This window comes from Paenibacillus terrisolis (assembly GCF_056171975.1).
The window spans coordinates 115,344-159,204 of record NZ_JBKFGG010000003.1 but is presented as its reverse complement, the minus strand read 5'-3'; the positions used below and the strand labels follow the sequence as shown (position 1 = coordinate 159,204).

The window sequence follows — 43,861 nt, the reverse complement described above, 5'->3', positions numbered from 1 at the left end:
CGTTTCTTCGGCTCCAAACTTTCTCTACGCTGCTCTTCACCACTTTACCGTTTGGGATCGCTGGACATTAAAAATGGCCCCGCGTCGCGGGACCTGAATGAGGCAGTAGTGGTGGTGGGGGAGCAGCTGCGAACCAGTTTGGGCCTGCGATCGCTGGCAAGAAAAAGAAGTGAAGGCTAAAATTCTAACGGATCTAAATGCCGTTATTACGTTGAAACCGATCGTTGGAGAAATGTAACGGACTCCACGGCCCTTATTTGGCCTAAAACACAAGTTTTTGGTTACTAGGGGCTAAATAAGGTGTCTACGATCCGTTAGAGTATGAAATGCTGCTTTGCGGGGCAAATAAAGTCTTTACGATCCGTTAGAGCGATGAAACGCTGCTTTGAGCGTGAATAAGGCTAAGCCCCCCTAGTAGTTCGTTAACCCTCAAAAACTTCGTTTACTCGTCGATCAAACGGCAAGTGCTGCTTTCCAGGTTGAGCCTCAAGTTGAGCCGATTTTCTTTTGCTTAATTTTTTTAGACATGAAACATATATATAGGGGTGAGCGGCGGAAAATGGCTTTGGGTTTAATTTGTGCAATGCATGATGATTGGATTTTGCCGGATGGGGGCGTTATATCATGGATAATGTGGTGAGGGCCAGTATGAAAATATCCGATTTCCAAACGAAGGATGTTATCAATGTAGTGGACGGGAAGCGGCTGGGGCATATCAGCGATCTTGAACTTGATTTGCGCCAGGGGATAATCGAGGCGATTGTTGTTCCCGTAAATACAAAGTTTATGGGGTTGTTTGGCGGTGGAAGCGATCTGATCATCCCGTGGAAAAATATTGTGAAGATCGGTTCTGACGTTGTCCTGGTCAAAATGGATGAACTGCGGGAAACACGAGTACAGCCGCAGTATGAAACGACAGTGTATATCGACCGGGATGGGCGAGCCGAACGCCGAAATTAAAAGCTGGAGACAAACGCGAGTGTCCGCCGTTATGGTACACTGGAAGTAGACTTGCCAATTATAACGGAGGAATGGATGATGGAGCCATTTATTAGGAATCCTATGGAGCAGCCGGAACGTTTTGAGCTTGAAGCGTGGAACCGCCGGTTTCCGGAGGTTAGCGCAGGGTTTACCGGGAGAGGCGGGGGCGTCTCTCTTCCTCCTTACGATAGCTTGAATCTTGCCTTTCATGTCGGCGATGACCCGGCACTGGTGCTCGAGAACCGGAACCGCCTTGCTGGGGAGCTTGGGTTTGCGCCCGCGGCTTGGACCTGTGGGGAGCAGGTGCACGGTAAAAAAATCGCTATCATTGGAGCCGAAGACCGTGGCAAAGGTTATCTGGACCGGAGCAGCGCCTTTCAGGAGACGGACGGCCTGGTCACCAATGTGCCGGGCGTTCTGCTTACCTCTTTTTATGCGGATTGCGTGCCGCTTTACTTTTTTGATCCTGTCCGAAAGGTTGTCGGGCTCGCGCACGCCGGGTGGAAGGGAACCGTTCAGCGAATTGCCGGGCGGATCATCGAAGCGATGCGGGAGGAATACGGTAGTAATCCGGACGATATGCTGGCGGCTATTGGCCCGAGCATCGGGGAATGCTGTTACGAAGTGGATGAAACGGTCATGGGACGGGTTCGCGAGTCGCTTGAGGCGGTCGGGGCGAAAGAGGATGAAGGTCGGATCGCTTCGCCTTCTATCCACGCGGATAGGATGATGCTGAACTTGAAAGAAATGAATCGAATCATTATGATAAAAGCAGGAATATTGCCGACTCATATCGAATGTACAACGTGGTGTACAAGCTGCCATCCGGAATATTTTTTCTCTTACCGCAAGCAGGGCGGGGTTACGGGAAGGATGGCCAGCTGGATTGGTTTGAAAGAGAGGTGATCCTTTCTTTGTCGCTTAAAGAACGGATAGAACTAGTGGAACGCCTCATTGAGGCAGCTTGCGAGCGCAGCGGACGGAGACGTGAGGACGTTCATGTCGTAGCCGTAACCAAATATGTTTCGGCCGGGATGACAGGCAAAGTCCTGGATGAAGGGATCGAACATATCGGCGAGAATCGGCCGCAAGTGGCGCTGCCGAAATGGGAAGCGTTGGACGGACGCGGCACTTGGCATTTTATCGGCCATTTGCAGAGTAATAAAGTCAAAGACATCATTGGAAAATTTCAATATATTCACTCGCTGGATCGGATTTCTCTTGCCAATGAGTTGGAGAAGCGGGCTATCGCAGAGGATGTTACGATCCAGGCATTTTTGCAGATTAACGTTTCCGGCGAATCTTCCAAGCAGGGGCTTGAACCGGACGCGGCGGCGGATTTTCTCAGAGAGGCGGCCGGACTTACCCGGGTGAAAATCATCGGGCTCATGACGATGGCGCCGATCGAAGACGATCCGGAGCTGACCAGACCGGTTTTTCGCGAACTGCGGGAGCTTCGGGACAAGCTGAATGAGCAAGGCTTGACCAAAGAACCGCTGACCGAATTATCGATGGGCATGTCGGGAGATTTTGAAGTGGCGATTGAAGAAGGGGCGACATGGGTGCGCCTTGGTACTCTTTTAGTGGGGAAAGGGGAAGAGACGTAATGGGAGTAATGAACCGGTTCATGGGCTTTCTAGGGCTGCAGGAAGAAGAGGAAATCGTAGAGCGCGAAGGGGTGTCAGAACATGAACAGCCGGAACTTGAAACCCCAAGCTTCGAGCCGCGTAGAAATCAGAAGGGAAATAATGTGGTGAGCATTCATTCCCAAAAAAACGTGAAGGTGATCCTTTACGAACCACGCTCGTATGATGAGGCCCAGGAAATTGCCGATCATCTGCGCTCTCACCGGTCGGTTGTCGTGAATTTGCAGCGGGTGCGTAATGATCAGGCCATGCGAATCATCGATTTTCTGAGCGGAACGATTTATGCGCTTAGCGGCAGTATTTCCAAAATCGGAGGCAATATTTTCTTGTGCACGCCGGATACGGTGGAAATTCAAGGCTCTATCACGGAGATCCTGACGGAGGATCTAGATTACAACAGAATGAGGTGAAGTCAGCTTGGAATATGCAATAATCAACTTCATTGACTTGCTTTACACGATTTATCAGTACATGATTATTATTTATATTTTCATGTCTTGGGTTCCGAACGTACGGGAGAGCTTTATCGGTCAACTGCTCGGCAAGCTGGTAGAGCCGTTTTTGGCTCCTTTTCGCAGATTCGTCCCGCCACTGGGAATGATGGACTTTTCGCCAATCGTAGCGTTGGTAACGCTTTGGCTCGCATCCATTGGCTTAAAAGGCATCGTTCTGTACATTTTTGGGTAGCGTGAGCGAGATGCGAGAAGATATTTACGACCATTTCAAGCCGGAAGAGCGCCCGTTCGTAGATCGGGCGTCAGAGTGGGTTGTCAATGCCGGGGATTATCATGAAGTCAAGCGAAGCGACTTCCTGGATCCGCGGCAGTGCTATATATTGGAGTCTTTAGCCAACCGCCATCCCGATGTGGCCGTCAGGCTCGACGGGGGATTTGACGGGGCTGAACGGAAACGGGCCATTATTGCTCCCGATTATCGGGATTTGGCTCAAGAACCGTTGGGACTAAAGGTACTCAGCATTACGTCCGGAGATCAGAAATTTATCGAGCTGCAGCATGGGGATTATCTGGGCGCGATTTTGGGACTGGGGCTTAAACGCGACAAAATCGGGGATATTCATGTCCGGGAGGACGGATGCCACGTGGTGGTGGCAGAAGATATCGCCCCGTTTCTCGATACAAATCTTCGTCAAGTGCACCGGGTTGGCATTATGACGGAACTGCTGGAAATCGGCGAACTGCAAACTGCGGAAAAAGAGCTGGAGCCTCATGACTTGACGGTTGCTTCCCTGCGGCTCGACGGCATCGTCAGCGATGTGTTCCGTTTAAGCCGCAGCAAGGTGCTGATTCCGATCAAAGCCGGCCGCTGCCGCGTCAACTGGAAAACGGAGGAGGATCCCTCCAAGCCGTTAAAGGCCGGAGATGTCGTTGCGCTGCAAGGCTTCGGACGGTTCAAAGTGCTTGAGATGGACGGTTTGACGAAAAAAGGAAGATACCGTGTCAAAATCGGCAAATTTATCTGAACTCTTTGCAGGAGTTCGTGGATTATTGTCGAAATTATAGATCGAAATATGTTCATGAATGAAACGTTGAAAATCGTTGAAAATGAAAATGTGACACTGCTTTTCTTGCGGGAGTTGCCAAATTCACAGGAGGTGCGGATCATGCCATTAACGCCGCTGGACATACATAACAAGGAATTCTCTAGACGTATTCGTGGTTACGATGAAGACGAAGTTAACGAATTTCTCGATCAGGTAATCAAAGATTATGAAATCGTGATTCGGGAAAACAAAGAGCTGCACAACCAATTGATCGCTTTGCAGGATAAGCTGGATCATTTTGCTAATATTGAAGAAACATTAAGCAAGACGATCATCGTGGCTCAAGAAGCCGCCGACGAAGTGAAAAACAATGCGAAGAAAGAAGCGCAGCTGATCGTGAAGGAAGCGGAAAAAAACGCCGACCGGATCGTCAACGAGTCGTTGTCCAAATCGCGCAAGATCGCCATGGAAGTGGAAGAGCTCAAGAAGCAGGCTTCCATTTACCGCGCCCGCTTCCGCACGCTGGTTGAAGCGCAACTGGACTTGTTAAGCAGCGATAGCTGGGAAACCTTAGAGGATCGTGACCGGGATCGTGAAAGAGACCGCGATCGTGACCGGGATCGCGATCGTTTGTACGAGCATGACCGCGAAGCCAAAGAGATGTACTAAGCTGGGCGTCCGCCAAGGTTGACATGTGGCGTACGGATAAGTTATAAATAATAACATATCGAAGAGTTGAATATTTTGCATAGTGATTTGATGATGGGAACCAGTACGCTGCGTGGTTGATCCTCAGAGAGTTGGCGAAATGCTGAAAGCCAATGTTCAAGCTGCAGTCGGAATATCCTCCCGGAGAAGCCAAACTGAATTTTCCGAAGGAAGCCGGACTTGCGAAAGTCTGCTGCCCGAGGGAATTGTAAGTTTTGCCGGCTGTCGGCCGTTATTCCGGCCCCATATGAAGCGTATGGGATGGAGTTGTCATGACTTCGCTGCATGGTTGTTTATATGTGCAGAGTCATGGAACAAGGGTGGTAGCGCGAGCCAAGTCTCGTCCCTTTTGGGGGCGGGGCTTTTTTTATTTTAGCTAAACGAAAGGAAGTCATTGAAAACCATGAAAAAAGTGGATGTCAAAGAACATGCGCGTACACGCGACCTGCGCATTTTGGAGAAGTGGGATCGGGAAAATACGTTCAAGCGCAGTATCGAAAACCGGGAGGGCCGTCCCAACTACGTATTTTACGAAGGGCCGCCTACGGCAAATGGACTTCCTCATATCGGGCACGTTTTGGGCCGGGTTATCAAAGATTTTGTCGGCCGCTATCAGACGATGAAGGGATATCGCGTCGTTCGCAAGGCCGGCTGGGATACGCACGGATTGCCGGTTGAGCTGGGCGTGGAGAAAGAGCTTGGTATCTCCGGAAAACAGGATATTGAAAAATACGGCATCGAGGAATTCGTCAAGAAATGCAAAGACAGTGTGTTCGGCTACGAAAAGCAGTGGCGGGAATTCACCGAAGCGATCGCATACTGGACCGATCTCGACGATCCGTATATTACGCTCAACAACACTTACATCGAAAGCGTGTGGAACATTTTAGCCACGATTCATGACAAGGGGCTGCTGTACCGCGGGCACCGCGTCAGCCCGTATTGCCCTTGCTGCCAAACCTCTCTGAGCTCTCATGAAGTGGCTCAGGGCTACGAGGACGTGAAGGATCTCAGCGCGACCGCGAAATTCAAGCTGCATGATACCGGCGAGTATGTGCTGGCCTGGACCACGACGCCTTGGACGCTGCCTGCTCACGTAGCGCTTGCCGTAAACCCGGACATGGAGTACGCCAAAGTGAAACAGGAAGACGGCGTGTATATCGTAGCCAAAAACCTGGTCGAGAAGGTCATGAAAGGCGATTATACCGTGGAGTCGATCCATAAAGGCTCCGAATTCGTCGGCAAAACCTATACGCCGCCGTTTGGCTATATCCAAGCCGAGAAAATCAATGTGATCGTAGGCGCTTCCTTCGTGACGGACGCCAGCGGTACGGGGATCGTTCACATGGCCCCGGCTCACGGTGAAGACGACTATCGCGTATGCCGCGAAAACGGCATCAGCTTTGTCAGCGTGGTAAACGGTCAAGGCCGATACACGGATGCCGTCAGCGATTTTGCCGGACGTTTCGTGAAGGATTGCGATCTGGATATCGTCAAAACGCTGTCGGAGAAAGGGCTCCTTTACAGCAAAGAAAAATACGAGCACAGCTACCCATTCTGCTGGCGCTGCAAATCGCCGCTGCTCTACTACGCGATGGAAAGCTGGTTCATCGAAACGACGGCGGTCAAGGATCAGCTGATTGCCAACAACAACACCGTGGAATGGTATCCGGGGCATGTTCGCGAAGGCCGCTTCGGCAAATTCCTCGAAGAGCTGGTGGACTGGAACATCAGCCGCAACCGCTACTGGGGAACGCCGCTTAACGTTTGGGTGTGCCCGGACTGCGGCGGACAATATGCGCCTCACAGCTTGGCGGACCTTCGCGCTCACGCGGTGGGTCACGTTAGCGAGGATTTGGAACTGCACAAGCCGTATGTAGACGAAGTCAAAGTGAAGTGCCCGCACTGCGAGGGCGGGGTTATGGAGCGGACGAGCGAAGTGATCGACGTATGGTTTGACAGCGGCTCGATGCCTTTTGCGCAGCACCATTATCCGTTTGAAAACGAACAAACCTTCGAAGAGCAGTTCCCGGCGGATATGATTTGCGAGGGCATCGACCAAACGCGCGGCTGGTTCTATAGCCTCTTGGCGGTGTCCACGCTGTTCAAAGGGAAAGCTCCTTACAAAGCGGTTATCGCAACGGGACATGTGCTGGATGAAAACGGGCAGAAGATGTCCAAATCCAAAGGCAATGTCATTGACCCATGGGAAATCATCAATGAATTCGGCACGGACGCGTTCCGATGGGCTCTGCTGTCGGACAGCGCGCCTTGGAACAGCAAACGGTTCTCCAAAGGCATTGTGGCCGAAGCGAAATCCAAAGTAGTGGATACGCTCGTGAATACGCATGCGTTTCTGACGCTGTATGCCGGTATTGACGGCTACAAGCCGGAGGAGCATCTTTTCCGTCCGTCCGGCAGCAAGCTGGACCGCTGGATTCTCTCACGGCTGAACAGCCTGATTCTCACCGTCGATAAAGGCCTGGCCGTAAACGACTTCGTTAATTCTTCCCAAGCGATCGAAAGCTTTATCGACGAGCTCAGCAACTGGTACATCCGCCGCTCGCGCGACCGCTTCTGGGGCAGCGGCCTTGGCGAAGACAAACTGTCTGCCTACCAAACATTGACCGGTGTTCTGCTGACCTTGTCCCAACTGATTGCTCCGTTTGCGCCGCTGGTGGCCGAAGATATTTTCACCAATCTCGGCGGCGGGGAAAGCGTTCATTTTGCCGATTACCCGAAAGCGGATGAAGCCTTAATCGATCCTGCTTTGGAAGAAGACATGGAAAGCGCGCGCCAAATCGTCGAACTGGCCCGCAACGTCCGCAACGAAACGGGGATCAAAACGCGGCAGCCGTTATCCAGCCTGATCGTATCGATGGACCGTGATTTCGCGGTGGCGGAATATGAGGAGATCATCAAGGACGAAATCAACGTCAAAGTGATCGATATCGAAACCAGCGACAGCGGCTTCGTAGATTTCACGCTGAAGCTGAACCTGAAGGTAGCCGGGAAGAAATACGGCAAAAACGTCGGTTTCCTGCAGGGTTACCTGAAAAACCTGGCTGCGGAAAATACGCGGTCGATCGTGGAGAGCGGCGTGTTGAACGTGACTTCGCCGGAGGGCGAAGAGCTCTCGGTCACCGCAGACGAACTGCTGATCGAAAAGCAAGCGAAGCCGGGCTTCGCTTCGGCATCGGGTTACGGCTTGACCGTCGCGTTGAACACGGACATCACGCCGGAGCTTGAACAGGAAGGCTGGGTTCGCGAAGTGGTCCGGGCGGTGCAGGATACCCGTAAGAAGCTCGATCTGCCGATCGAAAAGCGGGTTCATCTTACGCTTGACGTCGATGATGAACTCCAAGCTGCGATCACGGCGTTTGAACATGTTCTTCGGGAGAACGTATTGATTACCGATGTCGCTTTCGGAAAACCGGAGGGACAGGTAGAGAACGTAGACCTCGGCAGCAAGCAAATCGGCGTTTATATCGAAGCGTGATTTGAATCTTGCAGAGCGCGAATTGAGAGGTTGAATGGAGAAAAGGCCGGAAGGCCATAATAGAAGCAACCGATAACGAACGAGCTTGGGCCTTTCCTTTTTCAAAAAAGGAAGGCCGGGCTCGTTTGTATTTTTGAAATTACATGATCGGATTGGGGTGCCTATATTTATGACTCGTCGCAAAACGGCTGCTGAACCGCCGGGGGAGGAATTTCCGAAAACGCCGGAAGAGCAAATGAACGCTTTGTACCGTCTCACCCTGAACTGGACAAGGCAGCTGGAAAAATCAAGGATTGCGGAGTACACCGAACTTTTAAACCGGCCCTGGCGCCTGATTTGGCTGAATATCCTTTCGGGTACCGCCAGAGGGGTCGGCATCGCAATCGGCTTTACTTTTTTCGCGGCGACGATTATCTATGTGCTTCAGGTACTTGGCGCACTGAATCTGCCGATCATCGGTGATTATATTGCCGACATTGTGCGGATCGTTCAGCGGCAGCTTGAGCTTAATACGTATTAGGCCCGGTGCCGAGCGAATCTTCGCTTTCCAGATGCTCGGTTGCGCTCATATGCTTGCGGTATTGTCCATTGCGGAAAAAGAACGCGTTTTGACTCTCGCCGTAGATGTCTGTAGCCACGAAGCTTTCGTACGGTTCGACAAACCCGTCGAGCTCGCTTGCGGCCTCGATCTCCATGTCATTATAGTCGTCGACTTCCGAATCCTCGGCGAATGCCGGAGTGTTGGACGTGCCGTAGCTCTCCACGATTTGCCACGCGTCCTCGCCGTCAAAACCGTTCTGGTCTTCATGTTCGTCGAGACTTGTCCGCCCAAATGGAGGATCCAGGAAAAGCTCCTCGATAGGACGTTTTGCCGAGACGAATTGCTGCGGGCTGTGCTTGACACAATAGGCTGTCTCGGGTACAGCTTTAAGGCGCTCATAGCGAATCGCCTTTCCGCAAACGTCGCAATAGCCGTAGCTGCCGTCGGCCATTCGCCGGAGAGCGCTCTCGATGCGGGTCAGTTGCAGTTCGTCATGCTCGATCAGTGCCAGGTCCTTGCCCCGCTCATACACCTCCGACCCGATGTCGGCCGGATGGTTGTCGATGGTGCTGAGCTCGCTGGTGTTGTCGCGAACCGAACCTTCCATGCCGTAGTGATCGTTTTGGTCAAGACTGCGTTCCAAGGAGCTGCGGGCCTCTTCCAGACTGGATTTCAGATGATTTAGTTGCTTATTCGTCAAGTGCGACATTTGGGGTACTCCTTTCAATGACATAGCCTTGGCTTTATCGGCTTCTCTTAGCGGTATTTTACGCAAAAACAAGCCGAAATACCTAAGGAAAATCCTTTCGTGCATGGACGGGCGAATTGCGGCTGTGCTACAATATACAAGGCTTACAAGTGGATAATCCTGCCGTTATTGCGGCGGCGGGCAATCAAAGATGAGGTGACTTGCCGCGTGGTATATTTTCTGATTGCATTGATTGTTTTTCTCATTGACCAAGGAACCAAGTACCTGATCGCAACCGGTCTGACGATCGGGGAGCAAATTCCGGTGATCGGCAACTTTTTCCTGATTACTTCTTCCCGCAACCGCGGTGCGGCATTCGGGATTTTGCAGGACCAGCGCTGGTTTTTTATCGTCGTTACGACGCTGGTTGTGGCGGGAATCATATGGTATTTGCTCAGAGTAAGTCGCCGGCCGAACAAACTTCTGCCTGTGGCGCTTTCGCTTGTTTTGGGCGGGGCCGTCGGCAACTTTTTGGATCGGGCGGTGAGCGGCGAAGTCGTTGATTTTTTGCAGCTTAACTTCGGGTCGTATACGTTCCCGATTTTTAACGCAGCCGATTCGAGCATTGTCGTTGGCGTTGCGCTGATTATCTTTGACTCGCTTTTGGAAATTCGCCGTGAGAAACGCTCGGCTCAACCAGGGCAAGAACATGAGGAGAAGATATGAATTTGGACAGGTTCATCACCGATTCCGAGGATGAAAGCTTCGATTGGGCAGCAGAAGCGGAATCCGCCAAGAGTCGGATTGATAAATACGTAAAAGAGCAGCTCGGCGACGATGTATCACGGAGTCAAATCCAGCTGTGGATCGAAGAAGGGCATGTGAAGGTGAATGGAGTGCCCGTCAAAGCAAATTACAAAGTGGCTGAAGGCGACAGAATCTCACTGATGATTCCTGAGCCGGCGTCCGCAGAAATTGTGCCCGAGGACATCCCGCTCGACGTTTATTTCGAGGACGGGGATGTCATTGTTGTCAATAAGCCCCGCGGTATGGTTGTTCACCCCGCTCCGGGACATTCGGGCGGTACCCTAGTCAATGCGCTGATGTTCCATTGCAAGGATTTATCCGGCATCAACGGCGAGCTGCGGCCCGGCATCGTTCACCGCATCGACAAGGACACGTCGGGGCTAATTATGGCGGCAAAAAACGATAAAGCGCATGCCTCGCTGGCGGCGCAGCTTAAGGAGCATTCCGTGACGCGCAAATATTTTGCGCTCGTCCACGGCAACGTCAGCCATGACCAGGGAACCGTGGACGCTCCGATCGGCAGGGATCCACACGACCGAAAAATGTATACGGTTGTGGAGCGCAACAGCAAACACGCGGTGACCCATTTTCAGGTGGTCGAACGGTTTGGCGATTATACGCTGCTCGAGCTGAAGCTGGAAACCGGACGTACGCATCAGATTCGCGTTCATATGAAATTCATCGGTCATCCGTTGGTCGGGGACCCGCTCTACGGCCGCAGCAAAGGCGTCAAAATGGACGGGCAGGCGCTGCATGCCGCCGTACTGGGATTTATTCATCCCGGGGACGGGCGCTATCTTGAGTTTTCCGCTCCGATCCCGGAAGATATGGAACATGTGCTTCTGTCATTAAGAAATCGTTGACCTGCTAGTGGTTATATGGGATTACCGACTTCGGACATGTTCAAAAAGTACAAACGATCCGGTAATTAGTCCATTCTCTATTAGCTCGTCTTCCCGCACTATTAAGAAGGTAGATTTAATGAAGGAGATGGATGGTTTATGAGTTTAGTCAATGAACAAGAAACCTACATTCAGCAGCAATTCGCGGAACGCATCGGCGGAGCCAACTACGGTAAAGATACCAACATTTATAAATTTGAAAAAATCAAACGCGCCAAAGCGGCGGCCAAAATGGATTTTCCCGACATTGAACTGATCGATATGGGCGTCGGCGAACCCGACGACATGGCCGATACCGGCATTGTAGCCAAACTGGCCGAGGAAGCGGCGAAACGGGAAAATCGCGGTTATGCCGATAACGGGATCCCCGATTTCAAAGAAGCGGCGGCTGTTTATATGCGCGACGTGTTCGGCGTGGACGGCATTGATCCTGTAACGGAGATCGTGCACTCCATCGGTTCGAAGCCTGCGCTGGCCATGCTGCCATCGTGCTTTATCAACCCTGGAGACATCACGATCATGACCGTGCCGGGGTATCCGATCATGGGAACGCATACGAAATATCTCGGCGGCGAAGTGCATACGGTTCAATTGACGGAGGATCGCAATTTTCTGCCGGATCTTAACGCGATTCCGGAAGAAGTAGCGCGCAAAGCCAAACTGATTTATTTGAATTATCCGAATAACCCGACCGGAGCAACCGCAACCAAGGAGTTTTTCTCCGAGGTGGTCGCTTGGGCTAAAAAATATCATGTAATTGTAGTGCATGACGCCCCGTATGCCGGCTTGATGTATGACGGAGAAAAGCCGTTCAGCTTTTTGTCCGTACCGGGCGCAAAGGATGTAGGCGTGGAGCTTCATTCTTTGTCCAAGTCTTACAATATGACCGGCTGGAGAATCGGATTTGTCGTAGGGAACCCGCTTGTTGTCAAAGCGTTCAGCGATGTGAAGGATAACAACGATTCCGGGCAGTTTATCGCGATTCAAAAAGCAGCGGCTTACGGATTGGCCCATCCCGAAATCACGGATAAAATTGCTTTGAAATATTCGCGCCGCCACAATTTGCTGGTTGACGCCTTAAACGAACTTGGATTCAAAGCCAAAAAGCCGAAGGGTTCGTTCTATCTGTACGTAGAAGCGCCTAAGGCCGTTGAAGGCGGGCCTGCGTTTGCGACGGCGGAGGACTTTTCGCAATTCCTGATCCGCGAGAAATTGATCTCTACCGTACCGTGGGACGACGCTGGACATTTTATCCGCTTCTCGGTGACATTTACCGCTGACGGAGAAGAAGAAGAGCGCCGTGTTATTGCGGAAATCAAACGCCGGCTGGGCGATTTGAAGTTTGTATTTTAACAAAAGATTTCATTGGTTATGAAAAAGGCGAAGCAGGGATATCCTGCTTCGCCTTTTTTGATTTTCCGATTCCTTAATCTTGCCCCGAAAGCGGCAGGCCGTACGGATAGTTTAGATTGATACCTTCCATCGATCTTCCATTTTGTCGATCGGTATGCAGCATGAATGATGTTCATTTGGACTTTGAATATTAATAAGATGAATAAAGAACGACTTTTATTCGGTTAAATAAAGAGTATCGATAAAAACATGGTTGAATAAATATAAACTGAAATGTATAATTATTTAAGGCTATTATCATTTCATAAGCAACCCCGGCGGGACAGCGTTTATCCACCCTTGTTTTGGCTGCCGATGATTTTCAGGCGTATTGTCTTGACAGGCTAACCTCCTTCTGTCATAATTCATGTAAATCAATAGCACCTTTAATTCAGTCCTGTGAGGCTGGCAAGGTAACGTGAATGGGGATTTAGGGGAAAACCGCGGTTTTCTTCCGGCCCCAAGTGACAGTCATGGTTATTCACTGTGACTAGAGACTCCTTGCCTGAATCCGGCAAGGAGTTTTTTTACGCGCCAATCACGGTACGAAGGTGGAAATCCATGTCCTTAAGGAGGCCAGAATGTTGAGCATCGAAAGTCATGTCATTATGGATGAGACGGCGATTCGGCGGGCACTTACAAGAATTGCGCATGAAATTTTGGAGAGAAACAAAGGGATCGAGGGCTGCGTGCTTGCGGGGATCAAAACTCGAGGCGTATTCCTGGCCAAACGGCTGGCAGAGCGATTGGAGGAGATCGAGGGAACCGTGATTCCCTGGGGAGAGCTTGACGTAACCTTCTACCGCGATGACCGCGAGGAATCGGATCAAGTCATGGAGAGAGCTTCATTCCCTGTATCGATTCAAGGCAAAAAAATCATTCTGTTCGACGATGTGTTATACACCGGACGCACGATTCGGGCGGCCATGGACGCGATCATGGATTGCGGGCGGCCTGAATCGATTCAGCTTGCGGTTCTTGCCGACCGCGGCCACCGGGAGCTGCCGATTCGCGCCGATTATATCGGCAAAAACGTGCCAACGTCCAAAACGGAAGAAATCGAAGTGCTTCTTCAGGAATATGACGGGACAGACCTCGTCCGCATCCTGCACCACCGGGAGGCGAACTGAGATGGCAATGACGGCATCCGTTGTGAAGGAACGCAGCTTGCTCGGGCTTAAAAACTTGAGCGCCTCCGAAATCTCCTCGATTCTTGACCGTGCGGCTTATTGGGATTCGAGCTCTGAAAAGGTAGTTCCGGTGCTGCAGGACCGGTTCGTATCGAACATGTTTTTCGAGAACAGCACGCGGACCCGCTTTTCTTTTGAAATGGCGGAAAAACGGCTTGGCGCGCAGGTGCTCAATTTTGCCGCCGCGGTCTCCAGCGTGGAGAAGGGTGAATCGATTTATGACACGGTGCGGACCTTGGAATCGATGGGCATCGAAGCAGGAGTAATTCGCCTGAAACCGGTTGGGATGCTCGAAGAGATCGCACCCAAAATCTCCGTGCCGCTGATCAACGCGGGAGACGGCAACAATGAACATCCAACTCAAGCGCTGCTTGATCTGTATACGATGAAACGCCATTTCGGCGAACTGAAGGGACTCAAGGTTTCGATCATCGGAGACATTAAACACAGTCGGGTGGCCCGCTCCAATTTATGGGCACTGCAAAAATTCGGCGCCGACGTGAAGCTGTGCGCGCCGGAAAATATGCAGGCGCCGGAGCTTGCGGCTGTGGCCCCTTACGTGCCGATGGACGAAGCGCTTTGCTCCGACGTGGTCATGATGCTGCGCGTGCAGCTTGAGCGTCATACGGACGGGATTTTCAAGTCCGCCGAAGAGTACCGCTTGCACTACGGATTAACGGAGGAGAGAGCCGACAAATTGGCTCCGCATGTGATCATCATGCATCCGGCCCCGGTAAACCGGAACGTGGAAATCGACGACGCCGTCGTAGAGCATCCGCAATCGCGCATTTTCAAGCAAATGGAAAACGGGGTGCCGATTCGGATGGCCGTGATGGAGAGAGCCTTGAAATAAACCTTAGAACATGACCGGAGGATGATCGATACCATGCGACTTAGGATTCTAAATGCAGCTGTCCTGAACGAAAACGGGGATTTGCAGCTTTCTCATATCAGCGTCAAAGACGGGCTAATCGAGAAGATAGAAAAAGCCGAAGAGGAGCAGGCTGCGACCGGCTCCGCACCGGAATGGCAGACCATAGACGCCGGCGGCAAACTGGTTGCACCGGGATTTATCGATATGCATGTTCATCTTCGCGAGCCGGGGTTTGAGCATAAGGAAACGATTGAAACGGGCTCAAGATCGGCTGCCAAAGGCGGATATACGACCATCGCTTGCATGCCGAATACAAAACCGGTGACCGATAATCCGGAAACGGTAAAATGGGTTCGGGGAAAAGCCGATGCGCTTGGGATGATTCATGTCCTCCCATATGCGGCAATCACGAAAAACGAGCAGGGCCAGGAGCTTACGGATTTTGCGGCTCTGAAAGAAGCCGGTGCGGTCGGATTTACAGACGACGGGGTTGGCGTGCAAAACGCGCAAATGATGAAAGATGCCATGAGCCGGGCAGCCGCCTTGGAAATGCCGGTCGTCGCGCATTGCGAAGACAACTCGCTTGTGGTGGGAGCGCCGGTGGCCGAGGGCGAATTTGCCAGAAAACACGGGCTGAAAGGCATTCCGAACGAGTCGGAGGCAATCCATGTCGGACGCGATATTTTGCTTGCTGAAGCGACGGGCGTACATTACCATGTGTGCCATGTCAGTACGGAACAGTCGATCCGGTTGATCCGCCAGGCCAAGGAAGTCGGTATCAGCGTGACCGCCGAGGTTTGCCCGCATCACCTTCTTTTAACGGATGATGATATTCCGGGACTGGACGCCAATTGGAAAATGAATCCTCCGCTTAGATCCAAGCGGGATGTTGAGGCTTGCATCGCTGCGCTGGAGGATGGAACGCTGGACATGATCGTAACCGACCATGCTCCGCACAGCGCAGAGGAAAAAGCGAAGGGCATGCAGATGGCTCCGTTTGGCATCGTCGGGTTCGAGACGGCGTTTCCGCTGCTGTACACGAAGTTTGTTGCCGAAGGACGCTGGAGTCTCGCGATGCTGGTGCAGAGAATGACCGCCGATCCGGCCCGCGTGTTCGGACTGAACGCCGGAAGCATTAAGCCTGGAGCCCCTGCCGATCTGACGATCGTCGATTTGAGCGAGGAACGGGTGGTGGATCCCGAGACATTTGCATCCAAGGGGCGGAATACGCCTTTTGCCGGATGGAAGCTGAAGGGTTGGCCCGTTACCACGATCGTGGACGGAAAAGTGGTTTGGAGCGAGAAATAGCCCGGTTTAGCAAAGAAAAAGCGTTTATAGAGATTGCAATAAATGGAAAAGTTAAGCGCAAAGGAGTGCTAGAGGATGCAGGCAAGATTGTTGTTGGAAGACGGCACGCTGTTTACCGGAAAATCTTTCGGGGCTGAAGTCGACAAAACGGGCGAGGTCGTTTTTAATACGGGTATTACGGGATATCAAGAGGTCATTTCCGACCCTTCGTACTGCGGACAGATCGTTACGATGACTTATCCGCTGATCGGGAACTACGGCATCTCGCGCGATGATTTCGAATCGATCACCCCTTCGATTCACGGATTTATCGTGCGGCGCTACGAGCCTACCCCGAGCAACTGGCGGGCGCAATACAACCTGGGCGATCTTTTGAAGGAATACGGGATTCCGGGGATCACCGATATCGATACGCGTATGCTGACACGGATCATCCGTCATCACGGCACGATGAAAGGAATTTTGACCACCTCTTCGAAATCCGTGGAGGAGCTTAAAGAGATGATGCTGGCTACCAGCATCGAAGAGCTGCGCAATCAGGTGGCACGAACCTCCACCCGGCACATATACAGCAGCCCGGGTTCCAAGGAGCGGATCGTGCTCGTGGATTTCGGCGCCAAGAGCGGAATTTTGCGCGAACTGAACAAACGGGACTGCGACGTGGTTATCGTCCCGCATGACACAACGGCCGAGGAAATCCGCCGCCTGCATCCCGACGGAATTCAGCTGACTAACGGCCCTGGGGACCCGAAGGATGTTCCTTACGCGGCCAAGATGATTTCCGAGCTTCTCGGCGAATATCCGATCTTCGGCATTTGCCTGGGGCATCAGCTGTTTGCGCTGGCCTGCGGCGCGGATACCGAGAAGCTGAAATTCGGACATCGCGGCGGCAACCACCCGGTGAAAGAGCTGGAATCCGGGCGCTGCTACATTACTTCCCAGAACCACGGCTACACGGTAACGGAATCCTCGATTGCCGGAACAGATCTGGAAGTGACGCACATCAATAATAACGACAAGACGATCGAAGGCTTGAAGCATACGAAATACCCGGCTTTTTCGGTGCAGTATCATCCGGAAGCCGCTCCGGGTCCTTACGATAACGGTTATCTGTTCGACCGTTTCATCGATATGATCCGGGAGCACAAACGTCAGCATCCGCAGAAGCCTCGCCAAGCGGAGCTGCTGATCATCGCGAAAGGAGATCTGTAACCCATGCCGATCAATAAAGACCTCAAGAAAATTCTCGTCATCGGTTCCGGTCCGATCGTGATCGGTCAGGCGGCCGAATTCGATTACGCCGGAACGCAGGCCTGCCAAGCCTTGAAGGAAGAAGGCGTCGAAGTCGTGCTGATTAACAGCAATCCCGCGACGATCATGACCGATACAAATATGGCAGATAAGGTATATATCGAGCCGATCACGCTGGAATTCGTGACGCAGATCATCCGTCAGGAACGTCCCGATGGACTCCTGCCGACCCTTGGCGGCCAAACCGGCCTTAACATGGCGGTGGAGCTTGCCCGGGCGGGTGTGCTTGAGCGTGAAAACGTGAAACTGCTCGGTACCCAGTTGAGCTCCATCGAAAAAGCGGAAGACCGGGATTTGTTCCGGGAGCTGATGCGTGAGCTTGAACAGCCGGTACCTGAGAGCACGATCATCACTACGGTGGAAGAAGCGCTTAAGTTCGCGGAAGAAATCGGCTACCCGGTCATCGTGCGCCCGGCTTATACGCTTGGCGGCACCGGCGGCGGAATTTGCGCCACGGAAGAAGAGCTTCGCGAGACGGTTGCTTCCGGCATCCGCTACAGCCCAATCGGCCAATGCCTGATTGAGAAATCGATCGCCGGCTTGAAGGAAATCGAATACGAAGTGATGCGCGATGCGAACGACAACTGTATCGTTGTCTGCAACATGGAGAACTTTGATCCGGTGGGCGTACATACCGGGGACAGCATCGTCGTTGCGCCGAGCCAAACGCTGTCGGATCGAGAATATCAGATGCTGCGTTCGGCATCGCTGAAAATCATCCGCGCGCTGAACATCGAAGGCGGCTGCAACGTGCAGTTCGCGCTGGATCCGCAAAGCTTCCAGTATTATGTCATCGAGGTCAACCCTCGGGTCAGCCGTTCATCGGCGCTCGCTTCCAAAGCGACGGGTTACCCGATCGCCAAAATGGCGGCGAAAATCGCGCTTGGTTATACTTTGGATGAAATCGTAAACCCGGTCACGGGGCAAACCTACGCCTGCTTCGAACCGACGCTTGACTATATTGTCAGCAAAATTCCGCGCTGGCCGTTTGATAAATTCGTTCATGCCAACCGCAAGCTAGGGACTCAAATGAAAGCGACCGGCGAAGTAATGGCCATCGGGCGGACGTTCGAGGAGTCGATCCACAAAGCGGTGCGTTCCCTTGAGATCGGCACGCATCGGCTCTATTTGAAAGACGCGGAGAAGCTTGACACGGACACGCTGAACGAACGGCTGATCAAAGCGGACGATGAGCGCCTGTTCCTGATCGCAGAAGCGTACCGCCGCGGCTACAAGCTTCAAGAGATTCATGATCTGACCGGCATCGACTGGTGGTTCCTGGATAAAATCGAACGTCTGGTGCAGTTCGAAGCGCATATTTCCTCGGAAATGACGCTGTCTTATGAAACGCTGTACGAAGCTAAGCGGCTTGGATTTACCGACCGCGCCATCGCCGAGCTCCGTGGTATCGGCCAGTCTTCCGGATCGCATTTGACCGAAGCCGAAGTCACAAGCTTCCGCAAGGAACACGGGTTGCGTCCGGTTTACAAAATGGTTGATACCTGCGCCGCCGAGTTTGAGGCTTCCACGCCATACTACTACTCGACCTATGAAACGGAAAACGAAGTGATTCGCACCGGGAAAGAAAAGATCGTTGTACTCGGATCGGGACCGATCCGCATCGGGCAGGGGATCGAATTCGACTACTCCACGGTGCACGCGGTTTGGGCCATCCAAAAAGCGGGGTACGAGGCCGTCATCATCAACAACAATCCGGAAACGGTTTCGACCGACTTCAATACCTCGGACCGGTTGTACTTCGAACCGTTGTTCTTCGAAGACGTCATGAATGTCATCGAGGAAGAAAAACCGATCGGCGTTATCGTCCAGTTCGGCGGCCAAACGGCCATCAATCTGGCGGCGCCGCTGCAGGCGGCAGGCGTACGCATCCTGGGAACCTCCCTGGAGAGCATCGATGAAGCGGAGGACCGCAAAAAATTCGAGGCGCTGCTCTCGAAACTGCACATCGCTCAGCCGAAAGGCAGCACGGTAACTTCCGTGGACGAAGCCGTGGGTACCGCCCAGTCGCTCGGATATCCGGTACTGGTGCGTCCATCCTATGTGCTTGGCGGACGCGCGATGGAGATCGTTTACTCCGACGAAGAATTGTTGAGATATATGGAACAAGCGGTGAATATCAATCCGAAGCATCCGGTGCTGATCGACCGGTACATGCTTGGCAAAGAGGTCGAGGTGGATGCCATCTGCGACGGCGAGACAGTGTTGATTCCGGGTATTATGGAGCATGTCGAACGCGCCGGGGTACACTCCGGAGACTCCATCGCCGTATATCCGCCGCAGCATTTGTCCGCCGAACTGAAAGAACAGATCGTAGACATCACGGTCAAAATCGCCAAGGAACTGAAAACGGTCGGGCTCGTCAACATCCAGTTCGTCATCTACAAAAACGAAGTGTATGTCATTGAGGTCAACCCGCGTTCCTCGCGGACCGTTCCTTTCTTAAGCAAAGTGACAAACATTCCGATGGCGAACGTGGCTACGGGGTGCATACTCGGCACCAAGCTGAGCGATTTGGGCTACAAGGAGGGGCTCTGGCCGGAAAGCAAGCAGATTTCCGTCAAAGTGCCGGTCTTTTCCTTCGCCAAGCTGCGCCGAGTCGAACCGACGCTGGGTCCGGAAATGAAGTCGACCGGCGAGGTTATGGGCCGTGATCCGCAGTACGCCAAAGCGCTGTATAAAGGGCTGATCGGAGCGGGAATTAAAATTCCTTCGACTGGTGCGATCATCGCCACCGTAGCGGATAAGGATAAAGAAGAAGCGGTCGAGCTTCTGAAAGGATTTTATAACCTGGGTTATAAAATCATCGCGACGGACGGCACGGCTTCCGCGCTTCTCGAAGCCGGGATTCACGTAAGCACGGTCTACAAGCTGACGGAAGGAGTGCCTAACATCCTTGACCTGATCCGGGGCGGGGAGGCGCACTTCGTCATCAACACGCTGACCAAAGGGAAGGAACCTCAGCGGGACGGCTTCCGCATCCGCCGCGAAGCGGTGGAGAACGGCGTCTTCTGCATGACCTCGCTGGACACCGTGCACGCGCTGCTGGAGATGCTGCAGACCATTAACTTCTCATCCCAAGCCATGCCATCCCTACTGTAAGGTAGTTCAAAAAACGGCTTTTGATCACGAAGCATAGTCAAGAAGATCATTCGGCATCGAATCTTGCGTTCACCTTCGAAGTGCGGTGCTCATGTAGGCTTCTCCTACACTGCGCTCCTCCTTCTTCAGGTTTACGCAACCTTCTCGGTGCTGAAAAGCCGTTTTTTGAACCTTGATTGAAAGAGGTAGTTCAAAAAACGGCTTTTGATCACGAAGCATGGTACAAGCGACAAAAGAGATAACAAATGCGGCTCGGGAGCACACGCTTCGGAGCCGCAAGTCTGAGGAGGAGAACGTCTTGAGTTCTTTCGAACAAGCCGCCGGACGGCTGATGGTGGCGCTTGATGTTCCGGATGCCGGACAGGCGCAAAAGCTGATCCGGGATTTGGAGGGCATCCCTTGTTATATCAAGGTGGGCATGCAGCTTTTTTACGCGGCCGGTCCGGATTTTATACGCGAATTGAAGCAGCGGGGCTACTCCGTGTTTTTGGATGTGAAAATGCACGATATTCCGAATACCGTCAAGGGCGGAGCAAACAGCGTGACCCGGCTTGGCGTCGATATGTTCAACGTTCATGCGGCCGGCGGACTTACCATGATGAAGGCTGCTAAGGAAGGCGCGCTTACCGCGCTTCAAAACGATTCTTCCTTAAAGCAACCGCATATTATCGCGGTTACGCAGCTGACCAGTACGAATCAAACGATGCTGAACCGGGAAATCGGCATTCCGGGCTCGGTGGAGCAATCCGTGATGTCCTACGCGGCGCTGGCCCAGGAAGCCGGATTTTCCGGAGTAGTGGCCTCGGCGCTGGAAGTGCCGGCCATCAAAGGGCAATGCGGGCGGGCTTTTCTGACGGTAACGCCGGGAATCCGCCCGGCTAACAGCCAGACGGATGATCAAGCCAGAACTTTGACCCCGGGTGAAGCCATCCGGCGCGGGACGGATTTCATCGTCGTTGGACGTCCGATCATTGCGGCGCACAGTCCCCGGGAGGCTGCGGAAAAAATTATTGAGGAGATGATGGAGTCATGATAGATGCCAAAGCAATCGAAAATCAGGTGGCGAGCCGTCTGCTCGAGATCGGCGCGGTGGCGCTGCGCCCGCATCAGCCGTTCACTTGGACTTCGGGGATCAAATCTCCGATTTATTGCGATAACCGGCTTACGATGTCTTATCCGGAAATCCGGGACCTGATCGCCGAATCATTCGCCGCAACGATCCGCGAATCCTATCCCGATGCGGAAGTGATCGCCGGAACGGCAACGGCGGGCATCCCGCATGCGGCGTTTACCGCACAGAAGCTTGGCTTGCCGATGGCCTACATCCGCGATAAAGCTAAGGGCCACGGGAAGGAAAATCAAATCGAAGGTCTGATCAAGCCGGGTCAAAAGGTTGTCGTCATCGAAGATTTGATTTCCACCGGCGGCAGTTCGCTCAAAGCGGCGCTGGCCGTTCGCGATGCGGGGGCCGAGCCGCTGGCCGTTCTGGCGATCTTCAGCTATCAGTTGGACAAAGCGGTTCAGGCTTTTGCCGAAGCCGGAATTCCGCTTAAGACACTGTCGAACTACGCGGCGCTGATCGAAGTTGCCGTGGAACGCGGCGATATTAAACCGGAAGACCTGGAGCTGCTCAAATCCTGGCGTAAGGATCCGGCTTCCTTCGGAGTTTAAACCTGACAAATAACGAAATGCTTGCGTTGCTGCAGGTATTTCGTTATTTTTTTGATAGGATAGAAACAAGCATGAAAGGGGAGTGCAAATGGAAACGAATAAGCACATACGTTTTACGAATCCGGAAACATTGCCACAAACGTTTGGTTATTCGCATGTTGCAGAGTTCAAAGGCGCAAGAACCCTGTATATTTCCGGACAAGTGGCTTTGGATAAATCCGGTCGAGTTGTCGGCGTAGGGGATCTTTCCGCCCAAACGAAGCAGGTATTCGAAAATATCCGGCTTGCCCTGGAAGCGGCAGGGGCATCGTTTGAGGATGTAGTCAAACTAACCTTTTTTCTGACCGACATCTCCCAAATGGCTGCGGTTCGGGAGATCAGGGACCAGTATATCAACACGGAAAATCCTCCGGCCAGTTCGGCGGTTGAAGTGGGCAAGCTGATTCGGGGCGATCTGCTGATCGAAGTCGAAGCCATTGCCGCAGATTTCCGGGATCTCGGTAGGCAGAATTTCTAGTGGAGGCTAAAAATGAAGAGACTGAGCGCAATGCTGTTGCTCTTTGCTTTATTTATGGCTTCGGGATGCAGTAAAAGTGAGGTTGCAGACCAATCGAAAACGACTCCGATTCCACCCGGGCAAGCCATTGCCGGTTTATCGATCAGCGATGGGGTTGCAAAATGGACGGAGGATAAGGACATTGAACCTTTCGAGCAAGTGGTCGCCTCCGCTCCGTTTACTGTCAAGCAGCCGAATGTCCCGTTTGAGGCAACCCATGAAGCGGTTGGCAAAGTGAAGGCACCGTTTGATTTATATCAAATCGTATATGCGAACGAGAAATTGGGATTCGAGCTTGTTTTGGCGGAGTCTAATTCCAAGGATTCAACAAAGCCGGAGGGCCGAAAAGGCGCCAAACTGCACAATGGCTCCCAAACCTGGATTCAAAGTCAAAATTTCTTTAGTGCGCTGTATTGGAGACATGACGGTCTTACCTATGCTCTAATGTCCCTAAAAGTCGAAAACGGAACATTTGTCCCGCTCTACAGCGAGCAAGAACTACTTGAAATCGCCAATTCGATCCGTTAGGCGACAAAGGAACCGTAACGGACTGAAGAGGCGTTATTTTGCCCGAAAAGGGAGTTTTACAATTCTAACGGATCGTAGAGACGTTATTCAGGGGAAAGTGGGCTGATTTGAGGTCATTGGAGATAAATAACGACTGTGGAGTCCGTTAGAACGGGAAATCGCCGAAAAATAGGAAATAGCGTCAATACGATTCGTTACGGGTGGCGGTCCAAAAAGCCATTTTATGATTTTGCGCATCCATTACAGCCGAAATTTCAAACAATAAGAAGCCCTCAGACCCACTGTGATAGAGGATTTGAAGGCTTTTTCGTTCTAAATTTGGGATTTGCGCATCCATTACAGCCCTTTTGGGATAGTCTCTAATTTCTTCTATTAAAACTTATACCCCTCATATTTCGCCACATTTTTTAAGCTATTCCAAATGTCCGTCGTCTCTCCGCCGATATGCCAGTACGCATACCCGGCGATCCCGCGGCTTGTACCAAGCCGGTACTTCTCGGAAAGCGAACGGGCATCCTCTAACCAAAGTTTGTGCGTCATGCCGGATTTCCAGTAAGATGCGGTGTACTGCCCCAGCGTGTCATTCCACTTCGTCTTGACTCCGTATGTGCCTAACCTACTCATCTGCTCCGGAAGCGAAATGTCCTCCGAAGAGACGGTGGCTCCGGCGTTGTTTAGGCTCCAATCGCGGTTGTACAGCGGCATGCCTAGAATCATTTTTTCGGCCGGCACCTGTTTGAGCAGCTTGTCCATATGGCTTTGAACCCACGGCAAAGAGGATACTGATCCGGCTTCGGCGCCGCTCCAATGCTCGTCGTAGGCCATAATTACGAGATAATCGGCACTCTTGCCAAGCTCACCATAATCATAGGCGTCGGACCAATCACTCCCAAGATCGGGCGGCAGGTCAACGGACAACACGGCGTTCAACGAATCCAATTTAGCCGCCAAGTTGGCGATAAAACCGGTATACAAACTGCGGTCGGAAGCCTGCACGTTTTCAAAATCCACATTAATCCCCTGCAGCCCGTATGTTTGTACGAATGAGGCCAATCTATCGATTGCGGCGCTTGATAGCTGCGGAGAAGCGAGAAGCTTATGAGTGGTTTCCTGATCGAAACGATTGCCGACCATGGCCCAAATTTGTTTGTTGCCTTGTCGTGCCCATGTCAATAACGAAGAGACGGATGAATCCGAAATACTCGCATCGCTCTCCAGGAAAAACCATCTCGGCACCAGCACGTTCACATTCGATTTGGAGATGGATTGCTCATAGGCCTGGGTGGACTGTCCATACTGCCAGCCCATCTGAATGGTCTGCTTGGCTTGCACCGAAATCCCTGAGGTCCAGCGGTCGTTTTGCAGAATTCGGTCCAAGATCATCGCCGTCTCCTGCCTTGTCAACGCCTGTAGAGGCGAGAAATAACCGTCGCTTCCTTCCATCAGCCCAAGCTCAGTAACTGAACCTATGTATGGGCGTGCCCAGTCGGCTACCTTGGCGGCATCCGTATAATTGATGGCTGCCGAAGCAGAGCTGGTCTTTTGTTTCAAGGCCCGGACTATCCAAGCGGCGGCTTCCTGCCTGGTCAGCGGCTGGTTTGGCGCAAAAATGCCGCCCCCCAGTCCCTCGGTCAGGCCGACATCGGTGGCCGTCTGCAGGGTTCCGTAATACCAGGATGTTTTGGGAACATCACTGTAAGCCGGAACTGCGGAGTTGGATGGCTCCAAATGGAGAATTCGGATGAGCGTTGTCATAAATTCGGCGCGGGTAATGGAGCGGGCAGGCGAGAACTGGGTGGGGGACGTTCCTTTCATGACTTGATTTTGGCTAAGCCTTACGATTGCGTCTTTTGCGAAGCTGCCTTCGATATCCTGAAACGGCAAATTATCGGCAGACGCAGGTCCCTGTTGTGTTACGGCGACGGCAACTAAAATAGCCGCCAATAGGAGGGTGGACATGATCTTTTTCATGAAGTAGGGACTCCTTTCCGTATTTAGTAGGAATCTCCGTTATTCTAACAGATTAATAGATTCCCATCAGCGCGTAAAATATGGTAATAAAATATCAATATCGTAAAAATTGTTGTAACTTTTTGGCAAGAGATTTCGTTTATAATTCAAGCGTAATGCCTTTGATAGACAAGTAGATTGGGGCGTCACGGATGAAAAAAAGATGGGGAGACCGATACATGATGCGGTGGCTTCGAAAACCAGACAAATCGATAAGCGAGCCTGACGAACAATCTTCTCTCGAAACGGCCCCGGAGACTGTGGAGATTGCCGCAACCGAGGAGGCTCAGGCAGGTGGATCGCCTGCAGCACTTCAAGAGAAAGACGAGTACACCGGTCCAATTCTTTCGGTTAGGGATGTTCGACGGTCTTTCCCGGTAGGCGGCGGGGAAGTCGAGGTACTGAAAGGAATCAACATGGAAGTTCTTCCTGGGCAGCTCGCCATGCTGAAAGGCCGGTCGGGCTCAGGCAAAACAACGCTCCTGAATATGCTTGGCGGTTTGGATCAGCCGACGGCGGGAGAGATATTTTTCAGGGGACAGCCGCTGCATACGTTAAATGACGAGAAACGGACGCGGCTGCGGCGGGATCAGATCGGTTTTATTTTTCAAGCTTACGCTTTGCTGCCGCTGCTTTCCGCTTGGGAGAACGTGGAGCTTTCGCTTCGGATGGCCGGGGTTCCCCCTCAAGAGTGGAAACGGCGCGTCACCCACTGCCTGGAGCTCGTTGGACTTGGCAAACGAATGTATCACCGTCCGTTCGAGATGTCGGGGGGCGAACAGCAGCGGGTAGCCATTGCGAAAGCGATTGCTCACCGTCCGAAGCTGCTTTTGGCCGATGAACCGACCGCAAATCTCGATTCGCAAATGGGCGCTCAGGTGATGGCTGTATTCCGAAGTATCATACATAGCGAACAAGTGACCATATGCATGACGACACACGATCCTACAATCCTGGAGGTAGCAGACCATGTTTACGAAATGGTTGATGGAAAATTCACGCGGTAGCAGAAGGAGGCTGATTCGGTCGTTAGGGCTTATAGGCATATGCCTCGCTCTGATTGCGGAAACCGGATGCGCTCTGCTGCCCAATGAAGACGAAGAAGAGAATCTGCCGGTCATCAAGCCTCCGACAATTTCGAAAAAACCGGAGTATGACGTTCGTTCGGAAACGATAGAGCTTAGCGTCAGCGCGGTCGGCAAGCTGATGAGCGAGCGGGAGGAACCGCTGTATTTTACGCAGGAAGGACTTCACGTCAACAGCGTTCGCGTTAAAGCCGGAGATAAAGTGAAAAAAGGCGATGTCATCATGGATCTGGATGTGGAGGCTCTGCAAAAGGATCTGCGCAAGAAAAAGCTGGAGTTTCAAAAGCAGGAAATCCAAATGAAAGAGACGCTTCGTACGAAAGACGAAAAGGACCCGATCGAATTCGAGGAGGCTCAGATCGTTTTTGAAGAGCAGCGCCAGGATCTGCAGGATTTGGAGAAAACAATTGCGGACGGCACGCTGAAAGCGCCTTTTGCAGGTACGATCGTTTCGATCTCCGCGCAAAAAGGCGGTCTTATTGAGCCTTATAAAACGGTAGCTCTCATCTCGGACACTTCCCAACTGGTGGTAGCCGCTTCATTTGCCAAAGAGGATTTGGAGAAAGTCGCCGTTGGGATGAAGGCCAAGGTAGACATCAATGCGGCTGGGGCGTTCGACGGCAAGGTCAAGGTGATGCCGGTAAATACCGGTGATTCCGATAACGGCAATGGGGGAAATGGCGGCAGCGGCGGCAGCGGAAATCCGCCGGCGGCCGATACGCTGGATAAGTATGTGATCGTCGAACTCGACAAATGGCCGCAAGGCATGGAGCGGGGCAGACCGCTCAGCGTTTCCATCGTAACGCAGCGCAAGGAAAACGCCACCTTGATCCCGATTTCGGCACTGCGCTCAATCGGTTCACGGACTTATGTTCAGGTGGTCGAGCCGGACGGAACGAAACGGGAAGCGGATGTGGAGGTTGGCATGCAAACCTCGACCGACGTGGAAATCGTTAAGGGACTGACGCCGGGGCAGAAAGTAGTGGGTCGTTAATGGGAGTACCTCTACTGCGTTTATTGTTTCGCAAAATGTGGAACACCAAATGGCTGACGCTGAGCACTTTGCTTGGACTTATCGTAGCCGTCTCATTTACAGTCAGCATTCCGATGTATTCGGACGGATCCTTAAAGCGGGTCGTCTCCAGTTCCTTGGAGGCGGAGAGCGAAGGTCTTCCGGCCGGTTCGTTAATTATGAGCTACCAGGCCCCGGGAGGGACGAAAACCGATCTCGGCAGTTTGGAAGCGGTGAATCAATATATTGCTAATGATGTACCCAAGGAAATCGGATTTCCTTACGATGCCTATTTGAATACACGCTCGTTCCGGTCGACGGAAGTTTATCCCGAAGATCCGACCAAAGTGGACGCCAGCCGGACCAGAACGATGTCCCTAGTCTCCATGAGCGGGCTAAAGGATCATGTCTCGGTAACCGGCGGCCAGATGTATTCGGAGCAAGCCGGTGGGGATACAATTGAGGCTCTGATGCTCGAAGAAGCGATGTACCGGCAGGATTTGCACGTCGGCGACGTGATCGATTACCCGGTCAAAAGCGGGATCGACGTGACGCTGAAGGTCAAGATCGTCGGGACATTTGAGGCTGCAGACGATACGGATCCTTATTGGTACCAAGGCTTCGAAGGAATGATGAATTCGCTGTTCGTATCGGAGAAGGTTTTCAATGATCAATTGCTAAAGGGCTTAAACATCCCGCTGCACAATTCCAGCTGGTATTATGCCTTTGATTTGCGCGAAATCAAAACGAGCGAGCTCTCTCCGTTATCCGGCACTTTGGATCGGCTCAACGTCGATTTGTACCAAAAGCTGAAGGACACGAAAGTGGATGTTTCGTTCGGCAGCCTGCTGGATGATTTCCGCAAGCAAAGCCTGCAGATGCAGACTCTGCTGTTCACGCTGGCAGCGCCGATGATAGCCATGGTCTTTTATTTTATCGTCATGAACGCACGCCAGTCGCTGGATAAGCAGCAAAGCGACATCGCCGTTTTGCGCAGCCGCGGCGCATCGACAAGGCAGATCATCGCCATCTATCTGCTGGAGGGGCTGATTCTTGGAATTGTTTCGCTGATTATCGGCCCGCTGTTGGGTTGGTTTATGTCCAAAAGCATCGGTTCGGCTGACGGGTTTTTGACCTTTGTGAACCGCAAATCAATTCCTGTCGGATTTAATCTCGACGCCCTTGCGCTTGGCATCGGTGCCGTGGTGCTGGCGGTTTTGGCGACATTGCTGCCTGCGGTATCGTACGCCCGTTCCTCAATCGTGCATGCCAAGCAGAAGCAGGCGCGTTCGCATCGTCCCGTTTGGCAGCGCTGGTTCCTCGACGTGGTGCTGATCGGGATCGCAGGCTACGGATATTATTTGTTCAACGAACGCCAAATGCTGACGTTTCAAACGGGGATGACGACGGATGAACTGCAGGTGCAGCCGTTCCTGTTTTTCGTTCCGGCGCTCGCCATTTTTTCGATCGGATTGTTTTTCCTCCGGATTTTCCCTTGGCTGCTTAAGCTGATCGGGTGGCTCGGGAAAAAATGGCTTCCGGTTCCCTATTATTTGAGTTTAACCCAATTGTCCCGTTCCTCTTCGTCTTATTATCCGCTGATGATTTTGCTTGTGCTGACGCTGGGGCTTGGCGTTTATAACGCATCCGCGGCTCGGACGATAGACCTGAATTCCACGGAACGGACGCTGTATAAATACGGTACCGACGTCATTATGAAGACAGTATGGGAAGGTACTGCGGAGACGTCTCCTCCGGGTCAAGGAGGTTCCGGCCAAGGCCAAGGCCAAGGCGGTGCGCCGGGGCAACCCGGCCAGGGAGGAGGACCCGGTGCTCCAGGAGGGGGCGCTCCCGGAGCACCGGGCGGGGGAGGTCAACCCCAAACTCCGACCAAGGTAATTTATTCGGAGCCGCCGTTCGAAATATTCCAGCAACTGGACGGCGTGGAGCACGCCGCTCGCGTGCTGCAGACAAAGGGAAATATCATCGTCTCGGGACGTTCTGCCGGGCAAGGAAATATCATGGGGATCGACAATGTCGATTTTGCCCAGGTTGCCTGGTTCCGAAACGACTTGTTCCCGGTGCATCCATTTAACTACTTGAATTTTCTCGGCATGAACGAAAGCGCAGCTTTGGTGCCGACCAATTTGGCGGAAAAATACAAACTGAAGCTCGGCGATGTATTTTCGGTCGCGCTCGGCGATCAGACCGTAGAGTTTGCGGTGTACGGCATTATCCCTTATTGGCCCAGCCAATATCCGGATCAAACGCCGTTTGTGATCGCCAATCTGGACTACATTTATGATCAGGTTCCGCTTATTCCTTACGATGTTTGGCTTAAGATGAAGCCCGGGGCCAAGGTGGCGCCGCTGATCACCAAACTCGCCGATAAGGGGATCGAGCTGTATTCGGTTCAAGACGTTCGCAGTGAGCTCGCGATCCAAAGCAAACATCCGACGCGCGGCGGCGTGTTTGGAATCCTGAGCCTTGGCTTCCTGGTCTCGGTCATCGTGTCGCTGATCGGCTACGTGTTGTACTGGTTTTTCAATCTATCCGGTCGGGTTGTGCAGTTCGGGATCTTGCGGGCTATGGGCCTATCGCGCAGGCAACTGACGTTTATGCTGTTGACGGAGCAGCTGCTGACCGCAGGGCTATCGATCGTACTTGGAATTGTGATCGGTAAAATTACCGGCAAGCTGTATCTTCCGTTCCTGCAAACCGCGGATAATGTGACGACACAGGTGCCGCCGTTCCGGATCGTTTTCGACTCGCAGGATACGCTTCAGCTGTATATCGTCGTGCTGGTGATGCTGCTGCTCGGAGCGGGGCTGCTGCTCTGGCAAATCCGGCGCTTGCGGGTTCATCAGGCCGTGAAGATGGGAGAGGAGCGTTAAGATAAGATGATTCAATGCGAAGGGTTGGTTAAAATCTTCAAATCCGAGGACATCGAAGTCGTCGCGCTTCAAGGCCTTAATCTGTCGGTGGAGCAGGGCGAAATGATGGCGATTATCGGAAACAGCGGCAGCGGTAAATCGACACTGCTCAACATCCTGGGCGGCTTGGACCGCCCGTCGGCCGGCCAGGTTTCGGTCGGCGGCTGGGATCTCCTCAAGATCCGGGATGACCAACTGGTCGAGTATAAACGGAAAACCGTTGGATTCGTCTGGCAAAATAACGCCCGCAACCTGCTTCCTTATTTGTCGGCGCTCGAGAATGTGGAGATGCCGATGCTTTTGACGGGGAAGCTGGATCGTGCATACGCTAAGCAGCTTTTGGAATGGGTTGGTCTGAAGGACCGGATGCACAGCAAACTGCATCAGCTGTCCGGCGGGGAGCAGCAGCGCGTGGCCATCGCGATTTCCCTATCAAACCGGCCGAAGCTGCTGTTGGCCGACGAACCCACCGGTTCGGTGGATACGGCGACTTCCGATCAAATCATGCGGATCTTCCGTGAGGTAAACCGCGAGCTTGGCGTTACGATCGTTATCGTTACGCATGATTTGGCGCTCGCCGGCAAAGTGGACCGCGTTGTTGCCATCCGGGATGGACTAACGAGCACGGAGTTCGTAAAGCGGAATCCGAATCTCGATTTGGCATCGGCGGAATCCGGCTTTGGGGCCGGCGGACTTCAAGAGGTTCACGAAGAATTCGTTGTGGTTGACCGGGTCGGACGGCTGCAGGTACCGAAGGAGTATTTAGACGCTGTAGGTATCGGCGGCCGGGCAAGTATGGAATTTGACGGAGAGAAAATTGTGATTACCGCACCAAAATCATTGGAGGGGGAAAAGTAAATGAACATGAGGCATGGAAAATGGCGCAAGATCATGTCCGTTTCCTTGGCGGCAACGTTGACGCTGGGGCTGCTGGCAGGATGCAGCGGCGGCAAAGCGGCGGACAAAGAACAGGAGAAGGTGCTGCGGATCGGCGTTCTTTGGGGTTCTACAGACGACTCGTATTTCCGTCAGCAATTCACGGATGTTTATGAGTTTACACATCAAAACGTTAAGATTGAAGTGGTTCCGGCAATCGATCAATCCCAATACCGTTATAGCGATGGCTCGCAGCCTTATCAACAGCCGGACTACTTGGAAAGCATGAAGAAAATCATGACCGGCAGCAACCCGGTAGATATCGTAGTCACGGATACGAGCGTGCTGAACCAGCTGATTCAGGAAAATATGCTGAAGCAGCTTGATCCGATGATTCAAGAAGATAAATTCGATACTTCGGACTTCGTTCCGGCGGTCATCGACGGCATCAAAGATCTGGGCGAAGGCAGCTTGTACGCTTTGGCGCCTTCCTTCTCTTCTTCCGCCCTGTACTACAACAAAAAAATATTTACTGACGCCGGGGTTGAACCGCCAACCGATAAAATGACGTGGGACGAAATTTTTGACCTCGCCCGCCGCGTAACAAAAGGCGAAGGCAAGGACCGCGTTTACGGCTTTTCGTTCGGCCGTTATCAAGGAAGCGATCCTTATTATGATATGCAGGCTAACTATGTCAATACGCTGCAGTTAAAGACTTTTGACGATAAAGCTGAGACTATGACGGTGAATACGCCCCAATGGACCAAAGTATGGGAAACGATCAGTAAACTGGCCAAAGACAAAATTCTTCCGGACAACTCAAGCATGAATAATGGCGGCGCCATTAATTGGAATGCCATTAATAGCGATTTGTTCCTTTCCGGTAAAACGGCAATGACGATTGCCGAAAGCGGTTATGTCAACGAAATCGAGGACGCCAATACCAATGCCGCAAAAATCAAAGACTTCAAGCCAGTGGACTGGGATGTCGTGACGGTACCTGTCCATCCCGAAAAGCCGGAAATTGGCGGAAACATCTATTTGAGCAATACGTTCGCTATCAACAGTGCCGCTCCCAACCCGGATACGGCATGGGATTTCATCAAGTTTATCGACAGCGAGGAATGGGCGAAGCTGAAGTCGCGCAGCAATTCTTATGAAATGGTGTCCCGCAAATCCTATATTCAACCGAAGCAAGGTCTGGATTATAATATTCAAGCGTTCTATCTGCTTAAGCCGATCCCGCCGACCGATCCGAAAATGGATAAAATGATGGCGGATAAACCGGGCCTTTACAACATCACCAATAGCGGCAGAAACTTCTTCCAGGAAGTGGTGGACAACAAGAAAACGCCTGCCGAAGCGCTGAAGGAATGGTCGGATAAGGGAAATACCATGCTGCAGGAAATCAAAAACAATCCGAAAACCCAGTTCCAAGAAGATGGAACGCCGTTTGTTCCGAATGCTGAGGCAGCCGCCGGAGGCAAGGGCTGATACAAGGAAATATAAGGAAGGCCGCCGGAGATTTCCGGCGGCTTTTTTTGCCCGTTCTTGGGTATTCTATAGGTACCGTAGAAATCAAACAATTTTGCGAAAGGAAGGGCAACAAGAGATGCGCTGGGTATACTTCAATAAATTATACAGAACCAAATTTCAAGCCGGATGCTTAGCCAAAAGATTGGAGCATGACGGGTGGATCTACGGGTTCGACGATATGCGCCAAATCGAAATTTTCCGCTCTCGCAAAGGGAAATACGGCGTTCGCTTTATCATCTGAACCAAGGCAGTTACCGCTTGACGAGCGCGGTGGAATTCGTGTATATTATTAACTGTCGCTATTTATTGACGCGGGGTGGAGCAGCCCGGTAGCTCGTCGGGCTCATAACCCGAAGGCCGCAGGTTCAAATCCTGCCCCCGCAATTCTTTGTAGTCGGGCCCTTAGCTCAGTTGGTTAGAGCGGTCGGCTCATAACCGATTGGTCGGGGGTTCGAGTCCCTCAGGGCCCATAGTGCGTGAACCCCTTGCCTAGCAAGGGGTTTTTGCTTTTTGATAGGGTGAGAGAGATGACGTGCGATAGCGAAGCTTGGCTGAATAAAAAAATCGACTCTCCTAATGGAGAGTCAATTTAATATTTCGCAATTTATATCCATCATCGGTTTTTAGATCATACAATTTCAGCTTGACTCCGTTTCCGTCGATATGTTGTCAAACTTGTAGGTTGCCAGGGAGGACTGAATCGGCGGGCGATTTACAAAATCAAACTAAAGAGTCCTATAACAAAAAACACGGAGCCTACTATTATACTGAAAACTCCGCGGACTTTGGCAAACTCGATATAGGTTTCGCTTGGTTCCGAATCGCCTTGCACTTTCCAGCCTTCATTGGCTTCCCATCTAAAGTCGGGCTTTTTAATGAGGAAAATCCCCAGAGCAATGAAGAGAGCGCCTATCAGAACGATAACAATGCGAAAGAACATGCAGACCACACTCCTTAAGCTCAGAAAAGCCTAAACATAAGAAAGAACACTACAATCAACACGATAATGCTGGCGATTCGATTCATCACAAGATAAGCCTCGCTGGGCTCGACGTCGCCTTTGACCATCCAGCCGTACCGCATGTACCAGCCTGCTTTTGGAAATACGGCATTAAGCAGCGCCAGGATAATAAACAAAAAGAGAAAAAATCCCATCACAATCACTCCTTAATTAGATTACGTGTGCTCCATCGATTTGTTTCGGAAATGGGGAGTGAAGTCGGAAAAAGGGACCGCGAGAGGCGGCCCCTTTATATTCTTCAAACTGATTTATTTGCTTCCGTCCGCGGACGGAGGAGCGGGATGCGCCTCCAAATACTGAACCGCATTGTAGGCTAATACGGCGGCTTCCGCACGGGTGATTTTATCCTGTGGCTGGAAGGAGTTGTCTTCATTCAGCTTGGCGATGCCAAGCACAAGCGCGCGCTGCACGGTTCCTTGATACAACACGTTAAGCTGGTCTTCGTCTTGGAATTTCACGGGAACGATATTGATCATCGGCAGGTTGCCGTGATGTTCCATAGCCAGTATCAGTTGATGCGTAAATTCTTCCTTAGTAAGCGGTTTGGCCGGGTCGAAATCGGCCGGAAGATCAAAACCGTTGCTTTGGGCTATGGCCAAGGCGTCGGCGTACCAAGCGTCGTTTTTCGCATTTTTGAAATAGTCGCTAGCTACCGGCTTATCGGTGGATGCTTCAGCGTTTAGGCTTAGTCCTAAAACGTTGATAATCAATTGGATGCCTTGGCTTTCGGTTAATGTTTCGTTGGGTAAAAATACGCGGTCATTCACGCCGCGAACGATACCCTTCGCCTGAAGCGCCGTAATACTGTCTTTAGCCGAAGATTGGGCAAGGTCCGTAAAAGTAGCGGTTGCAGCCGCGAAGCTTTGCGCTCCCAGCGATAAACTCAAGATAGCCGCCGCGGACAACACGGCCAGATTCCGTTTCAACATCATATCACCTCTTGTTTTTTTGTGAGCATCTACTAGACGGTGTGGCAGGTGGAAAAAGTTGCATTCATGCGCAATATTTTTTACTCCTACTGTTTTGCGGCAAGCCTTGCGTAATCCTAAAAGAACGTGATATAATCTTATTCGCTTAGTTTTTTGTGAAAGTATGCCGGGGTGGCGGAATAGGCAGACGCACAGGACTTAAAATCCTGCGGTTGGTGACAATCGTACCGGTTCGAGCCCGGTCCTCGGCATCACGCTGTTTTTCGCGGTCACATCAACGTCTAATGAGCGTTGAGATCGCGAAGGTTCTGTGTATCTATGCGGAGCGAAATCCTAACTCACAGGACCCGAAATCCAAGCGAAAATGATACGCTCATCTCCGTTTATTCAAATTCTAACGGAGAGGGCGTATTTTTTATGGTCAAAATTACGTCCGCATTATCGCGGATTATCCATTATGCGCCTATATGACACCTATGTATGTATACGTACTATTGCTCCAGCAAAACTTCAAACTTATCGATTAGATAGTATATCGAAAAGATAATGAATACGGAATAACCAATGATACGAGTGATCCGAGGAATACGGGGATTTTTATTAGAACGAATTTCCTTAATAACTTTATTGATGCACACCAACATACCAATAATAAAACAAGCAAATGCAAGCAAAGGATATCTTTCGAATAACCGCGAGGTTGAGGTTTGTAAGGGAATGCTAATCACTCCTTTATAGGTAGTATTTATATATTCGCTTACTTGTTTTCTTCTCCTTTATTTGGATTTTGGCTTACAAGTGCATTTGCTGCCTGACCCGGCACAATTCCCGGTCCTCGGCATCATGATAATAAAAAAGATCGCAGCGTCTCCTGAATTGGGAGTCCTGCGATCTTTTTTGTTTTTGCGCGTTCAACATGCCGCCGAAAATTCTATTTTTTCACCAAGTTGATGTGATTCAGCTGCGTTGGACTGTCGAAAATAAACTCCAGTTTATAGCTGCCGCGGTTATAAGTCCATTTGGTCTGTTTGGTGCTGCTGATCTTGCTTATGGAATTTGGCGCCAGCCAGCTTTTCTTAAGCATACTCATGGTCATGCCGCCGATATTGGTTTGACGTTCTACGTTGGTACCGAAATAACGAATTTCATTAAGTACGCCTTTTGATGAATAAGCCATTGCATATCCCGGGGTACCCATATCGGCGCCGTAAAGATCAAAACCGGAAACCGTTGTTCGTGGCTTCTCCGGCTCCCCCAGCTCCTTCAAAACGGTTGCGCGAGCCGTTTTGCCGACAATAAACTTGCCAACCACGTTTGCTCCGGGAAAGTGTCCTTCAAGTGCGGGCTTATAAAAAGAATTAAGAGCAGCCAATGCTTGTTTTTGCTGTTCCGCAGTCACGCTGGAAGCGGCTGCCTGAGCTTTGGGCGCAGAGAGCAAGGGACTGGCGCCGCCAAACGCTCCGAAGACAGTCGCACCGGCAACCGAAAGAGTCAGCACGGTTTTCCAAAAGGCTTTTTTTGTCATTGTCATGTTGCGTACCTCCCTATGATGAATGAAAGCCGAACAACCGAATTCATAAGGCAAAGGGGCTTTCCGTACTCAAAATATATCTTCGACGAGCGCCTGTCAACTTTCAACAACACTTGTTGTGTAAAGGGGGGCTTAAAGAAATTCTTTTTTATGCGGATAGATTTTTAATAGGTCAATGGTATTAATTTCGCTGAAAAGGTTACGAAATTACTCCCAAATGTCGATATAAAACGCATAGGGCTGGAAAAAGATTTCCGGTAAAGTGACTACCAAAGGAGAGAAATGCATGATTGCTAACAGGAAAGTAACGGGATGGTTTCTCGTTGTGGCTCTGCTCCTAGCGGCACTGTTCCCGACAGGTGTCTTTGCGGCCGCAGGGGATATCAATTCTATCGCCATTGACGGAGAGAATACAACAGTTGATCTTGCAGTGGGCAAAACCAAGCAGCTAAAGGCATGGGCAACCGTTGAAGGTTCAACCAATAAAAAGGATGTGACCGCTGCTGTTAACTGGACCTGGACATCCTCGAACGGAGCTCAGCTTACGGTAAATCAAGGTCTGGTTACCGCTTCGAAAAGCGGTGAAGCTATTGTAAGGGCTATCGATAGTACTTCGGGTTCTACCTCCATAATCACAATCAATATCGTCGATACATACACCGATTTAAGTTTGGATTACAAGCTGGATGGGAAATACGTTCTCGATAGTACCAGCGATGATAATCTTACGGTAAAAGCAACGGCGAAAATCGACAGCAGCAATTCTAAAGATGTCACGACGGATGCGAAATGGAGCTCCTCCAATTCCAGCGTATTGACGATCGATAAAGGGAAAATCACGTTGGTTGGCACGGGGACGGCAACAGTGACGGCCGAATACTCGGGATTAAAGGCCACTTATACGGCAACGGTGACTTCTCCTTACTCCGGATTAAAGTTGTTTAAGGACGGGGCAAAACTGGGTGACGGCGAGGATCTTGAGCAGATTGTTGTGGATAAAGAGATCACGCTGCTTGCTAAAACCATCAATGCGAACGACCAGTCCGAGACGGATGTTTCAACCAAAGCTGCATGGTCAACTTCCGACAGTAGCGTGGCGACGGTCAAAGAGGGTAAAGTGACGATCCTTGCCCTTGGGAAAGCAACCATTACGGCGAGTTATTTAGGAAATACCGTCAGCGTAGATATTTACGTGAGAACGCCTTATGAAGCGATTATTCTTGCACCTTCGAAGGATCAGTCCTTGTTTATCGGAGAAACGCTGAAAGTCGATGCGACGATGAGAAGCGGGGCGGGCCAGTCTGTTCCAGCCATCTCTCCGGACTGGACTTCTTCCAATAAGATTATCGCGACGGTGGACAGCACTGGGACGATTACAGCTCGATCGGTAGGAACCACAACGGTTAAAGTGAGTTCGCAGGGGATAAGTAAAAGTATCAAGGTAACGGTTAATCCAACGATTATGAAATTAACGGCCGAGAAAACGGAACTTGATTTGTTTAAAGGGGACTCCGTCAGCTTGCCGAAAGTAACGGCCAAGAAAATCGACGACCAAGATGTCGATTTCAGTGACCAAATCGAGTGGACGTCCGATCATGAAGACATCGCAACCGTCAAAGACGGCAAAATCACAGCCAAGGAAAGCGACGGCAGCACCCCGCTGTCCTCGACAGTGACGATTACCGGCAAGCTCCCTGAGGTAACCGGTATCGGATCGGCTTCTGCGATTCGCAGTTCTTCGGACGGTGTAGTGACCATCACGGTAACAGTTAAAGAAAAAGTGCTTACTTTGATCGCCGAAAATGAAAAAATGAACATCGTGGTAGGTGAAGAAACTCCACTGCCTACGATCAACATTGTTTATATGAACGGAGAAGAATCCACTGACACGACCGGCGTGGTGTGGACTTTAAGCGGTACTAACGCCGTGATTAAGACAACCGCCGACGGTAAGAAAATCAAGGGCTTGACCAAAGGTTCGGCTACTTTAAAAGGTACTTATGCGAGCAAGACAATCAGCATTCCGGTGACGATTGAGCAGAAGATTACCAAAATCGTCGTCGATCCGACAACGCTTGAGCTTAACCTCAAAAAATCGAAGTCGATCAAAGCGACCGGCTTCTATACGGATGGAAAAACCGTAAGTTTAGCGAGCAAAATGAACTGGCAATCCTCCAATGAGGACGCCGCTACGGTTTCAGGCAGCAGCATTAAGGCGGTTGCCGAAGGAACGACCACGATCTCCGGGTCCTACCAAGGAGTAGCCGTGAGCATTAAAGTCAGCGTCGTGCCGAAGTTGACGAAGCTCACTGTGGATATGAGCAGAGTGCCAATGACTCCGGGCTCCGCCAAAACAGTCGTATTGACAGCCCAATATGATACAGGCAAAGTTACCGATGTTACCGGCAGCGCGGTATGGACCAGTTCCAAACCGGCTGTTGCCACAGTTGCGAGCGGCAAAATTCAAGCGATAGCCAAAGGGAGCTCAACGATTAAAGCCAGCTTTGGCGGTAAAACCGCTACGGTATATGTTACTGTAAAACCTTAATTAAGCACTTTTAGGGAGTCCGCCAAACCTTGGCGGACTCCCTTTTTTAGGTTGATTCCAAAATAAGGATTGCTTCAAGGCCGGGCTTTCACTATAATTGGAACAGGTGTTCTTGTGTTTCTTGTCCGAACTACAATCAGCTGAAAAGGAAAGGCATCTATGAGCAAGCGTAAAAAGGCTAAAAAACAAGGCATTACCGGGTTATCGGCATTATTGATTTTTCTGCTTTATCTGGGTTTCGTTTTCTACTCCCATTATGTTCCCGACGATTGGAAGAACACGCAGCCGAAGGCGGAAGAAAGTTCCGCGTCGACCCATGTGCAGGAAGCGTCCGGGAAGCAGCTGAGGGTCGTCTTTCTTGATGTGGGGCAAGGAGCGTCGCAGCTCATTATTAGCCCGAACGGAAAGACGATGCTGATCGATGCGGGGAACAACAGCAAGGAACAGACCATGCTCGGCTATTTGAATAAATACGGCATCAAGCGTCTTGATATCGTCATCGGAACACATCCGGATGCGGATCATATCGGTGGTCTGGATCGCGTGATCGATCATACCGATGTCGGTGAGGTTTACATGCCGAAAATTCAGTCCAATACGAAAACCTTCGAATCTCTGCTCCAGTCGATTGGGCGGAAGGGCCTTAAAGTAAAGACCGCCAAAGCGGGACTCCTTCTGAATTTTGACCCACAGGTTCAGGTGAAAATGCTCGCCCCCGTAAGTATGACGGAGGAAGGAACCAACAATATGAGCGCAGTGGTAAGAGTGACTTATGGCGGCACTTCATTTCTGCTGACCGGCGATGCGGAAACGGAAAGTGAAAATGAAATGATCGATTCCGGCGCAACCCTCCGTTCCGGCGTTTTGCTGGTTGGGCACCATGGATCCAAATCTTCCTCATCGCTGCGGTTTTTGAACCAGGTCAAACCGAAGTACGCCGTTATTCAAGTTGGAGAGAACACGTATGGTCACCCTACTCAAACGGTTTTGGATCGGCTTTCCAAGCTCGGAATTAAGGTGTACCGCAACGATCTGCAGGGAACGATCGAAATTGCCTCCGACGGCAAAGAATATCATATTTCAACGGAAAGGTAAGTGCCGCCGATGATTCATGTCATTGAAGGCTTTGAAGGGGATTACTGCATCGTTGAAAGTGATGGGAACGTTAAACCCGTTTTGCGAAAGCTGGTGGACTCCACAGTTAAGATCGGGGATGTTGTGGAGTGGAACGGCGAGAAATGGATGACGAACCATCGGGAAACGGAAGCTCGCCGCAAAGCGATCCGGTCGCTAATGGATGAAGTCTGGGAAGATGAATAATCGAACGCAAGGGAGGAATGAATTTCTATGCTGACCAAACCAGAAAAAGGAGAGTTCTCGGATCATTTTGCAGGTTATATCGGCGAGGTTGAGGAACGGGATATCCTTGCGCTGCTTAAGCTTCAGCCGGAGCGGGCGAACCGGGAACTCGGCGGCCTGGCGGAGGAACAGGGAGATTTTCGTTACGCCGAAGGAAAATGGAGCTTGAAAGAGGTGCTTGGGCACATCAGCGACACGGAGCGGGTCATGAGCTACCGTTTGCTGAGAGTGGCCAGAGGGGATACGACGCCGCTGCCGGGCTTCGAAGAGAATTTATTCGTTCAAAATGCCAATTTTGAAAAACAGACGCTATCCGAACTGCTTCATGATTTTATGCTTGTGCGGGAATCAACTTTGTCCCTGATACGCGGGTTGGACGACTCGGCTTGGGACCGGATCGGGACAGTTTCGGGCGGTCCTGCTACTGCTCGGGCCTTGGCGTATATCATTGCGGGACACGCTTATCATCATTTTGCGATTATTCGCGAGAGGTACCTGCAATCCTAAGAAACAACGTAAATGTAGCTAAAAAGCCGGCAAGCTTTACGGACGACGCATCCGCCCAAGCTTGCCGGCTTTTAAGTTATTCGTGCGCCACGATCAGTTCGAGTTCACCGCTGAGCTGGTATGGACCGAACTCGACAGGCAGGATGAAGTGATCACCTTTAGCCAGCGGATAGCTTTCATTTCCGGCGTTCAGTGTTCCTTGCCCGGCAAGCACGCTGAACAGTGTATACTTTGAATTGCCGGAAAGCGTAGCTACGCCAGCGACATTCCATTTTTGTACGGTAAAGAAGGAATTAGTCACAAAGGTGGTAACGGCCAGCCCGTCTTGGGTAAAACGGCTGTATGACTCAGGCTGATACCCTTGCGGTACCGTGATGACGTCGATCGCTTTTTCCAAATGAAGCTCGCGGCCGTTTCCGTTTTTATCCTTGCGGTCATAATCGTAAACGCGATAGGTCGTATCGGAGCTTTGCTGGGTTTCCAGCACGACGATGCCTTTGCCAAGCGCATGCAGCGTACCGCTTGGAACATAGAAGAAGTCGCCGGCTTTGACCGGCACTTTGGTCAGAAGCCCTTCCCAGTTGCCCGCTTCGATCATTTGCACCAGTTGCTTCTTGGTTTGGGCTTCGTGTCCGTAAATGATCGCAGATCCCGGTTCGGCGGCCACAATGTACCAGCATTCGGTTTTGCCAAGCTCTCCATGTTCATGTTCGGAAGCGTATGTGTCGTCGGGGTGCACCTGAACCGACAGATCGTCGGAAGCGTCAAGAAGTTTGGTCAGCAACGGAAACACGGGGGAATCCGAGTTGAACAGCTCCTTGTGCGAAGACCACAGCTCGCCAAGCTTCATGCCTTGGTATGGGCCGTTTTTGACGACGCTTTGTCCGTTGGGATGCGCGGAAATCGCCCAGCATTCCCCGGTAAGGTCATTGGGGATCTCATAGCCGAACAAGTCTCTCAACTTTGTTCCGCCCCAGATTCTTTCCTGAAAAATCGGCTGCAAAAAAATAGGTTCGTTCATCATTTGTCAGGCTCCTTAAATCTTCAGTATGGGATATGAATCAGTGCGGCGGCCCCGATCAGTCCGGCATCCTGCAATAGCGCGGCAGGGACGATTGGCGTTTTGCGTCCCGAGGGATTCAGCGCATATTTGGATACGTAATCGGTAACCGCATCGAACAAAGGCGCGCCAACTTGAGACACGCCGCCGCCGATGACGAGAAGTTCCGGGTCAAACGTATTGATCAGCGTAACACAGCCGACACCGATGTACCGGAAAACCTTATCCACCAGTGCTTTGATTCCCTGATGCCCGTCAGCGGCAAGATCGAACGCTTCCTTCGAGGAAATCTCGCGGCCAAGCAGAGCGGAAGCTTGCCGGGCAATGGCGGTCCCGGAGGCGATATATTCCCAGCAGCCTTGTTGACCGCATACGCAGGTTCCGGCGGCAGGATCGATTACGATATGCCCAACGTCTCCGGCATTGCCGGAAGCTCCGGTGATCAGCTTGCCATGCGTATAAATACCGGCGCCGATGCCCGTGCTGACCGTAATAAACACGAAGTGCTCGGCCTCTTTAGCGGCACCTTGCCACTTTTCGGCCAAGGCGGCGGCAGTCGCGTCGTTTTCAAAAGAAATCGGCAGGCTGAAATGGCGCTTCAGCGCATCCACGACCGGGAAGTTCCACCACTCTGGCAGATTTGGCGGCTCCGCGATTTTTCCTTCCTTCGTGTTCAGCGGTCCGGGAGCACCAACTCCGATGCCCAGCAAATCGGATTCGCTTAAGCCGGCGTCATTCGTTAATTGCTTGACGGCTTCGGCCATGCGTTCCACCATGACTTCCGGGGTAACGGAGCGGTCGGTCGTCAGAGAGGTTTTAGCATGAACCTGTCCGTGCTCGTCGACCAAACCGATGGCCGTTTTGGTGCCGCCGATATCGATGCCAACTGCGTAACTCAAAATTCATTCCTCCTGTTGTCTAAACGACATCATTAACTTGACATACTTGACAAAATATAATTTTGTAAAGTAACATTTAGGCTAAGTTTAACATGTTTCGGGAGGGTTGAAAAGAATGGGCCGGAAAAAGAAAGTGTCAATGCAGGATATCGCCGACAAGCTGAATATCTCCAAAAATGCGGTGTCGCTGGCCCTGATGAACAAGAAAGGCGTCAGCGAGGAAATGCGCTCCCTCGTGCAGCAGACGGCCAAGGAGTTGAGTTATGGTCCTTATGCCGTGAAAGAGGTCGGAGCCGGCACGAATATTCTCGTTATTGTTCCCGAGCGGATCATGAGCTATCAGGATAACGATCATTTCCAGTTTTTTCACGATATGATTTGGGGATTGGAGAAAAGCGCGCGCAAGCAAGGGCTTAACGCCGTCATTACACCGCTTGACAGAGAGATGGAGGGAAGTCTCAAGCTTCCGGGTGTTTTTTCGGATATCCCTTACCGCGGGATCATGATGTTCGGAATCGTGGAGTATGACTATGCCCGCATGCTTTGGGAGATGGATACGCCGCTGGTCGTCATGGACTCCTATGATCGGGAGCTGCCTTGTGCGGCGGTAACGTCGGCCAACATCACGGGAGCCTATGAAGCGGTCGCTTACTTGATCCAGGCGGGGCACCGGGAAATCGGTTTTATCGGTCCGACCAACCTGTCGACCAGCCATGACGAACGGTGGCTCGGATACTGGAAAGCGATGCAGGATCACGGTTTAAAGCCAACCGGCGACTGGTGTTTGACGTTATCTGAAGGATATGAACATACGTCCCAAGAAATCGACGTATTTCTGAATGGATTAGTGAAACTGCCCACCGCTTTTTTTTGCGGAAATGACCGGATTGCTTACCTTCTGGCAGAGCTTCTGCATGAAAGAAACGTCCCCATTCCTGACAAGGTCTCGATTGCCGGCTTCGACGATTTGCAGTATGCGAGCCGGGCGGGGCTGGGCATGACAACGATGCGGGTGGATAAGGAGAAGATGTGCGATGCGGCGATCTCCTTGCTGCAATCGCAGTACGGAAGAGCCCGGGAGTTCGTTCATACGGAAATCCGGCCGACGTTGGTGGTCCGCGATTCGGTGAAATGGATGCCATAAGCGTAAAAAAAACGGCACGGCTTTCGAGCCGTGTCGTCTTTTTTGTGAATGGGCAAATGAAGATGCGATGGACGGTTGGATTATTTGTTCAGCGCGGCTTCGTAACGTTTTTCAACTTCGGACCAGTTGATCACGTTGAAGAAAGCGGCGATGTAATCCGGGCGTTTGTTTTGATATTTCAGATAGTA

General features: G+C 51.6%; 41 protein-coding genes, 3 tRNA genes and 1 other annotated feature (1 of these 45 running past the window's edge). Of the genes, 35 read left to right on the top strand and 9 right to left on the bottom strand.

The window, feature by feature from the left end; genetic code table 11:
• The 10 genes from ACI48K_RS04115 to ACI48K_RS04070 form a co-directional block, all read left to right on the top strand.
• Positions 1-180 (top strand): hypothetical protein (locus ACI48K_RS04115; RefSeq protein WP_475026368.1); only part of this gene is annotated, 180 nt, incomplete at its 5' end.
• 444 nt (positions 181-624) lie between these two features.
• Positions 625-960 carry a YlmC/YmxH family sporulation protein gene (locus ACI48K_RS04110; RefSeq protein WP_475026367.1) on the top strand — a complete coding sequence of 112 codons (336 nt, stop codon included), beginning with the start codon at positions 625-627 and terminating at the stop codon, positions 958-960.
• 78 nt (positions 961-1,038) lie between these two features.
• Positions 1,039-1,887 carry a peptidoglycan editing factor PgeF gene (gene pgeF, locus ACI48K_RS04105; RefSeq protein WP_475026378.1) on the top strand — a complete coding sequence of 283 codons (849 nt, stop codon included), beginning with the start codon at positions 1,039-1,041 and terminating at the stop codon, positions 1,885-1,887.
• Positions 1,888-1,895: 8 nt separating this feature from the next.
• Positions 1,896-2,588 carry a YggS family pyridoxal phosphate-dependent enzyme gene (locus tag ACI48K_RS04100; RefSeq protein ID WP_475026366.1) on the top strand — a complete coding sequence of 231 codons (693 nt, stop codon included), beginning with the start codon at positions 1,896-1,898 and terminating at the stop codon, positions 2,586-2,588.
• Positions 2,588-3,037 carry a cell division protein SepF gene (locus ACI48K_RS04095; RefSeq protein ID WP_475026365.1) on the top strand — a complete coding sequence of 150 codons (450 nt, stop codon included), beginning with the start codon at positions 2,588-2,590 and terminating at the stop codon, positions 3,035-3,037. The genes ACI48K_RS04100 and ACI48K_RS04095 overlap by 1 nt, the downstream gene beginning before the upstream one ends.
• Before the next feature lie 7 nt (positions 3,038-3,044).
• Complete coding sequence (locus ACI48K_RS04090; protein WP_475026364.1) at positions 3,045-3,314, top strand: YggT family protein; 270 nt, start codon at positions 3,045-3,047, stop codon at positions 3,312-3,314.
• Positions 3,315-3,324: 10 nt separating this feature from the next.
• Positions 3,325-4,107: a YlmH family RNA-binding protein gene (locus tag ACI48K_RS04085; protein WP_475026363.1), complete on the top strand. Its 783-nt coding sequence runs from the start codon at positions 3,325-3,327 to the stop codon at positions 4,105-4,107.
• Between the two features lie 141 nt (positions 4,108-4,248).
• Positions 4,249-4,797 carry a DivIVA domain-containing protein gene (locus ACI48K_RS04080; protein ID WP_475026362.1) on the top strand — a complete coding sequence of 183 codons (549 nt, stop codon included), beginning with the start codon at positions 4,249-4,251 and terminating at the stop codon, positions 4,795-4,797.
• A gap of 81 nt (positions 4,798-4,878) precedes the next feature.
• Positions 4,879-5,187: a binding site (T-box leader), on the top strand.
• 52 nt (positions 5,188-5,239) lie between these two features.
• Complete coding sequence (gene ileS / locus ACI48K_RS04075) at positions 5,240-8,335, top strand: isoleucine--tRNA ligase (RefSeq protein ID WP_475026361.1); 3,096 nt, start codon at positions 5,240-5,242, stop codon at positions 8,333-8,335.
• A gap of 169 nt (positions 8,336-8,504) precedes the next feature.
• A complete protein-coding gene (locus tag ACI48K_RS04070) occupies positions 8,505-8,855 on the top strand; it encodes a DUF5665 domain-containing protein (RefSeq protein ID WP_475026360.1) in 351 nt (116 codons plus the stop codon).
• On the opposite strand, the gene ACI48K_RS04065 is transcribed toward ACI48K_RS04070, so the two are convergent.
• Entirely contained in the window at positions 8,842-9,585 is a 744-nt protein-coding gene (locus ACI48K_RS04065; protein WP_475026359.1) for a TraR/DksA C4-type zinc finger protein, read from the bottom strand. The two genes, ACI48K_RS04070 and ACI48K_RS04065, sit on opposite strands and share 14 nt — an antisense overlap.
• A 207-nt stretch (positions 9,586-9,792) precedes the next feature.
• Here ACI48K_RS04065 and lspA point away from each other — a divergent pair, with 207 nt between their 5' ends.
• From lspA to ACI48K_RS04005, 12 genes are all read left to right on the top strand, one after another.
• Positions 9,793-10,290 carry a signal peptidase II gene (gene lspA / locus ACI48K_RS04060; protein ID WP_475026358.1) on the top strand — a complete coding sequence of 166 codons (498 nt, stop codon included), beginning with the start codon at positions 9,793-9,795 and terminating at the stop codon, positions 10,288-10,290.
• Entirely contained in the window at positions 10,287-11,234 is a 948-nt protein-coding gene (locus ACI48K_RS04055; RefSeq protein WP_475026357.1) for an RluA family pseudouridine synthase, read from the top strand. Before lspA ends, ACI48K_RS04055 begins: the two co-directional genes overlap by 4 nt.
• A 138-nt stretch (positions 11,235-11,372) precedes the next feature.
• Positions 11,373-12,626 carry an LL-diaminopimelate aminotransferase gene (locus ACI48K_RS04050; RefSeq protein ID WP_475026356.1) on the top strand — a complete coding sequence of 418 codons (1,254 nt, stop codon included), beginning with the start codon at positions 11,373-11,375 and terminating at the stop codon, positions 12,624-12,626.
• Between the two features lie 623 nt (positions 12,627-13,249).
• On the top strand, positions 13,250-13,795 hold the full coding sequence (pyrR, locus tag ACI48K_RS04045; RefSeq protein ID WP_475026377.1) for a bifunctional pyr operon transcriptional regulator/uracil phosphoribosyltransferase PyrR: 546 nt from the start codon (positions 13,250-13,252) through the stop codon (positions 13,793-13,795).
• Between the two features lies 1 nt (position 13,796).
• Positions 13,797-14,708, top strand: coding sequence for an aspartate carbamoyltransferase catalytic subunit (locus tag ACI48K_RS04040; protein ID WP_475026355.1), 912 nt, complete (start codon positions 13,797-13,799; stop codon positions 14,706-14,708).
• A 33-nt stretch (positions 14,709-14,741) separates the two neighbouring features.
• The gene (locus tag ACI48K_RS04035) at positions 14,742-16,037 is read left to right on the top strand and encodes a dihydroorotase (RefSeq protein WP_475026354.1); all 1,296 of its coding nucleotides are present in this window, start codon (positions 14,742-14,744) and stop codon (positions 16,035-16,037) included.
• Between the two features lie 75 nt (positions 16,038-16,112).
• Positions 16,113-17,249 (top strand): glutamine-hydrolyzing carbamoyl-phosphate synthase small subunit, encoded by a 1,137-nt coding sequence (gene carA, locus ACI48K_RS04030; protein WP_475026353.1) that lies wholly within the window; start codon positions 16,113-16,115, stop codon positions 17,247-17,249.
• A 3-nt stretch (positions 17,250-17,252) separates the two neighbouring features.
• Positions 17,253-20,468: a carbamoyl-phosphate synthase large subunit gene (gene carB / locus ACI48K_RS04025; protein WP_475026352.1), complete on the top strand. Its 3,216-nt coding sequence runs from the start codon at positions 17,253-17,255 to the stop codon at positions 20,466-20,468.
• Between the two features lie 298 nt (positions 20,469-20,766).
• Positions 20,767-21,501 carry an orotidine-5'-phosphate decarboxylase gene (gene pyrF, locus ACI48K_RS04020; protein WP_475026350.1) on the top strand — a complete coding sequence of 245 codons (735 nt, stop codon included), beginning with the start codon at positions 20,767-20,769 and terminating at the stop codon, positions 21,499-21,501.
• A complete protein-coding gene (pyrE, locus tag ACI48K_RS04015; RefSeq protein WP_475026349.1) occupies positions 21,498-22,139 on the top strand; it encodes an orotate phosphoribosyltransferase in 642 nt (213 codons plus the stop codon). The genes pyrF and pyrE overlap by 4 nt, the downstream gene beginning before the upstream one ends.
• 88 nt (positions 22,140-22,227) lie before the next feature.
• Positions 22,228-22,656 carry a RidA family protein gene (locus tag ACI48K_RS04010; protein ID WP_475026348.1) on the top strand — a complete coding sequence of 143 codons (429 nt, stop codon included), beginning with the start codon at positions 22,228-22,230 and terminating at the stop codon, positions 22,654-22,656.
• Between the two features lie 12 nt (positions 22,657-22,668).
• The gene (locus tag ACI48K_RS04005; protein WP_475026347.1) at positions 22,669-23,223 is read left to right on the top strand and encodes a hypothetical protein; all 555 of its coding nucleotides are present in this window, start codon (positions 22,669-22,671) and stop codon (positions 23,221-23,223) included.
• 372 nt (positions 23,224-23,595) lie between these two features.
• Here the strand turns inward: ACI48K_RS04005 and ACI48K_RS04000 are convergent, their stop codons facing one another.
• A complete protein-coding gene (locus tag ACI48K_RS04000) occupies positions 23,596-25,194 on the bottom strand; it encodes a glycosyl hydrolase family 18 protein (protein WP_475026346.1) in 1,599 nt (532 codons plus the stop codon).
• A 218-nt stretch (positions 25,195-25,412) separates the two neighbouring features.
• Here ACI48K_RS04000 and ACI48K_RS03995 point away from each other — a divergent pair, with 218 nt between their 5' ends.
• The 7 genes from ACI48K_RS03995 (at position 25,413) to ACI48K_RS03965 (ending at position 33,145) form a co-directional block, all read left to right on the top strand.
• Positions 25,413-26,240 carry an ABC transporter ATP-binding protein gene (locus tag ACI48K_RS03995; RefSeq protein WP_475026345.1) on the top strand — a complete coding sequence of 276 codons (828 nt, stop codon included), beginning with the start codon at positions 25,413-25,415 and terminating at the stop codon, positions 26,238-26,240.
• Positions 26,203-27,312: an efflux RND transporter periplasmic adaptor subunit gene (locus ACI48K_RS03990; RefSeq protein WP_475026344.1), complete on the top strand. Its 1,110-nt coding sequence runs from the start codon at positions 26,203-26,205 to the stop codon at positions 27,310-27,312. Before ACI48K_RS03995 ends, ACI48K_RS03990 begins: the two co-directional genes overlap by 38 nt.
• Complete coding sequence (locus tag ACI48K_RS03985; RefSeq protein ID WP_475026343.1) at positions 27,312-30,224, top strand: ABC transporter permease; 2,913 nt, start codon at positions 27,312-27,314, stop codon at positions 30,222-30,224. The genes ACI48K_RS03990 and ACI48K_RS03985 overlap by 1 nt, the downstream gene beginning before the upstream one ends.
• Positions 30,225-30,230: 6 nt before the next feature.
• A complete protein-coding gene (locus tag ACI48K_RS03980) occupies positions 30,231-31,121 on the top strand; it encodes an ABC transporter ATP-binding protein (RefSeq protein ID WP_475026342.1) in 891 nt (296 codons plus the stop codon).
• 6 nt (positions 31,122-31,127) lie between these two features.
• A complete protein-coding gene (locus ACI48K_RS03975) occupies positions 31,128-32,633 on the top strand; it encodes an ABC transporter substrate-binding protein (RefSeq protein ID WP_475026376.1) in 1,506 nt (501 codons plus the stop codon).
• A gap of 352 nt (positions 32,634-32,985) precedes the next feature.
• A tRNA-Met gene (locus ACI48K_RS03970) sits at positions 32,986-33,059 on the top strand.
• Between the two features lie 12 nt (positions 33,060-33,071).
• Positions 33,072-33,145: transfer RNA gene (locus tag ACI48K_RS03965), tRNA-Ile, on the top strand.
• Between the two features lie 242 nt (positions 33,146-33,387).
• On the opposite strand, the gene ACI48K_RS03960 is transcribed toward ACI48K_RS03965, so the two are convergent.
• The 3 genes from ACI48K_RS03960 to ACI48K_RS03950 form a co-directional block, all read right to left on the bottom strand.
• Positions 33,388-33,615 carry a DUF6199 family natural product biosynthesis protein gene (locus tag ACI48K_RS03960; protein WP_475026341.1) on the bottom strand — a complete coding sequence of 76 codons (228 nt, stop codon included), beginning with the start codon at positions 33,613-33,615 and terminating at the stop codon, positions 33,388-33,390.
• A 20-nt stretch (positions 33,616-33,635) separates the two neighbouring features.
• Positions 33,636-33,830, bottom strand: coding sequence for a DUF6199 family natural product biosynthesis protein (locus ACI48K_RS03955; RefSeq protein ID WP_475026340.1), 195 nt, complete (start codon positions 33,828-33,830; stop codon positions 33,636-33,638).
• Positions 33,831-33,944: 114 nt separating this feature from the next.
• Positions 33,945-34,628 carry an S-layer homology domain-containing protein gene (locus ACI48K_RS03950; RefSeq protein ID WP_475026339.1) on the bottom strand — a complete coding sequence of 228 codons (684 nt, stop codon included), beginning with the start codon at positions 34,626-34,628 and terminating at the stop codon, positions 33,945-33,947.
• A 162-nt stretch (positions 34,629-34,790) separates the two neighbouring features.
• On the opposite strand from ACI48K_RS03950, the gene ACI48K_RS03945 reads away from it, so the two are divergent.
• Positions 34,791-34,876: transfer RNA gene (locus tag ACI48K_RS03945), tRNA-Leu, on the top strand.
• Between the two features lie 680 nt (positions 34,877-35,556).
• On the opposite strand, the gene ACI48K_RS03940 is transcribed toward ACI48K_RS03945, so the two are convergent.
• Positions 35,557-36,156, bottom strand: coding sequence for a YjgB family protein (locus tag ACI48K_RS03940; RefSeq protein ID WP_475026338.1), 600 nt, complete (start codon positions 36,154-36,156; stop codon positions 35,557-35,559).
• A gap of 286 nt (positions 36,157-36,442) precedes the next feature.
• Here ACI48K_RS03940 and ACI48K_RS03935 point away from each other — a divergent pair, with 286 nt between their 5' ends.
• From ACI48K_RS03935 to ACI48K_RS03920, 4 genes are all read left to right on the top strand, one after another.
• Positions 36,443-38,704: an Ig-like domain-containing protein gene (locus ACI48K_RS03935; RefSeq protein WP_475026337.1), complete on the top strand. Its 2,262-nt coding sequence runs from the start codon at positions 36,443-36,445 to the stop codon at positions 38,702-38,704.
• A 159-nt stretch (positions 38,705-38,863) separates the two neighbouring features.
• Complete coding sequence (locus tag ACI48K_RS03930; RefSeq protein WP_475026336.1) at positions 38,864-39,799, top strand: ComEC/Rec2 family competence protein; 936 nt, start codon at positions 38,864-38,866, stop codon at positions 39,797-39,799.
• 9 nt (positions 39,800-39,808) lie between these two features.
• On the top strand, positions 39,809-40,024 hold the full coding sequence (locus ACI48K_RS03925; RefSeq protein ID WP_475026335.1) for a DUF3006 domain-containing protein: 216 nt from the start codon (positions 39,809-39,811) through the stop codon (positions 40,022-40,024).
• 27 nt (positions 40,025-40,051) lie between these two features.
• Positions 40,052-40,570 carry a DinB family protein gene (locus ACI48K_RS03920; protein ID WP_475026333.1) on the top strand — a complete coding sequence of 173 codons (519 nt, stop codon included), beginning with the start codon at positions 40,052-40,054 and terminating at the stop codon, positions 40,568-40,570.
• Positions 40,571-40,646: 76 nt separating this feature from the next.
• Here the strand turns inward: ACI48K_RS03920 and manA are convergent, their stop codons facing one another.
• Positions 40,647-41,591 (bottom strand): mannose-6-phosphate isomerase, class I, encoded by a 945-nt coding sequence (manA, locus tag ACI48K_RS03915; RefSeq protein ID WP_475026375.1) that lies wholly within the window; start codon positions 41,589-41,591, stop codon positions 40,647-40,649.
• Between the two features lie 23 nt (positions 41,592-41,614).
• A complete protein-coding gene (locus ACI48K_RS03910; RefSeq protein WP_475026332.1) occupies positions 41,615-42,529 on the bottom strand; it encodes an ROK family protein in 915 nt (304 codons plus the stop codon).
• 115 nt (positions 42,530-42,644) lie between these two features.
• Between ACI48K_RS03910 and ACI48K_RS03905 the strand changes: the two genes are divergently transcribed.
• Positions 42,645-43,673 carry a LacI family DNA-binding transcriptional regulator gene (locus tag ACI48K_RS03905; protein WP_475026331.1) on the top strand — a complete coding sequence of 343 codons (1,029 nt, stop codon included), beginning with the start codon at positions 42,645-42,647 and terminating at the stop codon, positions 43,671-43,673.
• An 80-nt stretch (positions 43,674-43,753) separates the two neighbouring features.
• Here the strand turns inward: ACI48K_RS03905 and ACI48K_RS03900 are convergent, their stop codons facing one another.
• On the bottom strand, positions 43,754-43,861 hold the end of the coding sequence (locus ACI48K_RS03900; protein ID WP_475026330.1) for a superoxide dismutase. Its footprint extends 510 nt past the window's final position; 108 of the gene's 618 nt are visible here — the last part of the coding sequence; the start codon falls outside the window, past its right edge — the gene reads right to left on this strand; it ends in the stop codon at positions 43,754-43,756.

Excerpts from the sequence above, each read along its gene's own strand:
- ACI48K_RS03935 (WP_475026337.1), top strand. The coding sequence starts at position 36,443 with ATGATTGCTAACAGGAAAGTAACGGGATGGTTTCTCGTTGTGGCTCTG.
- ACI48K_RS04005 (WP_475026347.1), top strand. The coding sequence starts at position 22,669 with ATGAAGAGACTGAGCGCAATGCTGTTGCTCTTTGCTTTATTTATGGCT.
- pyrE (WP_475026349.1), top strand. The coding sequence starts at position 21,498 with ATGATAGATGCCAAAGCAATCGAAAATCAGGTGGCGAGCCGTCTGCTC.
- ACI48K_RS04080 (WP_475026362.1), top strand. The coding sequence starts at position 4,249 with ATGCCATTAACGCCGCTGGACATACATAACAAGGAATTCTCTAGACGT.
- ACI48K_RS03995 (WP_475026345.1), top strand. The coding sequence starts at position 25,413 with ATGATGCGGTGGCTTCGAAAACCAGACAAATCGATAAGCGAGCCTGAC.
- manA (WP_475026375.1), bottom strand. The coding sequence starts at position 41,591 with ATGAACGAACCTATTTTTTTGCAGCCGATTTTTCAGGAAAGAATCTGG.
- ACI48K_RS03920 (WP_475026333.1), top strand. The coding sequence starts at position 40,052 with ATGCTGACCAAACCAGAAAAAGGAGAGTTCTCGGATCATTTTGCAGGT.
- ACI48K_RS04055 (WP_475026357.1), top strand. The coding sequence starts at position 10,287 with ATGAATTTGGACAGGTTCATCACCGATTCCGAGGATGAAAGCTTCGAT.
- ACI48K_RS03960 (WP_475026341.1), bottom strand. The coding sequence starts at position 33,615 with ATGTTCTTTCGCATTGTTATCGTTCTGATAGGCGCTCTCTTCATTGCT.
- pgeF (WP_475026378.1), top strand. The coding sequence starts at position 1,039 with ATGGAGCCATTTATTAGGAATCCTATGGAGCAGCCGGAACGTTTTGAG.
- ACI48K_RS04085 (WP_475026363.1), top strand. The coding sequence starts at position 3,325 with ATGCGAGAAGATATTTACGACCATTTCAAGCCGGAAGAGCGCCCGTTC.
- carB (WP_475026352.1), top strand. The coding sequence starts at position 17,253 with ATGCCGATCAATAAAGACCTCAAGAAAATTCTCGTCATCGGTTCCGGT.
- ACI48K_RS03975 (WP_475026376.1), top strand. The coding sequence starts at position 31,128 with ATGAGGCATGGAAAATGGCGCAAGATCATGTCCGTTTCCTTGGCGGCA.
- ACI48K_RS03955 (WP_475026340.1), bottom strand. The coding sequence starts at position 33,830 with ATGGGATTTTTTCTCTTTTTGTTTATTATCCTGGCGCTGCTTAATGCC.
- carA (WP_475026353.1), top strand. The coding sequence starts at position 16,113 with ATGCAGGCAAGATTGTTGTTGGAAGACGGCACGCTGTTTACCGGAAAA.
- ACI48K_RS04050 (WP_475026356.1), top strand. The coding sequence starts at position 11,373 with ATGAGTTTAGTCAATGAACAAGAAACCTACATTCAGCAGCAATTCGCG.
- ACI48K_RS04095 (WP_475026365.1), top strand. The coding sequence starts at position 2,588 with ATGGGAGTAATGAACCGGTTCATGGGCTTTCTAGGGCTGCAGGAAGAA.
- ACI48K_RS04035 (WP_475026354.1), top strand. The coding sequence starts at position 14,742 with ATGCGACTTAGGATTCTAAATGCAGCTGTCCTGAACGAAAACGGGGAT.
- ileS (WP_475026361.1), top strand. The coding sequence starts at position 5,240 with ATGAAAAAAGTGGATGTCAAAGAACATGCGCGTACACGCGACCTGCGC.
- ACI48K_RS04065 (WP_475026359.1), bottom strand. The coding sequence starts at position 9,585 with ATGTCGCACTTGACGAATAAGCAACTAAATCATCTGAAATCCAGTCTG.
- ACI48K_RS04000 (WP_475026346.1), bottom strand. The coding sequence starts at position 25,194 with ATGAAAAAGATCATGTCCACCCTCCTATTGGCGGCTATTTTAGTTGCC.
- ACI48K_RS04110 (WP_475026367.1), top strand. The coding sequence starts at position 625 with ATGGATAATGTGGTGAGGGCCAGTATGAAAATATCCGATTTCCAAACG.
- ACI48K_RS03990 (WP_475026344.1), top strand. The coding sequence starts at position 26,203 with ATGTTTACGAAATGGTTGATGGAAAATTCACGCGGTAGCAGAAGGAGG.
- ACI48K_RS04010 (WP_475026348.1), top strand. The coding sequence starts at position 22,228 with ATGGAAACGAATAAGCACATACGTTTTACGAATCCGGAAACATTGCCA.
- ACI48K_RS03905 (WP_475026331.1), top strand. The coding sequence starts at position 42,645 with ATGGGCCGGAAAAAGAAAGTGTCAATGCAGGATATCGCCGACAAGCTG.
- ACI48K_RS03980 (WP_475026342.1), top strand. The coding sequence starts at position 30,231 with ATGATTCAATGCGAAGGGTTGGTTAAAATCTTCAAATCCGAGGACATC.
- ACI48K_RS04070 (WP_475026360.1), top strand. The coding sequence starts at position 8,505 with ATGACTCGTCGCAAAACGGCTGCTGAACCGCCGGGGGAGGAATTTCCG.
- ACI48K_RS03950 (WP_475026339.1), bottom strand. The coding sequence starts at position 34,628 with ATGATGTTGAAACGGAATCTGGCCGTGTTGTCCGCGGCGGCTATCTTG.
- ACI48K_RS03985 (WP_475026343.1), top strand. The coding sequence starts at position 27,312 with ATGGGAGTACCTCTACTGCGTTTATTGTTTCGCAAAATGTGGAACACC.
- ACI48K_RS04040 (WP_475026355.1), top strand. The coding sequence starts at position 13,797 with ATGGCAATGACGGCATCCGTTGTGAAGGAACGCAGCTTGCTCGGGCTT.
- ACI48K_RS03940 (WP_475026338.1), bottom strand. The coding sequence starts at position 36,156 with ATGACAATGACAAAAAAAGCCTTTTGGAAAACCGTGCTGACTCTTTCG.
- ACI48K_RS03925 (WP_475026335.1), top strand. The coding sequence starts at position 39,809 with ATGATTCATGTCATTGAAGGCTTTGAAGGGGATTACTGCATCGTTGAA.
- ACI48K_RS03930 (WP_475026336.1), top strand. The coding sequence starts at position 38,864 with ATGAGCAAGCGTAAAAAGGCTAAAAAACAAGGCATTACCGGGTTATCG.